This is a genomic window from Streptococcus sp. 2018162, assembly GCF_019754175.1.
Classification (GTDB): Bacteria; Bacillota; Bacilli; order Lactobacillales; family Streptococcaceae; genus Streptococcus; species Streptococcus hashimotonensis.
Genome location: NZ_JAIJZP010000004.1, coordinates 56,190 through 113,860 on the forward strand (window position 1 = coordinate 56,190; position 57,671 = coordinate 113,860).

At 40.3% G+C, this 57,671-nt stretch carries 46 protein-coding genes and 2 pseudogenes (2 of these 48 cut by a window edge); 5 read left to right on the forward strand and 43 right to left on the reverse strand.

Annotated features, from left to right (window positions below; genetic code table 11):
- The 4 genes from K5Q22_RS05235 to K5Q22_RS05250 all read right to left on the reverse strand — a co-directional run.
- Positions 1-690: the 5' portion of an LPXTG cell wall anchor domain-containing protein gene (locus K5Q22_RS05235; RefSeq protein WP_205013746.1), read on the reverse strand. Its footprint begins 2,265 nt before the window's first position; the window shows 690 of its 2,955 coding nt (coding positions 1-690); its start codon is at positions 688-690; its stop codon lies off the left edge, out of view.
- A 195-nt stretch (positions 691-885) separates the two neighbouring features.
- Positions 886-1,431: an isoprenylcysteine carboxyl methyltransferase family protein gene (locus tag K5Q22_RS05240; RefSeq protein ID WP_024385029.1), complete on the reverse strand. Its 546-nt coding sequence runs from the start codon at positions 1,429-1,431 to the stop codon at positions 886-888.
- Between the two features lie 292 nt (positions 1,432-1,723).
- Positions 1,724-3,082, reverse strand: coding sequence for a HAMP domain-containing sensor histidine kinase (locus tag K5Q22_RS05245; protein ID WP_024385030.1), 1,359 nt, complete (start codon positions 3,080-3,082; stop codon positions 1,724-1,726).
- A 2-nt stretch (positions 3,083-3,084) separates the two neighbouring features.
- Positions 3,085-3,729, reverse strand: a complete 645-nt coding sequence (locus tag K5Q22_RS05250; protein ID WP_024385031.1) for a response regulator transcription factor — start codon at positions 3,727-3,729, stop codon at positions 3,085-3,087.
- 163 nt (positions 3,730-3,892) lie between these two features.
- Here K5Q22_RS05250 and K5Q22_RS05255 point away from each other — a divergent pair, with 163 nt between their 5' ends.
- Positions 3,893-4,600: a CPBP family intramembrane glutamic endopeptidase gene (locus K5Q22_RS05255; RefSeq protein ID WP_029694000.1), complete on the forward strand. Its 708-nt coding sequence runs from the start codon at positions 3,893-3,895 to the stop codon at positions 4,598-4,600.
- A 781-nt stretch (positions 4,601-5,381) separates the two neighbouring features.
- Here K5Q22_RS05255 and K5Q22_RS05260 read toward each other — a convergent pair.
- Complete coding sequence (locus tag K5Q22_RS05260) at positions 5,382-6,791, reverse strand: collagen binding domain-containing protein (RefSeq protein ID WP_205013744.1); 1,410 nt, start codon at positions 6,789-6,791, stop codon at positions 5,382-5,384.
- A gap of 134 nt (positions 6,792-6,925) precedes the next feature.
- Positions 6,926-8,905 (reverse strand): M13 family metallopeptidase, encoded by a 1,980-nt coding sequence (locus K5Q22_RS05265; protein WP_205013741.1) that lies wholly within the window; start codon positions 8,903-8,905, stop codon positions 6,926-6,928.
- A gap of 1,627 nt (positions 8,906-10,532) precedes the next feature.
- Between K5Q22_RS05265 and K5Q22_RS05270 the strand changes: the two genes are divergently transcribed.
- Positions 10,533-11,240: a hypothetical protein gene (locus K5Q22_RS05270; protein ID WP_205013740.1), complete on the forward strand. Its 708-nt coding sequence runs from the start codon at positions 10,533-10,535 to the stop codon at positions 11,238-11,240.
- A gap of 254 nt (positions 11,241-11,494) precedes the next feature.
- On the opposite strand, the gene K5Q22_RS05275 is transcribed toward K5Q22_RS05270, so the two are convergent.
- From K5Q22_RS05275 to K5Q22_RS05305, 7 genes are all read right to left on the reverse strand, one after another.
- Positions 11,495-16,774: a KxYKxGKxW signal peptide domain-containing protein gene (locus K5Q22_RS05275; protein WP_221868593.1), complete on the reverse strand. Its 5,280-nt coding sequence runs from the start codon at positions 16,772-16,774 to the stop codon at positions 11,495-11,497.
- A gap of 272 nt (positions 16,775-17,046) precedes the next feature.
- Positions 17,047-17,445 (reverse strand): hypothetical protein, encoded by a 399-nt coding sequence (locus K5Q22_RS05280; protein ID WP_205013738.1) that lies wholly within the window; start codon positions 17,443-17,445, stop codon positions 17,047-17,049.
- A 161-nt stretch (positions 17,446-17,606) separates the two neighbouring features.
- The gene (locus K5Q22_RS05285; RefSeq protein WP_205013737.1) at positions 17,607-19,802 is read right to left on the reverse strand and encodes a YSIRK-type signal peptide-containing protein; all 2,196 of its coding nucleotides are present in this window, start codon (positions 19,800-19,802) and stop codon (positions 17,607-17,609) included.
- Positions 19,803-20,044: 242 nt separating this feature from the next.
- Entirely contained in the window at positions 20,045-20,893 is an 849-nt protein-coding gene (locus tag K5Q22_RS05290) for a bifunctional methylenetetrahydrofolate dehydrogenase/methenyltetrahydrofolate cyclohydrolase (protein WP_024385039.1), read from the reverse strand.
- A gap of 233 nt (positions 20,894-21,126) precedes the next feature.
- Entirely contained in the window at positions 21,127-21,861 is a 735-nt protein-coding gene (locus K5Q22_RS05295; RefSeq protein ID WP_002943067.1) for an amino acid ABC transporter ATP-binding protein, read from the reverse strand.
- Positions 21,854-22,543, reverse strand: a complete 690-nt coding sequence (locus tag K5Q22_RS05300) for an amino acid ABC transporter permease (protein WP_044682108.1) — start codon at positions 22,541-22,543, stop codon at positions 21,854-21,856. The genes K5Q22_RS05295 and K5Q22_RS05300 overlap by 8 nt, the downstream gene beginning before the upstream one ends.
- Positions 22,544-22,668: 125 nt before the next feature.
- On the reverse strand, positions 22,669-22,899 hold the full coding sequence (locus K5Q22_RS05305; RefSeq protein ID WP_002938704.1) for a DUF1797 family protein: 231 nt from the start codon (positions 22,897-22,899) through the stop codon (positions 22,669-22,671).
- Positions 22,900-23,121: 222 nt separating this feature from the next.
- Between K5Q22_RS05305 and K5Q22_RS05310 the strand changes: the two genes are divergently transcribed.
- The 3 genes from K5Q22_RS05310 to K5Q22_RS05320 all read left to right on the forward strand — a co-directional run bounded on the left by K5Q22_RS05310 (position 23,122) and on the right by K5Q22_RS05320 (position 26,363).
- Positions 23,122-25,353, forward strand: coding sequence for an ATP-dependent Clp protease ATP-binding subunit (locus tag K5Q22_RS05310; protein ID WP_029752571.1), 2,232 nt, complete (start codon positions 23,122-23,124; stop codon positions 25,351-25,353).
- A 185-nt stretch (positions 25,354-25,538) separates the two neighbouring features.
- Entirely contained in the window at positions 25,539-26,000 is a 462-nt protein-coding gene (locus K5Q22_RS05315; RefSeq protein ID WP_002938708.1) for an NUDIX hydrolase, read from the forward strand.
- Positions 26,001-26,054: 54 nt separating this feature from the next.
- A complete protein-coding gene (locus K5Q22_RS05320) occupies positions 26,055-26,363 on the forward strand; it encodes a DUF1827 family protein (protein WP_002938710.1) in 309 nt (102 codons plus the stop codon).
- Between the two features lie 312 nt (positions 26,364-26,675).
- On the opposite strand, the gene ileS is transcribed toward K5Q22_RS05320, so the two are convergent.
- The 30 genes and pseudogenes from ileS to K5Q22_RS05470 all read right to left on the reverse strand — a co-directional run.
- On the reverse strand, positions 26,676-29,465 hold the full coding sequence (gene ileS / locus K5Q22_RS05325; RefSeq protein WP_205013736.1) for an isoleucine--tRNA ligase: 2,790 nt from the start codon (positions 29,463-29,465) through the stop codon (positions 26,676-26,678).
- A 10-nt stretch (positions 29,466-29,475) separates the two neighbouring features.
- The gene (locus tag K5Q22_RS05330; protein WP_029171398.1) at positions 29,476-29,919 is read right to left on the reverse strand and encodes a GNAT family N-acetyltransferase; all 444 of its coding nucleotides are present in this window, start codon (positions 29,917-29,919) and stop codon (positions 29,476-29,478) included.
- A gap of 232 nt (positions 29,920-30,151) precedes the next feature.
- Positions 30,152-30,841 (reverse strand): DivIVA domain-containing protein, encoded by a 690-nt coding sequence (locus K5Q22_RS05335; protein WP_024385043.1) that lies wholly within the window; start codon positions 30,839-30,841, stop codon positions 30,152-30,154.
- Positions 30,842-30,849: 8 nt separating this feature from the next.
- The gene (locus K5Q22_RS05340; protein ID WP_105242353.1) at positions 30,850-31,641 is read right to left on the reverse strand and encodes an RNA-binding protein; all 792 of its coding nucleotides are present in this window, start codon (positions 31,639-31,641) and stop codon (positions 30,850-30,852) included.
- 2 nt (positions 31,642-31,643) lie between these two features.
- The gene (locus K5Q22_RS05345; RefSeq protein ID WP_002943042.1) at positions 31,644-31,907 is read right to left on the reverse strand and encodes a YggT family protein; all 264 of its coding nucleotides are present in this window, start codon (positions 31,905-31,907) and stop codon (positions 31,644-31,646) included.
- Positions 31,908-31,911: 4 nt separating this feature from the next.
- A complete protein-coding gene (locus tag K5Q22_RS05350) occupies positions 31,912-32,478 on the reverse strand; it encodes a cell division protein SepF (protein WP_024406976.1) in 567 nt (188 codons plus the stop codon).
- A 16-nt stretch (positions 32,479-32,494) separates the two neighbouring features.
- Positions 32,495-33,166, reverse strand: coding sequence for a YggS family pyridoxal phosphate-dependent enzyme (locus tag K5Q22_RS05355; protein WP_202846109.1), 672 nt, complete (start codon positions 33,164-33,166; stop codon positions 32,495-32,497).
- Between the two features lie 6 nt (positions 33,167-33,172).
- A complete protein-coding gene (ftsZ, locus tag K5Q22_RS05360; RefSeq protein ID WP_029171401.1) occupies positions 33,173-34,402 on the reverse strand; it encodes a cell division protein FtsZ in 1,230 nt (409 codons plus the stop codon).
- 25 nt (positions 34,403-34,427) lie between these two features.
- The gene (gene ftsA / locus K5Q22_RS05365) at positions 34,428-35,807 is read right to left on the reverse strand and encodes a cell division protein FtsA (RefSeq protein WP_205013735.1); all 1,380 of its coding nucleotides are present in this window, start codon (positions 35,805-35,807) and stop codon (positions 34,428-34,430) included.
- A gap of 152 nt (positions 35,808-35,959) precedes the next feature.
- Positions 35,960-37,042, reverse strand: coding sequence for a cell division protein FtsQ/DivIB (locus tag K5Q22_RS05370; protein ID WP_024406979.1), 1,083 nt, complete (start codon positions 37,040-37,042; stop codon positions 35,960-35,962).
- Positions 37,043-37,047: 5 nt separating this feature from the next.
- Positions 37,048-38,112 carry a UDP-N-acetylglucosamine--N-acetylmuramyl-(pentapeptide) pyrophosphoryl-undecaprenol N-acetylglucosamine transferase gene (locus K5Q22_RS05375; protein WP_024406980.1) on the reverse strand — a complete coding sequence of 355 codons (1,065 nt, stop codon included), beginning with the start codon at positions 38,110-38,112 and terminating at the stop codon, positions 37,048-37,050.
- Positions 38,113-38,114: 2 nt separating this feature from the next.
- A complete protein-coding gene (gene murD / locus K5Q22_RS05380; RefSeq protein WP_024406981.1) occupies positions 38,115-39,464 on the reverse strand; it encodes a UDP-N-acetylmuramoyl-L-alanine--D-glutamate ligase in 1,350 nt (449 codons plus the stop codon).
- A gap of 97 nt (positions 39,465-39,561) precedes the next feature.
- Complete coding sequence (locus K5Q22_RS05385; RefSeq protein ID WP_024385052.1) at positions 39,562-39,852, reverse strand: DUF3165 family protein; 291 nt, start codon at positions 39,850-39,852, stop codon at positions 39,562-39,564.
- A gap of 17 nt (positions 39,853-39,869) precedes the next feature.
- Entirely contained in the window at positions 39,870-41,717 is a 1,848-nt protein-coding gene (typA, locus tag K5Q22_RS05390) for a translational GTPase TypA (protein ID WP_044679889.1), read from the reverse strand.
- 132 nt (positions 41,718-41,849) lie between these two features.
- Positions 41,850-42,842: an aspartate--ammonia ligase gene (gene asnA, locus K5Q22_RS05395; protein ID WP_014637558.1), complete on the reverse strand. Its 993-nt coding sequence runs from the start codon at positions 42,840-42,842 to the stop codon at positions 41,850-41,852.
- Positions 42,843-42,924: 82 nt separating this feature from the next.
- Positions 42,925-43,983, reverse strand: coding sequence for an MmcQ/YjbR family DNA-binding protein (locus tag K5Q22_RS05400; RefSeq protein ID WP_205013734.1), 1,059 nt, complete (start codon positions 43,981-43,983; stop codon positions 42,925-42,927).
- 71 nt (positions 43,984-44,054) lie between these two features.
- On the reverse strand, positions 44,055-44,819 hold the full coding sequence (locus K5Q22_RS05405) for a hypothetical protein (RefSeq protein ID WP_205013733.1): 765 nt from the start codon (positions 44,817-44,819) through the stop codon (positions 44,055-44,057).
- Complete coding sequence (locus tag K5Q22_RS05410) at positions 44,803-46,023, reverse strand: DNA cytosine methyltransferase (protein WP_105134487.1); 1,221 nt, start codon at positions 46,021-46,023, stop codon at positions 44,803-44,805. Before K5Q22_RS05410 ends, K5Q22_RS05405 begins: the two co-directional genes overlap by 17 nt.
- Positions 46,024-46,191: 168 nt before the next feature.
- Positions 46,192-46,696 (reverse strand): annotated as a pseudogene (locus K5Q22_RS05415) (ISAs1 family transposase); the annotation flags it as partial.
- A gap of 210 nt (positions 46,697-46,906) precedes the next feature.
- Positions 46,907-47,379 (reverse strand): annotated as a pseudogene (gene tnpA, locus K5Q22_RS05420) (IS200/IS605 family transposase).
- A 639-nt stretch (positions 47,380-48,018) separates the two neighbouring features.
- Entirely contained in the window at positions 48,019-48,954 is a 936-nt protein-coding gene (locus tag K5Q22_RS05425) for a reverse transcriptase family protein (RefSeq protein ID WP_205013732.1), read from the reverse strand.
- Between the two features lie 225 nt (positions 48,955-49,179).
- Positions 49,180-50,553 carry a hypothetical protein gene (locus K5Q22_RS05430; RefSeq protein ID WP_205013731.1) on the reverse strand — a complete coding sequence of 458 codons (1,374 nt, stop codon included), beginning with the start codon at positions 50,551-50,553 and terminating at the stop codon, positions 49,180-49,182.
- Positions 50,554-50,694: 141 nt separating this feature from the next.
- Positions 50,695-53,346 carry a valine--tRNA ligase gene (locus K5Q22_RS05435; protein WP_205013730.1) on the reverse strand — a complete coding sequence of 884 codons (2,652 nt, stop codon included), beginning with the start codon at positions 53,344-53,346 and terminating at the stop codon, positions 50,695-50,697.
- Positions 53,347-53,460: 114 nt separating this feature from the next.
- Positions 53,461-54,036: a shikimate kinase gene (locus tag K5Q22_RS05440; protein ID WP_205013729.1), complete on the reverse strand. Its 576-nt coding sequence runs from the start codon at positions 54,034-54,036 to the stop codon at positions 53,461-53,463.
- Positions 54,033-54,422, reverse strand: a complete 390-nt coding sequence (locus tag K5Q22_RS05445) for a VOC family protein (protein WP_105119219.1) — start codon at positions 54,420-54,422, stop codon at positions 54,033-54,035. The genes K5Q22_RS05440 and K5Q22_RS05445 overlap by 4 nt, the downstream gene beginning before the upstream one ends.
- 240 nt (positions 54,423-54,662) lie before the next feature.
- Positions 54,663-55,049, reverse strand: coding sequence for a helix-hairpin-helix domain-containing protein (locus K5Q22_RS05450; RefSeq protein ID WP_044760984.1), 387 nt, complete (start codon positions 55,047-55,049; stop codon positions 54,663-54,665).
- 22 nt (positions 55,050-55,071) lie between these two features.
- Positions 55,072-55,326 carry a DUF1912 family protein gene (locus tag K5Q22_RS05455; RefSeq protein WP_002943432.1) on the reverse strand — a complete coding sequence of 85 codons (255 nt, stop codon included), beginning with the start codon at positions 55,324-55,326 and terminating at the stop codon, positions 55,072-55,074.
- Between the two features lie 109 nt (positions 55,327-55,435).
- Positions 55,436-56,437 (reverse strand): aldose epimerase family protein, encoded by a 1,002-nt coding sequence (locus K5Q22_RS05460; protein ID WP_024384353.1) that lies wholly within the window; start codon positions 56,435-56,437, stop codon positions 55,436-55,438.
- A 215-nt stretch (positions 56,438-56,652) separates the two neighbouring features.
- Complete coding sequence (locus K5Q22_RS05465) at positions 56,653-57,054, reverse strand: PTS sugar transporter subunit IIA (RefSeq protein WP_141599186.1); 402 nt, start codon at positions 57,052-57,054, stop codon at positions 56,653-56,655.
- On the reverse strand, positions 57,054-57,671 hold the 3' portion of the coding sequence (locus K5Q22_RS05470; protein WP_044674757.1) for a PTS system mannose/fructose/sorbose family transporter subunit IID. The gene runs 201 nt beyond the window's last position; 618 of the gene's 819 nt are visible here — the last part of the coding sequence; the start codon falls outside the window, past its right edge; the stop codon is at positions 57,054-57,056. The genes K5Q22_RS05465 and K5Q22_RS05470 overlap by 1 nt, the downstream gene beginning before the upstream one ends.

Consider the following 57,671-nt stretch of genomic DNA (forward strand, 5'->3'; position numbering starts at 1 on the left):
ATCACTATCACCGCTCCCTTTTTCTTCTTTACTAAAAAAGCGATAGCTATCAGAAGAAGAGTTGTTGGATGAATTAACCATTTTAGGGAATTTATTTAATATGTCAGTATTTTTATCATCTACAATCTTTGTCACTTGTAAACTCTTAGGAAGAATAAAATAATATCCCCCGCGTCCTCGGTCAAAAGACCAATTCTTAGTATCGAATGTCACCTTCCATGTAGCTTCATTATTATCCACCTTTACAGGCTCAATTGATACTGATTTTTTATAATAATCACCTTGATCATTACCGCTAAAATTTGTCCCCTGAATTAATCCTTCCTCATCATTTAGGGGAGCCTCCTCCCCCTCTACTACGTTTTTCGATTCTGATAATGAAACCAGCTCTTCATTTGAAACTAGTTCCAAATCTACATTTTCTTTTTTATCTTCCTCTTCTTTCAAAGAAGACTCAGCATTAGTTGAAGGATTATTATCTGCAACCATAACCGCTTCCTCCAATACTGGAGATGGACTATTTTCAGATGTCACGGAAATCTCTTCATTATTTGACTTTGGCGCTTCGGTCACAGCTACTTCTGTTAGCTCTGTCCCTTCTGCTTTGACCAATGATGTTGGATAAAGTAATAAACCACCCAATACCGTTGTACTTAATAATAAGCCTGATATTACTTTTTGCTTGCTCATAATTTGCTCCTTTTAAAAAAACGCATAATCTTTATAAAATACCTGTTTTCAAACTGGAAATTACCCTACTATTCTAAATGCACAGCCTTCCTTGGGTCAGTAGTAATTCCTAAAAAACGATATTTAAACTAAATTAATGTAACCACTAGAATGATTTCTCGTAAAGTTCTATCTTTGTCTCTCTCCCTGCACACTTCACTCCAACATTTCACCAGCAGACTCTACCTTGCCATTAGGAATAATGACTTCCTTCAATAAGATATTTTCTTCATGGATCCGTCTGTACAGTACAACCATATAGATTGGGAATAGGATGATAAAGCTGTACTTGGCGTGGCATAACAGAGATAAGCCTAGCAATTCGGGGATAATGTTTAAGAAATAATTTGGATGTTTTACTGTTCTAAAAAGCCAATGATCAATAAATCGATGGTTCTTTACCAACATCAATTTAACAGTCCAAATATCTCCTAAAATCCTTGTAACCCAGCATAGCATCATCATCGAAAAGAATAATACTGCTAGACCAAGTACACTCAAACCGTCAAAACTAGCTTGTTTTAATACTGCCTCACTCAAACATGATAAGTAAAAGACAATGTGGACGACTGTTAGTAATTTTGTATTTTGCACACCGTATTCAGAACCACCATTTGCTAAAATCTGCTGTTCATTTTTTAGCGAAATTTTCAAAAAATACAATCTCAGTACAAAAACACTAATAACCCAAAAGACAATCATAATGTCCTTCCCTTCTCTTTGCAAATTCACAGAGTCCTTACCCTGTGGCAAAAAAATTATATCAGTCCAAACTATTTTCACCCTGCCTTCGTTCTATCTTTTTTGTATTTTTTATATTTTGGCATGTCGTCTTTATCCATCGAACTTTCCGCTTCTCATCCCGTCTCATCCTCATCAAGATTCAAATAGAATATTCCAATATTCAATAAAAAAATTGCTCATGACTACTATCTAGTCACAAGCAATTGCTATCTATTTCTTACTGTCAAAATTTTTTATATCATGGAATAACCTAGGAATCAAATTGAATAACAAAGCGCATTGTCTTTTCATCAGCAGCATAAAATGTATATCCAAATTGGTGTTTTTCAAGAATTTGTTGCACAATGAACAAACCAATCCCTGTTCCACCATCCTTTCTCTGCCGACTAAAATCTGGACGATAGAAAGGCTTGAAGATTTGCGACAATTCCTCCTCATCCAGTACAGCCTCGACTTCATTTTCAATAATTAATTGATGCTCCGTTAATTGTAGACGAATAGCACCTCCAATTTTTGTATAACGAAATGCATTATCCAAAACATTTTTTATAGCCTTCAGTAGATAAACTGAATTTCCTTCAATAATAACTGGAGCTAAATCAACTGTAAACTGATAGGGACGAACTTCCGCTAAGCTAAAATAGCTCGTCAATGAATCCTTAATTAACTCATCTAATTGGATACTTCCCTTGCTATCTTTCAATGCCATATCGAGATTGGTTGCTTCTAAAATGGAATAAACCAAATTAGATTGTTCCTTCAGCAATTCTCTACATTTCTTCAAATAAGTATCATGATCCTGAAAGGGACCGACATTATGAATCATCCCCTCAATCAAGCCTAGCGCACTAGCAATCGGAGTTTTTAATTCGTGAGATGTAATACGGAGAAAGTCAGATTTTTCCTTTTCACGGGCTAAAGTCCTCTCGTTCTCCGTTTTCAATTCCTTGATACTGGTCAAAAGTTTACTATAAAGACTATTGACATCTTGTGCTAGGGTTGCTACTTCATCCACACCAGATACAGAACAATTAATCCCTGGCTCCAAAGATTGCATTTTGCGGGTTGTTGCAGAAATGGCTGCGATTCTACGAGTGGCCAGTCGACTGTAGACAAAGGCCGAGGAAACTGCAAGCAAAATGATTAATACCAGAATGAAGGGATAGAAGGTAACCAGGATCTGACTGACATCCGAGAGAGAATGAAAACCGTAATTAAACAGCAAATAGTAGATCGTCCCTTCAGCGGATTCAATGGCTACTGACCATGAACCAAACTCATCAAAATTTCCTTTCTTTAAATACTCCTCCTCGTTCTTTTTGGCCTCTTCGTCATTGGGATCTGGATAGATAATTTTATTTGACTCGGAGAATAGAGTAATGATGATATTCGGAGTTTTTTGATCATAATCATCAATTTCCTCTAATATTTCAACTTCTGGCTTCCCGTCCAGCTGCATCGCAACTCTCATATAATCATCTTTGAGTTCTTGTTTCCGAACTTGATTATAATAGATCGGCATGGCATAATATAATAGTCCCAATAAGGTCAAAGAAATAAAGGTAATCATCACCGTAACAACGATGAAGTTTTTTCTAGCGATTCCCATTGTTAGAATTCCTCAACCTGATAACCTCGACCAATTACCGTTCGTAAAGGAAGAGATGGTAACTTCTTACGTAGATTCTTGATATGATTGTCCAAAACTCGGCTATCCAGTTCTGTATAGCCCCAAATTCCCAGCATTAGATGATCACGATTGACAATTTTTCCACGGCGTTTTGCCAAGTACAGTAAAATCTCGTATTCTTTTTTCGTTAATTGCACTTCTTCTTCTGCCATATAAACCGCTCCACTGGACGGATGGATTTGGATGTCGGCTGCTTCTATAATATCACCTTCACCACGCAAAATATTTTCAATGCGTTTCACAAGAATAATCGGCGAAAAAGGTTTTACAACGTAGTCACTAATCAGTTGATTGAAGCTAACCAATTGTGTGTATTCGTCATCCATTGCCGTTAACATAAGAATTGGAATTTTTGATGTCTTACGAATCTCCTGTAGGACTTCCAATCCTGTCATGGACGGAATCATAATATCCAATACAATCAAATCAAATGATTCTTCTCGAAATGTTTCAAGTGCAATTTTTCCGTCGGAAATATGGGTCACTTCGTAGCCGTGATCCTTTAGAAATTCACAAACTACTTGACTGATAACAATATCATCTTCTACAACCATAATTTTCGCCATTATACTCTCCTTTAAAACCTATAAATAAATTGGTATTCTTGTGTCTCTTGTTGTATATATCTACTATCTTGAAAAAACAGATAAAAAATACATCTCGAAGAGAACATGTATAGAATTGTTTGGTAGACTAAACTAAATTAAATTAATAAAGAAAGGACTACTAATGTTCAACTTGAATTCTGAAAAACTGACTGTTCTAAAGTGGTTTGATATTGTCATCCTGAGTCTGATTTTATTTGGTGAGGGAATTTTCAACTCCACACTCCAATACCTAGCACTACAAGATCAAACGAGAACCCTACAGGAAAATCTGACTTTTTCAGCATTAGATAACTGCAAGGCAGTGGCCATTCAAATTGTCTGGTTAGCTCTTGCCCTCTTCTATTTACTACTGCGTAATTTTGACTTTTCACAGTGGAAAAAACGAATTCTCTTTACACCGTGGGTTCCACTACAGACTATCGTCATCTTCATTGTCGCAGCCCTCTGTATGGATGTTTTTCAGCTTGTGTCCCATCAAGTTATCGCACCTGCGACACCATCGATGTTCCACTTGGTACATAAAGCCAGCTATTCATTAATATTCTATGCCTTGCTGAATGGATTCTACGAAGAGATTTTCTTCCTTGGTATCTGTCTGATGGGCAATCCAAAACATGCTAAGTGGGCATTTCTCTACTCACTGATTATCCGTTGTAGCTTCCATACCTATCAGGGGCTAGTTGCTGGCATCGGACTAGGTTTAATCGTTGGAATTATTTTCCATCTACTCTACCAAAAAATAAAACCTCAAAACATGCTTCCGTTCTTCTTGGCTCATGCCATAGCAGATATTATCGGGCTAACAGTCCTGGGGCATATATACATATAATACGTACACATTTATGACTCACATAACCATCTAAAGGTGATGTGGGTTTTATTTATGCTTTCAGACTCGTTTGAAAGGCGGGGAATCAGAAGACCTCCATTTCCTACCACTAAGATAGAACTCTATGGCATATCATGCCCAGTCAACAGCATATAAATAGTGGCTCAACACAGTCCTTATAGCAGACTTTTCTTTGAATCAATTATGTTTAGCTTATAAAAAGTTGCCCTCATAAAACAACTTCACATTACCTTCTCTGTAGATAACAACAATAGTATATCACAATAAAAAGATATATAGAAAAGTCACTCAAAAGAAACACAGAATACTTAGACAAAACATAGAACTATTTTAAATGAGCTAAAATCCTCCCGATTCAGCTGATGCTTTTATCCAGTTTCTAAGCTTTCACAGTCAGTTTGTATCTATTCTGCATGGCAGTACAGACGCTCTTTAAATAAACAACAACCACCTCATCGTGCGCATTGAGGTGGTTGTTATCCAAATATAGTAATTGGATTCCTAAGGATGAGGATGAAAATTAGACATTGTATCATAATTCCTGTTAGGTAGTCCACGTGTCTTCTTTATCATGTGACTACACCAACTACTATGTACCAACTTAGGTGCAAAACATACTATGGATGGCGATATGTTTGCATAATCTATTTTATCATGGAATCCTTGAATTCATTTGTGTTTCATCTATTGTTTGTTTATGCTTACTCTATTATCGATAGAATTGTTCAAGCTTTCCCTAAAAATTGCTACAAACTGGACCTTATGCATTTTTTCCACTCTTTTTCCGTAGGAATGGGAAGACCAAAAGTAGCAGAAATCCTAGTAGGGTCGCGATTCCATTTTTCTCCCCAGTATTAGGCAGCATTTTTCTGTGATCCCGATTTTCTTTCTTCTCTGTTTTTTCAATAGTAGCAGAAGATTTTTTCGTATCCATCTTATTACTACTTGTTTCTTTACCTTTGTTGGAATCCATTTTTTCTGGCATGTTTTCCTTTTTACTGCTAGAATTTGGTTGAGTTTTTTCCCTGTCTGACAGAAATTTTTCCTTGATGAGGGCCTCTGTCTTTATCTGAGGTTTTTCCGCAGGTGATGACTTGATAATTTCCTTGTTAGACAAGTAAATACTGCGTTCCATACCTGTCATGACTTCAGACATCGCCTTACCATTAACCAGTACTGTATAGAAGGTACCATCAAGCAACCCCTCTTTAAAAATAGCCTTTCCATCTGCATTCGTCCGCTGCGTTCCAATTGAGCGACCTGTTTTGTCCACCAAGGTCACTTCTTGCCCGCTTACAGGATTAGCTCCTGCATTGCGAATAACCACTGTCAACGGTGTCATGCTGAATTCTGGATCAACAGTCCCCTCCCCCTCAGCAATAAAGCTAGAGCCCAACTGACTCTCACTACCATTAGCACGGAGGGTATAGCCCTGCGCAACCCCATCTACAACTACACTCAAATTAATATTTAAGGGAAGATGATTAAAAATAGCCTGTCCTTTGGCGTTTGTTCTATTGGTAGCGACTACCTTGTGTTCTCTTGTTGAGGTATCCACTATCTGGACTTCCTTATCTGCTAATACTTTTCCGTTTTTATTGAGAATAGTTGCTGTAAAAGTAAATCCTTTTTCTTCAGTTTCTTCTTTCTTACTGCTATAAGATGAAGCCTCTTCCTTTACAATTTTATCTGAAGAAAGATAGGCAAAACGAGACTGTCCTGGGAATACCTCTCCAATTTTCTCTCCATTGACATAGTATTCATAGAAAGTACCTTCAACGATTTTATCAGTAAAGCTGACCTTTCCGTTTTGATCAGATAAGCGACTTCCAAGGGATTCATTAGAAGAGGTTTTTAATTCTACTAATTGAGAAGATAAGGGCGTTGCATCTTCATCCTGAACGGTAATCTCAATCGCCTTCCCACTCAAGTGCTCCTTATTAGTCGCAACATTGGTCTCCGATTCAGGCTTATTAGCTAAATCAGGCATGTTTCCTTCACCTGATGCCGTATTGTTGCCGTCAACTATGTTTGCTCTGAAATCCAATTCAGTCTTGTTGGTTGCTGCATCTGTTTCCTCCGCTAAAATAGTAGGCATTGAGCCCAGTCCAGCAGTTAAAAGTGCTACAACAGATACAAATCGAATGGTGTGATGTTTTGAAAATAACATAATAGTCTCCTTCTAAAATATAAACTCTTTAATATACCCCCTCAAAAAAGAGCCTTTATTAGTTGTTCTAAATCAAGGCTCTCCTCATCAAAGGGATCTTTTCAGTGTAAAATGATTTTGTATTTTTTATACTCCTACCAGACCTTCAAACGCTCCTCAGGCTTAACATACATAGGATCGCCCTCTTTAACATTGAAGTCTGTATAGAATTGTTCCAGCTGATTCACAATATTATTCACACGGTATTTAGCAGGTGGATGTTCATCAGTAATATTGGCAATTGCAAATTCTTTCGTTGTCACTGCACGCCAAACTTTTCCGTAGGCTTCGAATACTTTCTTGGTATCATAGCCTTTTTTCTTAGCAATATCAATGGCAACTGTCATTCCTCCCAAATCAGCAATAATTTCTCCCGTTGAAATCTCCCCGTTGACATAGTATCCTGGGGCAACTTCCAATTTTGAATAAATATCTGCTGCTTGTTGAACCTTAGCCTTGAATTTTTCCAAGTCTTCTGGTTGCCACCAGTTCACTAAGTTCCCTTTTTCATCAAATTGTGAGCCTGCTCTATCAAAAGCATGGGAAATCTCGTGTCCAATGACAGCACCAATTCCACCCAGATTTGCCTCTGGACTGGCAGATGGGTCATAGAAAGGTGCTTGTAAAATACCTGCTGGAAAAACAATTTCATTGTTTGATGGGCTGTAAAAAGCATTGACAGTGTGCGCAGGCATCCCAAAGTGAGTCTTATCAAAAGGCTTATTAAGCTCAGCAAACTCTTCTTTCAATTTGCTCATCCGAATCGTATCAATATTGGATAGCAAACTACCTCCATCCTCCTTGGCTTGGATGCTAAAATTAGTATAGTCTTTCCACTGATCTGGGTAACCAATTTTAACGCCCATACTGTCTATTTTTTTAAGGGCATGCGCTTTTGTCTCCTCAGACATCCACTGTACTGCTTGGATACGTTCGCGATAGGTTGACTTGATTTCTTCCACCATTTTGAGAACATCTGCTTTAGATTCTTCTGAAAAATGATTCTTCACATACAGTTTGCCAATCAAGTCCGCAAAGTTTTCATCAACAGCAGATTCGACAACTTCATCATGACTTGGAATATTTACAGTCCCTTCCATTGCCCCCTCATAAGTTGCCTTAGCTTCAATAACATCTTCTGATAAATAATTGCTGTAGTGGGCAATCAAACGATATTGGAGCAGAGCTTTAAGAGCTGCAAGGTTCTTTTCTTGATACAATTCATTTAATTTCTTAAGAGCATCTGGTTCTGATACCACCATTGTTGCAGCATGCTCAAGCTCCAGTTCTGAAGCAAGTGCTGAAATTGGTAGATTGGGTGCTAATGCTTTTACCTCATCCCAGGTCTTTTGATTATACATCGCATCAAAATTATCTGCCTCTTTCTTTGGACGCTGTACTATAGCCATCTCTTTTTCCAAGTTAAATACAAGCTCTGCCTTTGCAGCGGCTTCCTTGGAATCATCCCCTATCAAATGAAAGATTTTTTGTAAATACTCTTTAAAGGCTTTCTGACTTTTCTGTGAAAAATCATCAGTCCCTTCATAGTTCTCTTTCGCAAAACTTAATTTATGAGGGTCAATATAGAGAGAATTTTTATTACTATCCTTTATATCCTGGGTGACACTCAAATTGATGAGTGTTCGGATATTTTTACCATACATAGAAACAAAAATCTTGCTCACTGCATCCATTGTAGAGGCTTTCTGTATCTCGTCTAGAAACGGTTTGAGCGGTTCAATTCCTAGTTTATTTCGTGTCTCAAAATCAGCCGCTAAACGATAAAAGTCAATCAGCTTTCTCTCCTCACTTCCGATTTTCAACTGCTGATAATTTTCATCCAACTGGTCAATCATTTCTCGGATTTTTTCTTGTGTTCTGTCTGTCATTTGAGCAAAGTTATCGATTTGCGCCTGACCTTCTCCCAATTTTGTTTCCTTCAACCATTCAGCATTGATATAGGAATGAAAATCGGTTTGCGGTGTTGCTTGCGGAGTCGATTTCCCCACTCCACAGGCTACTAGAAATACCACAGAAAACATGGAAACTGCAGTTAACTTAAGCGTCTTATTCATCTTGATTACACATACCTTTCGTTAAATTTGAAATGAAGTCAATAATTTACTATTTCTTTAAAATAAACACTGTCTACTTATCTCCTCCTTATCAATAAATGCACAAATAAGTCAGACTATCCCTATTCGTCCATTTCGCCTCATCTCTAGATGTAGCTGAGCAGTCCCTATCCTGTAAGACACAAGATAAATCTCGCGCATTTTCCAAAAGAGACCAATAGCCGTTTGTCCATGTCATCTTAGCAACTGCCGATAGGAGGTCTCAATCAAATCATGTGCTTGTTGCACAAAAATTCTCCTCAGCCTGATGTCAGCAGTCACTTCAGCATAGATTTCAGCGCCTGACTAAACCATGAGTCTCAATTTCCCTTAGAATCAGCCTCAGTATATCACACCAAACCCCTTCAAAACGGGAAAACTCAAAAGAAATACAAAAAGCTTATACAAATCTTATATTGCCTAAAAAAGAAATGGAGTCATTCTTACTGACTCCCCTTCCCTTTCTCCTACAACAGAAATACAGCCATATAAAAACCTGCCTCTAGGAAGGAAGAGACAGGTTTTTATATTATGAATTGAAAAAGATTTTAGAAGGCAATAGTAAATAAAGAAGTTTTTAGAGTTTATGCGAATCATTTACTGGACTACGATATTTTAATGAATTAAAAAAGTTTGTGAAAGTTTTGTTTGATTATGAAATTTCAGTGTATAAGAAAGTTTTATTAAATTATGAAGGACAAAAATTATAAGATTGATAAGAATTACTCTCTAAGCTATGAGAAAGTTATTTCAACATTTCTTTCAACCAATGTCAGATTCATTAAAAGTCCTAGTCAATGTACTTTTTCTTGTATGCCGCATCTGAACGAGACTAGATTTGTACGGATGATTCCATTTGAGACTATCTCTAAAACTTCTTTTCGGTACGACGATCTATCTGATACATAGTACCTTTCCATTGTTATGGACGCTAATTTAACCAAAGGTAAGCAAGAAATATTAAATTAGTTCCGACAATTATTTGAATAACTATGACGTATATGCAATATCACTTCAGATTACATTTCGCTTTGCTATGACTTATTCCATCATAACTCCTTTTCAATTTCATCATTCGCTATCTTAATCGATACCGTGAAGTTAGTATAGCATAAAAAAATGTCAAAAAAACAAAACATATACAAATATTACATAAAAACTAGGGTAGGGTTATATAACCTAAAAAACAGATATGTGTCATCTCTTACACAAACACCTTTGGCTATTCGGAAGAAATAATATGAACTTCGCTGTGTTTACTATTTATAGTAAAGTCATTTCTCAAAGTTTTCTTCCCATCCAAACCAGCTTGACATTTTTACAATATACTAGCCTACACTTATCATTCTATCCAGCTTTTTTGCATGATTATGTGGCTACTCTAATAACAGCCATTAACGTTAAACTTTGTAGACCTTCATTCTCCAGCTACATCGTACAACGATTGAATTTTTCGAATAAATCATCTTACAGATAAAGCGTATACAAATAATAGTCTGTCCCCACCTACGAATTTCTCGTTTATGATAAGATGAGTGTGTAGAGGAATGGCCATTCTTTTATATATTTTTTTAGAAAGAGGTGCTTTATGAAGAATCAACTTAAAAGTAAAGCAGTAGCTATTTTACATGCACAAGCAATTCCTGCCCTAGCACTAATCACAATGATTGGAATGGCTGGGACAACTGCCACTATCCACGCCGACACCCAGGCAGCTAATATGCCTATTGAATCGGCTCAATTTAATGGATATTACGATTTTCTCTTTCCACAAACAACAGAAACTCTAACATTGGCTCAGGAGTTACGTGCCGATTTAGAAGACCGTATTAGCGAGGTGGAAAAACGAGCTCCTTACTCTCCCGAAGTCACAAGCCAAGCTGATGAATTACGCGTAAAAGTTCAGCAGTTTGACTTTGTTTGGGGTTCCAAAGATGATTTGATTCAGATATACGAAATGATTCTTCAAGATATTGCGATTTGGAAGGCACAAGTAGAGGACCACGGCTTAAATCCTATTGATGACTATCCATATCTAGACGATGACATCATTCCTCTTCGTCGCACTCCTGAGTTTTATGAATTACGAGACGAATTAAAAGCAGACTTGGAAAGCCGTATCACTGAAATCGAAAACTTGGAATCAAGAAAAGGCTATTGGACTCCAAAAGCTAATAATTTCCGCAACCAAGTTATGAAACTTGAATATCACCATATTGAGAAACCATTGATTCGCGAATATGAGAGAATCCTTCGCAATCTTGCGACCTGGCGAACACAGGTGAACGAATCCTAATCCTTTTACTACCATTTCACTTTTCATAGTTTATAAAATTACGTATAAATTCCTTTTATCATCAAACAATGTATAAACTAGAGAGAGCAACTGCTCTCTCTTTATTTGAGACCAGTCTACAGTAATGCCAATCATTTCATACTCCACGCAATAAAACACTCCTGTGTCTAGTTTTATACTAGAATTCAACAGGAGTGTTTTTCTATATTTCATTTTAGGAAGTATTCAAACCAAGATGGGTTTTCGGATGTAGATTACAGTTCAATCCTCCAACCGATTTCCCACTCGATAAAACTACCGTTGTTATAATCTACGCGTCCGTGCTCATATCCAAGTTCAACAAATGATGGCCAATCATCATTACTACTTTCGCCTGGAAGAGGACGATAACCATTATTACCGCTTAAGTTCGGCACGTGGCTTTCACCACTTTCGCCTGGAAGTTGAATACCACCATTATTACCACTTAAATTTGGCATGTGGGTTTCACCACTTTCACCTGGAAGGGGACGGTCGCCATTATTGCCGCTTAAGTTCGGCAAGTGGCTTTCACCACTTTCGCCTGGAAGGGGACGATGACCATTGTTACCGCTTAAGTTCGGCACGTGGCTTTCGCCACTAGCACCTGGAAGAAGACGATCGCCATTATTACCACTTAAATTTGGCAAGTGGGTTTCACCACTTTCACCTGGAAGTTGAAGACCGCCATTATTACCGCTTAAGTTCGGCATGTGGCTTTCACCACTTTCGCCGGGAAGTTGACGGTCACCATTATTACCACTTAAATTCGGCATGTGGCTTTCACCACTTTCGCCGGGAAGAGGAAGATGACCATTGTTACCGCTTAAGTTCGGCACGTGGCTTTCGCCACTAGCACCTGGAAGGGGACGATGACCATTATTACCACTTAAGTTAGGCGCATGGCTTTCACCACTTTCGCCGGGAAGGGGACGATGACCATTGTTACCGCTTAAGTTCGGCACGTGGCTTTCACCACTTTCGCCGGGAAGTTGACGGTCACCATTATCACCGCTTAAACCTGGGAGTTGGCTTTCACCACTTTCGCCGGGAAGTTGATGACCGCCATTATTACCACTTAAATTCGGCAAGTGGCTTTCACCACTTTCGCCGGGAAGAGGACGATGACCATTGTTACCGCTTAAGTCTGGGAGCTGGGTTTCGCCACTTTCACCTGGAAGAAGACGATGACCATTATTACCACTTAAGTTAGGCACTTGACTTTCACCACTTTTACCTGGAAGTTGACGGTCGCCATTATTGCCGCTTAAGTTCGGCAAGTGGCTTTCACCACTTTCGCCTGGAAGGGGACGATGACCATTGTTACCGCTTAAGTTAGGCACGTGGCTTTCGCCACTAGCACCTGGAAGAAGACGATCGCCATTATTACCACTTAAATTCGGTACTTGACTTTCGCCACTTTCGCCTGGAAGAGGACGATGACCATTATTACCGCTTAAATTTGGCAAGTGACGGTCACCACTAGCACCTGGAAGTTGATGGTCGCCATTATTACCGCTTAAATCTGGAAGCTGGCTTTCACCACTTTCGCCGGGAAGAGGACGGTCGCCATTATTGCCACTTAAATTTGGCAAGTGGGTTTCACCACTGGCACCTGGAAGTTGATGGCCATCATTATTACCACTTAAATTCGGCACGTGGCTTTCACCACTGGCACCTGGAAGTTGATGGTCACCATTATCACCACTTAAATCTGGATGCTGGCTTTCACCACTTTCGCCTGGAAGAGGATGTCCGCCATTATTACCGCTTAAATTCGGCACTTGGCTTTCACCACTTTCACCTGGAAGTTGACGGTCACCATTATTACCACTTAAGTTAGGCACTTGACTTTCACCACTTTTACCTGGAAGTTGACGGTCACCATTATCACCACTTAAGTTAGGCACTTGGCTTTCACCACTTTCGCCGGGAAGAGGACTTTGGTTGCGACCACCTAGACCAGAATCGCCGGGGACGACAGTCTCACCTTCCTTGCCGGGAAGTGGATGACTATTACGACCTTCTTGATGGGACTGTTTTCGTGCAAGTCGCCCCTCAAAGTAACCTCTCTCATAGTCCGGATCTGGAATAGGAGCTTTTCCAAACCCTCTATAACCATCTAAATAACCTATTTCATAGCCTGTTTTCCATCCCTCTTCTGAACTAGATTCACTTAATTTCGGTCCACGATTGTCTCCCTCCGAACCTGGGAGAGGACGATCACCATTATTGCCGCTTAAGTTAGGTACTTGGCTTTCGCCACTAGCACCTGGAAGTTGATGATCCCCATTATTACCACTTAAATCTGGAAGCTGGCTTTCACCACTTTCACCTGGAAGAAGACGATGGTCATTATTACCGCTTAAGTTAGGCACTTGGCTTTCACCACTTTTACCTGGAAGTTGACGATCGTCATTATTGCCACTTAAATTTGGCAAGTGGGTTTCACCACTTTCACCTGGAAGAGGACGATCGCCATTATTACCACTTAAATTTGGCACTTGACTTTCACCACTTTCGCCGGGAAGTGGACGATGACCATTATTACCACTTAAATTTGGCACGTGGGTTTCACCACTAGCACCTGGAAGTTGACGGTCACCATTATCACCGCTTAAGTTAGGCACTTGGCTTTCACCACTTTCGCCTGGAAGAGGACGTTGACCATTATTGCCACTTAAATTTGGCAAGTGGCTTTCACCACTTTCACCTGGAAGTGGATGACCGCCATTATTGCCGCTTAAGTTAGGCACTTGACTTTCGCCACTAGCACCGGGAAGTTGATGGCCTCCATTATTACCACTTAAATTGGGCAAATGGGTTTCACCACTTTCGCCGGGAAGTTGATGGCCTCCATTATTACCACTTAAATTTGGCAAGTGACTTTCACCACTAGCACCGGGAAGAGGACGATGACCATTATTACCGCTTAAATTTGGCAAGTGACTTTCACCACTTTCGCCTGGAACTTGATGGCCACCATTATCACCACTTAAATTGGGCAAGTGGCTTTCACCACTTTCACCTGGAAGAGGACGATCGCCATTATTGCCGCTTAAATTTGGCAAATGACTTTCGCCACTTTCGCCTGGAAGGTGATGGTCACCATTATTGCCACTTAAATTTGGCAAATGACTTTCGCCACTTTCGCCTGGAAGGTGATGGTCACCATTATTGCCACTTAAATTTGGCAAGTGGCTTTCACCACTTTCACCTGGAAGAGGACGATTGCCATTATCACCACTTAAGTTAGGCACTTGGCTTTCACCACTTTTACCTGGAAGTTGACGGTCGCTATTATCACCTCTTAAGTCTGGGAGCTGGCTTTTACCACTTTCGCCTGGAAGAGGACGATAACCATTATTACCGTTTAAATTTGGGAGCTGGCTTTCGCCACTTTCGCCTGGAAGGTGATGGTCACCATTATTGCCACTTAAATTTGGCAAATGTCTTTCGCCACTTTCGCCTGGAAGGTGAAGACCGCCATTATTACCACTTAAATTCGGCACTTGACTTTCACCACTTTCGCCTGGAAGTTGAAGACCGCCATTATCACCTCTTAAGTCTGGGAGCTCGGTTTCACCACTTTCGCCTGGAAGAGGAAGGCCACCATTATTACCACTTAAATTTGGCAAGTGGCTTTCACCACTTTCACCGGGAAGAGGACGATAACCATTATTGCCACTTAAGTTAGGCACTTGACTTTCACCACTTTCGCCTGGAAGGTGACGGTCACCATTATCACCGCTTAAGTTAGGCACTTGACTTTCGCCACTAGCACCTGGAAGAGGACGATAACCATTATTGCCACTTAAGTTAGGCACTTGACTTTCACCACTTTCGCCTGGAAGGTGACGGTCACCATTATCACCGCTTAAGTTAGGCACTTGACTTTCGCCACTAGCACCGGGAAGAGGACGATGACCATTATTACCGCTTAAGTCTGGAAGCTGGGTTTCACCACTTTCACCTGGAAGAAGACGATGACCATTGTTACCACTTAAGTTAGGTACTTGGCTTTCGCCACTAGCACCTGGAAGTTGATGGCTACCATTATTACCGCTTAAATTTGGCAAGTGACTTTCACCACTTTCACTTGGAAGTTGATGACCGCCATTATTACCGCTTAAATTTGGCACTTGGTTTTCACCACTAGCACCTGGAAGTTGAAGACCGCCATTATTACCGCTTAAATTTGGCAAGTGACTTTCACCACTTTCGCCGGGAAGAGGACGATGACCATTATTACCGCTTAAGTCTGGGAGCTGGCTTTCACCACTTTCGCCGGGAAGAGGACGATGACCATTGTTACCACTTAAGTTAGGCACTTGACTTTCACCACTTTCGCCGGGAAGTTGACGGTCACCATTATTACCACTTAAATTTAGCAAATGACTTTCGCCACTTTCGCCGGGAAGAGGACGATTGCCATTATCACCACTTAAGTTAGGCACTTGGCTTTCACCACTTTTACCTGGAAGTTGACGATTGCCATTATTGCCACTTAAATTTGGCAAGTGGCTTTCACCACTTTCACCTGGAAGGGGACGGTCACCATTATTACCGCTTAAGTTAGGCACTTGGCTTTCGCCGCTTTTACCGGGAAGTTGATGGCCTCCATTATTACCACTTAAATTTGGCAAGTGACTTTCACCACTTTCGCCTGGAAGTGGACGGTCACCATTATTACCACTTAAGTTAGGCACTTGACTTTCACCACTTTCACCTGGAAGTTGATGGTCACCATTATTACCACTTAAGTTAGGCACTTGACTTTCACCACTTTCACCTGGAAGTTGATGGTCACCATTATTACCACTTAAGTTAGGCACTTGACTTTCGCCACTTTCACCTGGAAGAGGACGATTGCCATTATTGCCGCTTAAATTTGGCAAGTGGGTTTCACCACTGGCACCTGGAAGTTGATGGCCATCATTATTACCACTTAAATTCGACACATGGCTTTCACCACTGGCACCTGGAAGTTGATGGTCACCATTATTACCACTTAAATTCGGCACTTGACTTTCACCACTAGCACCTGGAAGCGGCTTAGGTGTACGACCCCCTAAGCCAGAATCGCTGGAAAGTGGACCACTATTATCGCCACTACTACCTAATAAGCGATGCATTCCAGCATTGCCATTCTGTCCTAATTGCTGACTAGTTCCCCCTTCACCCGCTAATTGAGAATTTCTATTTTCAATTTCTTGATGATAAACGCTCGATTCTGAATTTTGAGGGCTTCGATTTCCTCCTTCTGAACCCGGTAATGTCCTAGTATTCCGACCACTTAATGCTGAATTTTCTCCCTCGGTTTGCTGCTCAATCCTGCTATTATCAACAATAGACAATCGTTGCTCATTTGCATTTCCACCCGGTCTTAGGATTTTATTTCCGCCTACGATTAGACCCACCGAAGCTAACGTGACAATGGCACCTGCATATAGCCATCGTTTCCCTGATTTCCACATCCTAAAACGGCCTTGAAATTTGAAAAAATTATTTGACATCTGTGAATATACCTCTCTACTTATTTTTTCACATTCTTAAAAAACGTACGTCATTCATTTGTACTGGATAATTTTATCAAAAAAATATCTCGCAAAAAGCCTCTTACAGCAAAAAATAGATAAAAAATATCCAAAAAATACGAACGTTTTACCTTGCGCCCTTAAACTTTGCACAATAAAAAAAGCCATCATTTTTGATGACTTTTCTCTTAATTGTTCTGACTTAATTTACTATGAGCAACTCTAAAAAGAGTCTAATCTACAAACATTTATTAGTCTGAAAACTTAAAGAAGTAAAGGTGTTTAACCTTATCTAAGGCTTTATTCTGCTTCTCTTCTTTTTCATTCATAGAACGTAGTTCTACTGTAGGAAATTCACCTGCTGGAGAGTAATGAGCGATAATCTCACCGTTTTCTAGCTGTTTTGCGAGCTCATTGTTCACTTCGCCTTCTGAGCCACGTCCACCTGGTCTATAGTGGTTGATAAACGTATAATTACCCCAGCTATTTTTTGTTTCTACTGCCTCTCCATCAAATCGACATGGATCTGATGTTTTAAATCCAGTTGCTTCAGATGATACAGCTGTAAATGTTTCTGCTTGAGCAGTAGCTCCTCCAAATAATGCAAGTCCTGCTAACAAGGTTACTGCACCTAATTTAAATGTTGACATAAAAATACTCCTTTAAATTTTTCTTTTCCGTACCAATGTACGGTTTTATTATAACAAAAATACAATTTATGAAAAGACGTTTTTTTCAAAAAATAGATAAAAAATAGCCTAAAAATACCAATAAGACGAACTCGATTTTAATACCTATTCGATAATCGAATTTAATCATTACGCTTCTTTAAGATGCTCATAATCAAAACTGTAAAGAATAAGCTGACAGCTCCCAGAATGGCTAAAAGCATCCCGTTTTTCTCACCTGTTTTTGGGAGGGAAACGCTCTGGCTTTGCTTAACAACAGCATGTAAATCCTCTTTTTTTTGCTTGTCTTCTTCCATGACTTCAGATTTTTTTGATGGAGCCACCTTTTCTTCCTTGGTCCCCATTTTTTCTTGATGCCCCTTTGACTCCAAGCTCACCTTCTCCTGAACAACATCCATTTGCTGTCCCATCTGCTGATTCTCTCGTGACAAACTCATTGATGGGGACTGAGAAGAATTTGCTTTCTTCATATCATTTGTCTTGACTTCATCTGTGATGGCATCATTTTTTCTGATAAGGGGCGCTGGTTTACTAATCCGCTTCCCTTTTCCTTTTTGTACTGTCACAACCTCCCAAGCCATCTGACTCCCATCTTGGTCAAAAGCCCTGAATGACAGAGTTTCTCCCTCTTTTAATACTCGATTTCCTAAATCAAATACAAACTGACCTGTAGCATCAGCGGTTGTCCGAGCAAGCATTTCTTCAGCCTTATGTGTCGATACCAGTTCTACTGTCACTCCTGGGGCAATTTTTCCACTAATATAGCCGTAATCAGTTGTCACTTCGTCCACTTGGAATGGCAAGTCACTCTCATCCTCATCTTCTAAATATTGACCAACGACTACCTCTTTTGAGGCCAACAAAATATTTGTCTTTGGATCTAAAATCTCAAAACGAATTTTCTCTCCTTTTTCAAAGGGGAGTTGTAAATCTTGAATTTGAAAACCGAAAAAACCTAATTCATCAACTTGGACAGGCGGGTATACCTTACCTTCAATTGATGAAACCATCCGAACATTGGCATGTGGAAACAGAGTTCTACCAACGATATAATCTTTCTTATTGTGCAAAGTAGGGACAACAATCGGATTTTCAAAGGTTGCCTCATCCATATCTACCTCTTGTAAATAAGTCACCAAGGGGGCAATAACAGCCTTATCTAATTGTTTGCTTGGACCATCTACCGTGTCAATATAAATTGATTCAACTTCTCCTTGCTGATTGTACACCAAGCGGTAATATTGCTCTCCTGGTTGCAATTTCGGTAAGGTAACTTTAAAGTTCCCTGTCTTATCAGCAATTGCTTCTTCCAAAAATTCAAAAGTAGCAACATTATATAATTGTACTTGACCAAACGGAACCGTCTGCCCCTCCAAAACGGAATTATCACTTGAAAGTGGCTTCACCATTATCTGTGAAGGGCTATCTGTTTTTTCCCACGGAATAACGATATGATTTGTAATAACTGGATGATTATCCTCAGAAATAAATGATAAAACCAGTTTGTCATTCGCCTTAAATTTCGAGCCTGCTAAACTGTCAGAAAAAGTCACCTCAAATCGCCCATCTTCATTGATTGGCGTCTTATCCGATACAAAACTTCCATTTATAGACAGATAAACAAATCCCTTAACAGAGGTATGCCCAATGACCTTGTTGGCATGTTCCAAAATTGGTTCCACCAGAACTTGGTGCTGCCCATCTTCTGTCTTCTCTAGTCGTTCAGTCGGAATTTTATAGGCATCTGGATGACGCTCAGTTTTGACAGTCTCAATCAGTTCTTCACCTTCTCCTTCGTCCTCAGACTCTTCTTCAGATTCTTTCGGAAATGAACTAATCTCAACCACTTGGTTATAGCCCAATGGCTTTTCTAAAGAATGTTTAAACTTACCTTCTTCATCCGCTTCTAGACTATTATCAATGGAAGTAATCGCTTCACCATCCACAGAAATAAATACATATCCTCCAGGAATAGTCTGACCTGAAATTTGCTTGTCACCAGCATGAACAGGATCGATTTTCAAGATGCTTTCTTTAGCCTTTTTCTCGCTGTCAGGAAGACTAGCATCCGTCGGTTTCACTTCTACCTCAGTAGCTTCTTCCTTTTCTGTTTTTCTATCCGAATCTTCTACCAGCTCTTCTTCAATAGCAAGTGGCGTTTCTGTTACCTTGGCTTCGATTTCTGTACTCATAATAGCTGTTTCATCAGCTTTTGCAACTGCTCCCACGCCTGTTCCAAACCACATAAGCGCAATCATAACAGAAGCTAATCCAACCTTACTCTTTCTCAACGAAAAAATTTCAGTCTGTCTATTCATTTTTTCTCCTTGTTTTCTATCATTTAATACTCAACACACACAGTGCCTACTCTAATTATAGAAAACCAATCTCACATAGTATTATGTTTCGTTTGTTTTTTATCTAATCTGCCCATGCTCATTCCCAAGAATAAATCTCAAAACGAAGCTTGGCTCAAGACCAGTACCACTTCTCTGATTTCGTCTTCCCACTCCCAAAATAAAAAATACCAGCTACACCACATAGCTGATATTTCAGATAATTATTTTGCACTTCTGACACAAGCTTCATAGGTCTGTTCCATCAACATGGTAATAGTCATCGGACCAACACCACCTGGAACTGGGGTAATATAACTTGCTACTTCTGATACTTCATCGTATTTGACATCACCGATTAGCTTGCCATTTTCATCACGATTCATACCAACATCAATTACCACGGCACCTGGCTTAACAAATTCCTTGGTCACAAAATGACCACGACCAATGGCAACAACAAGAATATCGGCCTGACGAGCAAGATCTGGCAAGTTTTTGGTACGAGAATGTGCAATCGTTACAGTAGCATTGGCATCCAATAGCAGCTGTGCCATCGGTTTACCAACAATATTAGAACGACCAATAACTAAAGCAGACTTCCCTTCCAGCTCAATCTGATATTCCTTGAACATTTCCATAATTCCTGCTGGAGTAGATGGAATCATGACAGGATGACCTGACCAGAATTTCCCCATGTTAGTCGGATGAAAACCATCCACATCCTTATCTGGGTCAATAGCCAACAAGACCTTCTCCTCGCTGATGTGGGCTGGTAAGGGCAATTGCACCAAAATACCATGCCATTCATCATCCTGATTATAGCGCTCAATCAAATCCAACAAGTCTGACTCAGAAATCGTATCTGGCACACGAACAACCTCACTCTTGAATCCAGCAGCTAGAGCTGACCGCTCCTTATTCCGTACATAAACCTGACTAGCAGGATTTTCGCCAACTAAAATAACTACAAGACCTGGTACCAAACCCTTTTCTTCTTTTAATCGAGCAGTTTTCTCCGCCAAGGCAGCCTGCATTTTTACACCTAGTGCTTTCCCATCAATGACTGTCATACCTACACTCCTTTTGTTTTTTCTATTATACCCTAAAATTCTCCGACTGACTATACTTGTACAAAGTAGAATATAGCATGTAGCAAAAAACTCCGAACAATATCGGAGTCGTACTTATTTGTTCATTTATAGTCTTTTAGTTTACTTTTAGTACTAGGCAACGAGCTGCAGACAGTACTGGAGTACGGCAAAGCGAGTTAACGAAGTAATAAAAGAAAAACTAAATGACTATATTACAAGACCTTGGACAAGAAATCCTTGGTCCGTTCTTCCTTGGTATGTTCAAAGACTTCTTCAGGCGTTCCATCCTCCACGATGACACCACCATCCATAAAGATAACCCTGTCAGCTACCTCACGCGCAAATCCCATCTCATGAGTCACGATAACCATGGTCATCCCTGACTTAGCCAAATCCTGCATAACAGCAAGAACTTCACCAACCATTTCAGGGTCTAGTGCAGAGGTCGGTTCATCAAAAAGTAGGACATCTGGGTCCATGGCCAGACCACGCGCAATAGCAATCCGCTGTTGCTGACCACCTGAAAGGCTTTGTGGATAGGCATTCGCCTTATCTGGCAATCCTACCTTTTCAAGTAATTCCTTAGCCTTCTTCTCAGCCTCATCCTTTGCAATTCCCTTTGTCTTAATAGGTGATAAAGTAATATTATCTAATACCGTCATATTCGGAAAAAGATTGAACTGTTGAAAAACCATTCCCATCTTTTCACGCATCTTGAAAATATCATTTGACTTGTCAGTAATATCAACACCTTCAAATGTAACAGTTCCCTTGGTCGGTACTTCTAAGAGGTTCATTGTACGTAAGAAAGTCGATTTCCCTGACCCTGATGGACCGATAATAACGACTACCTGACCTTGTTGAATATCTAAATCAATTCCTTTTAGAACCTCATTCTTTCCGAAGTACTTATGTAAATCCTTGATAGAAATAATTGCATTAGACATGGAACTGTCCTCCCTTGTTCAACTTTTTCTCAAACGACTGAATAATCACTGTTAGCACCGTTGTCATAATTAGATAATAGCTCGCTGCAAATACAAGTGGTGTTAAAGGAATATAAGAAGTGGATTGAACTGTCTGAGCACCGTTCCATAATTCCATCACACCGATGGTTGACAAAAGTGAACTATCCTTAACAATAGTCACAAATTCATTTCCCAAGGCTGGAAGGATATTCTTGATAGCCTGTGGCATGATAACGTAACGCATGGCCTGCTTTGGTCTAATACCAAGCGAATAAGCAGCTTCCAACTGTCCTTTTGGTACAGCATTAATACCTGCACGAACAGTTTCAGATACATAGGCACCCGAGTTCATCGAAATAACAATGATACCTGGAATCAAGCGTGTCAAATCTACCGTCAAAATTCCTAGCTGAAAAGTTGGTGCTACAAAATGTGTCATCGCAAAAGCAATCATAATCTGAACAATCATCGGTGTCCCACGAAAAATCCAGACATAGATATTGGCAGTCCAAGCTAAAACTTTATACTTACTACGCTGAGCAAAAGCAAGCAACACACCTAAAATACTACCAAAAAATACTGAGAAAAATGCAATAACGAGGGTAACAATTGCCCCATAATTAAAATAAGCCCAATACTCAGGCAAAAAAGAAAAATTCATTCAACTTACTCCAATTCTGTCATTTAGAGTCTATTATACCACTTTTGAATATTTATGCAATACTTTTGTTTATAATATTCATTTTACATAAGAAAAAAGCACCCTTAGGTGCCTCTCACTTCTTCTTAGTACAATAGCTCATAGATTTCCATTGCAATCAAGTCGATGCTATCAAACGCGTACGTTTCACGAGCAGCAACATCACGCAAGGTAAATACTGAACCATTTTCCTCGTCATAGCTATAAGCCACTTCTGCAACAACAATACCATCACGTTCGAAATTACGTTTCAACGTACCGCCGTCATTAGCCATAGCTTCCAGACGATTGATAATTCTCACCAAATGTGATTCCATATTCGTTCTCCTAATCCTTTTTATAGGAATATTTTACCACATATTGCCAAAAAAGTCTTATTTTTTCCCTATTTTCTTCCTATCGCCCTATTTTTCATAGAAAGTTTTTCCAAGCGTAGCAGTTTCTTGATTTTTCTATGAATCTTGTTATAATAAAGCTAGAACTGACCTTTTTTGACTATTTAACAATAGGTCACATTTTTCACAGAAAGAGGTAGAATTATGCTCTGCAAAAATTGTAATATCAACGACGCAACGATCCATCTCTACACCAACTTAAACGGTAAACAACAGCAGGTAGACCTCTGTCACAACTGCTATCAAATCATGAAAACAGACCCTAATAATGCTATCCTACGTGGGTTGGGAGATTTAACAAATCCTAACAATATGGATCCCTTTAGTGAATTCTTCAATCACCTAGGTGGCTATCCTGGCAATACCCCTGCTGGAAAAAATCGCGAACAGACTCCTCCCACTCAAGCCGGTGGTGGGCATAATGGACGTGGTGGACAGACCCCTCCTCCGCAACAACCCCAACAACCAAATGGGCTCCTTGAAGAATTTGGTATCAACGTTACCGAAATTGCCCGTCGTGGGGATATTGATCCAGTAATCGGTCGCGATCAAGAAATTACACGTGTCATAGAAATTCTCAACCGTCGTACAAAAAATAACCCTGTTCTTATCGGTGAGCCTGGAGTAGGTAAAACAGCGGTTGTTGAAGGCTTGGCTCAAAAAATTGTCGATGGCGATGTGCCACAGAAATTACGAGACAAGGAAGTCATTCGTCTGGATGTTGTCAGCCTCGTACAAGGAACAGGTATCCGCGGACAATTTGAAGAACGCATGCAAAAACTCATGGAAGAAATCCGTAATCGTCGCGAAATCATTCTTTTTATTGACGAGATTCACGAAATTGTCGGTGCTGGTTCTGCAGGCGATGGCAACATGGATGCTGGCAATATCCTCAAACCAGCCCTCGCACGTGGTGAAATGCAACTAGTCGGTGCAACAACGCTCAACGAGTACCGTATTATCGAAAAAGATGCCGCCCTAGAGCGCCGTATGCAACCCGTAAAAGTTGAAGAACCAAGTGTCGAAGAAACCATTACCATTCTCAAAGGTATCCAAAATAAATACCAGGATTACCATCATGTTAAATACTCCGATGCAGCTATCGAAGCTGCCGCAGTACTGTCCAACCGCTACATTCAAGACCGTTTCCTACCTGACAAGGCTATTGACCTTCTGGATGAAGCTGGTTCAAAAATGAATTTGACCCTCAACTTTATTGATCCAAAAGAAATTGACCAACGCCTAATTGATGCCGAAAATCGTAAAGCACAAGCTACACGAGATGAGGACTATGAAAAAGCGGCCTATTTCCGTGACCAAATTGCTAAGTACAAGGAGATGCAAAAGGCAACTATCAGCGAGGAAGATATTCCACTCATTACTGAGAAAGAAATTGAGGCCATCGTTGAGCAAAAAACAAATATCCCAGTTGGTGATTTAAAAGAAAAAGAACAGTCCCAGCTTGTGAACCTCGCTAGTGACTTAAAAGCCCATGTTATCGGACAAGATGAAGCAGTTGACAAGATAGCTAAAGCCATCCGCCGTAATCGTGTCGGTCTCGGTGCTCCAAATCGTCCAATTGGATCCTTCCTCTTTGTCGGACCAACAGGTGTCGGTAAAACCGAATTGTCTAAACAATTAGCTATCGAACTCTTCGGTTCGGCGGACAGCATGATCCGCTTCGACATGTCCGAATACATGGAAAAACACGCTGTCGCTAAACTCGTCGGAGCTCCTCCAGGCTATGTAGGCTATGAGGAGGCTGGACAATTGACTGAAAAAGTCCGTCGTAATCCTTATTCACTCATCCTCCTTGACGAAGTTGAAAAAGCCCACCCAGATGTCATGCACATGTTCCTTCAGGTCTTAGACGATGGGCGTCTGACAGATGGACAAGGGCGGACAGTCAGCTTCAAAGATACCATCATCATCATGACATCAAATGCTGGTACTGGAAAAGTTGAAGCAAGTGTCGGTTTTGGTGCGGCTATGGAAGGGCGGACTCAATCAGTCCTTGGCCAACTTAGCAATTTCTTCACACCTGAATTTATGAACCGATTTGACGGCATTATTGAGTTCCAACCACTGAGCAAGGAAAACCTACTTGAAATCGTCAGCCTCATGCTAGACGATGTAAACAAACGCCTTTCTCACAATGGCATCAGCCTCCATGTAACAGATAAAGTTAAGGAGAAATTAGTGGACCTTGGCTACGATCCAAAGATGGGAGCTCGTCCACTACGCAGAACCATCCAAGATCAGATTGAAGATGCTATCACCGACTTCTACTTAGAACATCCAGCAGAAAAAGACCTACGTGCTGTCATGTCAAGTAAAGGTACAATTCAAATCAAGGCACAAACAAAGACAAAATAAGAAAATAGAGCTGCTCCCTACGAGTAGCCTATTTTACTGTTTTGATACTCTATTTTTCTAAATTTTTCCCCATCTCCATCCTATAAAAAAACTTTACTTTGTAAAGCCTATCACAAGGAAAAATAATAAAAAAGTGGTATAATGTATACAACTCATTCCAATTATGAAAGAGGATAGAATTGCCTATGGAGAAAATCGCTGTATTTGGAGAAAAGAAGGCTGGCGTCAGCTACCAGAGTCGCTTTGGTGTTTACGCAGTTATCCCAGATGAAAAGAAAGAACAGATTATACTCGTTCAAGCACCAAACGGAGCTTGGTTTCTTCCTGGTGGAGAAATTGAAAAGGGAGAAAATCACCTCATTGCCTTAGAGCGCGAATTGATGGAAGAGCTTGGATTCACCGCTGAAATCGGAAAATACTTTGGTCAGGCTGACGAATACTTCTACTCTAGCCACCGCGATACCCATTTCTATAATCCAGCCTACATCTACGAAGTAACTAGCTACCATCAAATAGGACAACCACTAGAAGATTTCAACCATATTGCCTGGTTCCCAGTCAATGAAGCCATCGATAAACTCAAACGTGGTAGTCACAAATGGGGCATTGAACAATGGAAATTGCAAGAAAATTCATTCAATAACTAGTAAAAACACTCTAATCGTGCTATAATGTAGCCAAAGAGATAGAGGAGGTTCCACATGAAAATCATTAACACGACAAATAGTCATCCCAATCTTGTCCAAAGCCAGTTGGCTAATACTGATGCTTTCCTAGTAGAGACTTATTCTGCAGGGAATACAGACGTTATTTTCACACAGGCACCCCGTCATTATGAACTCTTGATCAGTAATAAATACCGTGCAGTACAACAAAATGAAATCGAGCAAATTCGTGATTTCTTCCTTCATCGAAAAATTGATGAACGAACTATTAACAAGGCTGCCATTCAAACGATTCACACAGACCGTTTGATTGAAATGTCTATTCCCATTATCGCAGAAGTGTAAGAAGCCAATTGGCTTCTTCAGATTGAAGAAAAAGTCCATTTTGGACAATTTTCTTCAATCTTTTTTCTTTATGTTGAAAATAAAAAAAACTCTCAGAAACGCCGAAATATCAATGTTTCTAAGAGTTTAATGACTTGCTATCTTTCGCAAACTTCTTCAATTTTTATATTTTTAGGAGTTTGTCTACGTTCTGAAGCTCCAATGGAGCTTTTCACTCATCAAGGCTCGTGACAACGGATAATTTTGATTTTCGAAGAGTATTACAAAAAAAGCCTATCGCTAGATAGACTTTAACAAATGTATTGTGATTACTTACGCTTCAAAACCTTGAGCTACTGCTTCAGCAAAGTTTTCTTCCACTACGCTTGCACAGTGGTCACAGATTGTCGCACCATAGCTACGTTCTACAACGCTAGTATCAATACGGCGGCAACGGTCACATACTTCACCGCTTGCACGCTCTACAGTAAAGGCAACTTCTTCTACCAGAACAGCACTTTCAGGAGCTACTTCCGTTGTTACTGTAAGATTAGAAATAATAAGCAACTGAGCAAGGTCTGCATTCAAGCTCTCCAAGAAGGACTTGGTTTCAGCTGAGACATAGGCAGTCAAATGAGCTTCAAGTGACTTACCGATGACTTTGGCATTACGTGCTTCTTCCAAGGCTTTTTGTGCCTGAGTACGGAAGACCATAAAGTTTTCCCAATCAGCCAAAAGCTGCGCTTCATTGGCAAAGGTTTCCACCTCTGGCATTTCCGCCAATTGTACAAACTCTTCTGCTTCGTGTTCCAAGTATGACCAGATTTCTTCTGCCGTATGTGGCAAGATTGGGGTCAAGAGCTTGGTAATTTTCACCAAGATGTCATAGAAGACTGTCTGCATCTGACGACGAGAAAGTGATTTAGCACCATCAATGTAGACAACATCTTTGGCAAAATCGAGGTAGAAGGCTGATAAATCAAGAGTTACAAAGTTTACTACAGATTTGTAGATACCCATGAAATCATAATTGTCGTAGGCTTCACGGATTTGGGCTACCAATTTGTTAAATTTCACCAAGAGATATTGGTCAACAGAACGAAGCTCTTCGTAAGCCACTGCATCACTTGCAGGATTGAAATCAGAAGTGTTGGCAATCAAGAAGCGAAGGGTATTACGGATTTTACGGTAGGTTTCAGAAACCTGTCCAAGAATATCCATAGACACACGCACATCGTTTGATGTATCAACGGATGTCACCCACAGACGCAAGATTTCTGCACCAAATTGTTTCTCAACATCACTTGGTAGAATGGTATTGCCTAGAGATTTAGACATCTTCATACCTTTGCCATCTAAGACAAAACCTTGTGACAAGACAGCCTTGTATGGTGCATGACCATTTACGGCTACAGAGGTAATCAAGGATGAGTTAAACCAACCACGGTATTGGTCAGAACCTTCTAGGTAGAGGTCTGCTGGGTAGGCAAGATTTTCACGGGCGTTCATGACACCATTCCAAGATGAACCAGAGTCAAACCATACGTCCATGATGTCTGTTTCTTTGGTAAATTCGCCATTTGGTGAACCTGGATGAGTGAAACCAGCTGGCAAAAGATCTTTTGCTTCTGATTTCCACCAGATGATAGAACCATGCTCTTCAAAAAGGGCAGCAACGTGGTCTGTCACTTCCTTGGTCATAATCGCTGTACCATCTTCTGCATAGAAGATTGGAAGCGGCACACCCCAAGCACGCTGACGAGAGATGACCCAGTCACCGCGGTCACGGATCATGTTGTAAAGACGTGTTTTACCCCAAGCAGGAATAAAGGTCGTTGCTTCGATTTGGTCCAAGATTTCCTGACGGAATTTAGAAACAGAGGCAAACCATTGCGGTACTGCACGCCAGATGATTGGCTTCTTGGTTCTCCAGTCAAATGGGTAGGAGTGATTGATCACTTCACTAGCAAGGAGCAAGTCGCCTAATTTTTCCTTAACCGTTGGTACAACCTTGTCATAGAATTGCCCTTCAAAATCAGGACCCGCAGCTTCATTCATCAAGCCACGTTCATTGACAGTTACCGCAACCTCCAAGTCATATTTGACACCGACATTATAGTCATCCTCACCAAAACCTGGAGCTGTATGGACGATACCAGTACCCGAGTCCGTTGTGACATGGTCACCCAAGATAACCAATTCATCAACTTCTCTATCCCATGGGTGTTCGGTCACGATGTATTCAAACTCAGCACCCTTGTGTTTTGAAATCACTTCGAAGGATTCCCAACCGAATTTGGCTGCCAAGCTATCAACCAAGGCTTCTGCCAAGACATACTTACGGTCAGAACCAGCTGGTTGAACCAAGACATAGTCAATGTCTGCTCCCATTGTCAAACCGCGAGAAGCCGTTACTGTAAATGGAGTCGTTGTCCAGACAACGATGTAGCTGTCTGTATCCAAGAGCCCCTTGCCATCTTTGACCTTGTTAGCATAATAAAGAGATGTTGAGTCAATGTCGTGGTATTCAATTTCAGCTTCTGCAAGGGCAGATTCAGATGACCATGACCAGTAAACAGGCTTGGCACCACGGTAAATATAGCCCTTGTCTGCCATAGCACCGAAGACACGGATTTGAGCTGCTTCGTAGTCTTTTGTCAAGGTGATGTATGGATTTTCCCAGTCTGCAGAAACACCCAAGCGTTTGAAATCATCACGTTGCTTGTCAACTTGACTAAGAGCGTAGTCACGGCACATTTCAAGGTATTCTACCAAGTCCATTTCCTTGCGCTTAACACCTTGTTTTGCCAAGACTTGCTCAATAGGAAGACCATGCGTATCCCAACCCGGTACAAATGGCGCACGGAAGCCAGACATTGACTTAGAGCGAACGATAATATCTTTAGAAATCTTGTTCAAGGCGTGTCCAACGTGGATATTTCCGTTAGCGTAGGGAGGGCCATCGTGGAGGTGGAAAGCAGGTTTGCCTTCATTGAGTTCTTGGCGACGAGCATACAAGTTTGCTTCATCCCAAGCCTTTTGCCATTCTGGTTCACGTGTTGGTAAGCCTGCACGCATAGGAAATGCTGTCTTACCTAAATTGAGTGTTTCTTTTAGTTTCATCATAACTCCTTTATCTTATAATTAATTCCATTTTCATTTCTTGGCCTTCTAAACCAACGGATTGAAAACCAAGTTTTTCTAAAATGTACCTCATTTTATGATTGCCAATAACATAATTTATAGAAATTTTATGACAAAGCGGATCCGCCTTCGCCTTTCCAATCATTTGCTGGATGGCTTCCTTTCCGTATCCACGATTTTGAAAATCCTTATCAATCAACAAGCGCCATAAATAATAACTATTATCTTTGGGTTCAATAGATAACATTGCAAAACCAACAACTTTTCCGCCAGATAGCACAGCATATGGTAGAATCATTCCCGAATCTTTATATAGCCAAGCTTGGGCTAAAGAATATTCAACCGATGCCACTCGGCGCTGGTCCTCAGGTGCAAGTTGAACTTGTAACACTGCTTCAAAGTTGTCCTTGTTTACTAATTCTAATCGTATCATAAAAATAAAAAAAACTCCCGCCAAATAAGGACGAAAGTTCGTGGTACCACCTTAGTTTAGATAGAGTTTCCCCTATCCCTCTATGTTCGTAACGTGAACGGGCCGTCTTTCCTTACTATTTTCAGGAAAAATCAAACAAAGTGATGATCCATAGAAAGAGATTGTAGGGCTTCCACCATCTCCTACTCGCTATAAATATTTCTACCGACCGTGTCTCTGCTTATGATCTTTATTATTCTTCTGTTGAAATTTCTACAGACTCTCCACTCTCAAAAGCTGCTGCCTGACGAGTTAATTCTGCAATTTCTTCTGGTGTCAATTGACGTGTATAATCCAAACTTTCTTCTTCAACAGGTAGTTCTTCATCCAAAGCCTTATGAAGAACATCACGGAAAGCCTCATCACTTGTTTGAATGTAACTTGCTGTTGGGCGAAGGATCTCCTCCCATTCAGATGAATTAACCAATGATAATTGGCTTTCTACTGTTGATTTCAGACGCTGATGGAAAATACGTGTCTTGTTTTTTAATTCTTCAGTCTCAATGACAACTTTTTTCGCGTTGTCAGTCGCATTACGAAGAATTTCATTTGCCTTATCTTTAGCTTCATGTAACAATGTTGCCGCATCATAGTCAGCTTGTTTAATAATATTTGCCGCTTGATCTTCGGCCGCAACCTTTACTTTCTCAGCTGTATCTTGAGCTAAAAGAACTGATTTACTCAATGATTCTTTCATCTCATCAAAATAAGCCAAACGTTCCCGCAAATTTTTCAATTCTAACTCTTGGTCATGATTTTTACGAATTAAATCCTCATAATCACGCGTTACAATGTCCAAAAAGTCATCAACTTCATCTGCGTCGTATCCTCTAAATTTTGTAGCAAAGGTTTTATCTTTTAATTCTAATGCTGTAAGTGCCATCTTTCCTCCTAAGTTTTAACAATGTCTAACTTTAATTTTATCTTCCCTTGCTTAGAAAAACCTAAAAATTCATTTAGGCGAACTCTACCATATCTCCTAACACTAATTAATTGCCCTATTTCAACTAATTTACTGGTTTGTTCTGTCAGAACATAATCCAACTTCACATGTCCAGCCTCAATCAACTTATTTGCAGTTGCCCTTGAAAGATTAAATGCGACCGAAATCACTTTATCCAATCTCATACTGGAAACCAATACATCCTTTGAACGCCATTCCTGTCCAATTGGTAGTCGAACAGTCATCCATTCTTCTTCCTTTCCCTTAACAGGGACACGAGCAATTTTAGTGATAGATTGTAAGGCAATCTGCCCAAATTTCTGATCGATAAAGACAATCAATCGTTCATCATCAATCAAAATATCACCCAAATACTCCCTTTTAATCCCTAGTTGATTGAGAAAAGTTCCAAGAACTTGTGAATGGGATAAGGTGTGAAATTTTCTAGCATAGGACAAATGAAGAGCGGTTAACTCAAAGTCCTTGATGTCCAACTCATAATAAGCCGGGGCAATAATAACCCGCGAATGTTCAGTCGAAACAAAGTCCCGACTAGAAAACGTTTGTAACTGGTAGTAGTTAGCAATTTTGCATACAATTTCATCTTGTCTAGGATGTAAAAAGTGAGTTAATCTATATGAATACGTATCTTCAACTTGCTGACACATATCCATTATTTTCTCTACAAACTCTCTTTCTTCCCTAGAAAAATGTTGCAATAAGTTTTTGTCATTTTTCATAACTATGCTAACAGTAGCAATAATTGAACCAAGAAGCGAGTTCCCATATTAAGCGCAATCATGGCTGCCATTACGGTCCAATCCAACCCCATAAATTGTAGATTAAATCGCCTAAAGGGTTTTAAAATGGGTGCTACCAGCCATTGAATCAAACGTCCAATCGAGCTTGTGTATAGGCTAGGAAACCAACTTAGCAAAGCGTATGCCAATAAGAGATAGGAATAAATTTCTACAATTTTTAATAGTAAAAAAATCAAAATTTGCATAGCGTTACCGTTTTATATCAAAGTCAAAATTTGAATCAGCCGCACCAGTAGTTGTACCAGCATTGCGCAATTCTTCAATATTGACAGTGACATTTACTGGAGTTAACAGCCACATGGTATTTGAGACCTTTTTCAAATTTCCAGATAATACTGAACGAGCACCATCCAAGTAGTCTAGGCAACGTCTTGCTTGTTGCTCCGACATATATTGAAAATCAATGAGAATACTCGCATTGTCTAATAAAAGATTTACCATCTCTGGTGCATCTTCATAACGTTTTGGAAACTTAATATCAATTGTAGTTTTGACAATCTCTTTTTCGTTATTATTAGTCATCAATTCTTGCTGCCTTTCATGTAGGCGTTGAAGTTGACTTTCTGAACGTGCTTCCCGACGCGTCTCTACTTTTGGCTGCTGTTCGCGCACAGGTGCAGCTGTAGTAGTATTGGCAACACGCATTTTAGGACGATCATTAGGCATTGAATAGGCATCTGCCTGTTCTTCAACTTCATTGACTTCGTCAACTTCAAAGTAATTAAATAAGTTCTTAAATGTATCTTTTAATGCCATATTTTCCTCCTCTCCATTATTCAAAGAATGCTGAGCCAATTCTCACATATGTAGCTCCGTGAGCAATGGCGCGTTCAAAGTCCCCACTCATTCCCATACTTAACTCTGTAAAGGGCATACGTGGTAAGTTCCTTGTAGCTAGTTCTTCTTGGATTTCCTGCATTTTAGAAAAAATCTCGTCTAATTCATCATCTGTAGCATCAATCGGTGCCATCGTCATCAATCCAACAAGTTCAATGTTCTCCAATAAACTAATTTCAGCAAGTGCCGCATCAATCTCAGATACTGCAAAGCCATGCTTACTCTCCTCACCGGAAACGTTGACTTGGAGGAAACACTTGACTATTTTAGTCGCACGTTTATCTATTTCCTGAGCTAGTTTGACAGAGTCTAGGGCGTGGAAATAATCAACAAATGGAATAATGTCCTTGACCTTTCTTCTCTGTAAAGTCCCTATCAAATGCCATGTCAATTGTTTGTCTGCTAGGGCATTATACTTTTCTAAAAACTGATCGACTCGATTTTCTCCAATATGAGTAATTCCAGTATTCACTAGCTGATTAGCAATAGAGCTGTCAACATATTTGGTGACAGCTATTACCTTTACTGATTCACTCGGACGACCTGTCTTCTCAGCAGCTTTTGCAACTGCTGAAAAGATAGCATCCTTATTCTTTTGAAAATTCATTTTAGTTTAGCGATTACGGAAGAATGGTGGTGTATCCAATTCATCCTCATCTTGATCCATTGTAAATTTTTCGACGGAAACAGTAGATGTTGGTTCTGCGTCAGTTGGACGAATCAAGTTTTCACGACGCAAATCCCACTCTCCGAAGGCAGAAGCTTTCGGCGCTTCAGTTTGTTGTACAGCTCCACGAGTTGGTGCTGACGCTACTGAATGATCAAAGCGTTGAGAAGGGCGTGGTGAAACAGCTTCCGTGCGATGGCGGACTGGTTTATCAGCAGTATCTTGACGAACACCTGTAGCCACAACAGTCACACGAATCTCATCTTTCATTGTTTCATCAATAGATGTACCCAACCAAATGTTAACACCTTGACCCGCAGCCTGATTAACGATTTCTGAAGCATCTTCTGCTTCTGTCAGAGTCATGTCATAACCACCTGTAACATTGACAATGACATCCTCTGCACCATCAATTGTTGTTTCAAGAAGAGGAGAATAAATCGCTTTACGAGCCGCCTCAATCACTCGGTCCTCACCAGTACCGATACCGATACCCATCAAGGCGTTTCCTTTGTTTTCCATAACCGTCTTCACATCTGCAAAGTCCAAGTTAATCAAACCAGGATTTGTAATCAAGTCTGTAATTCCTTGAACACCTTGACGAAGAACATTATCAGCTTCGCTTAGTGCTTCTAAAAGCGGTGTTTTCTTATCAACAATTTCAAGAAGGTTGTTGTTTGAAATAATTAAAAGTGTATCTACTTGTTCGCGAAGACCTTCAATTCCCTCAATCGCAAAGTTTCCACGTTTATTTCCTTCAAAACCAAACGGACGAGTCACAACTGCGACAGTCAACGCACCCAAGTTTTTTGCAATACGTGCAATAACAGGAGCCGCACCAGTCCCTGAACCACCGCCCATACCAGCAGTGATGAAGACCATATCTGCACCAGTTAATACATTAGTCAATGCTTCTTCGCTTTCCTCAGCAGCTTTACGACCAACCTCAGGTTGACCTCCAGCACCCAAACCACGAGTCAATTTAGGACCTAGTTGGATAACTGTTTCAGCTTTAGAGCTACTTAGCGCTTGTACATCTGTGTTTGCTGCAATGAACTCAACCCCAGCAACACCTTCTTCAATCATACGGTTAATCGCGTTTCCGCCACCACCGCCGACACCGATTACTTTAATGACAGCACCATGACTAGCTGCTGCTTCAAATGAAAATGCCATAGTTTAAATCACCTTTTCTTTTCTCTTATTCAAACATGCTGCCAAACAAACCACGAATGCGATCTGTGATGTTTCCCTTAGCAGCTGGACGAACTTCTTCTTCCTCATCATGGTAAGTAGGAGCAACTTGTTCCTCTACCTGATCGACTGTGTTCAATTCGTTCACGATTTCTCTTTGAATTGGCTGACTAGTTCGAGGACGAGCAACAGGAATTTCAACTGGCTTATGTCTCAAGGTAGTCTCGCCATTTACTGCATGTTGGGCAATATTTTCAACATCTTCTAACTCACCAACATACTCAACAAAGCTAATCACACTTGCAAATGCTGGATTGCGGATACCAATTTGATTTGGAACAAAAAGTTTAGTGTTAACACCAAACACTTCTTGGGCCAATTCTGTAATTCCTGGTAAGATAGCACCACCACCTACAAGAACAATACCTCCTGGTAAATCTAGAGCACGTGTACGCTCCAAATCTTGTTTCACACGGTCAAAAATCTGACGCAAACGTGCCGCAATCACTTCTGAAAGGTAGCGCTCGGTCACTTCAACTGGAGCGTTTTCTCCAATCACTTCGACAGTGAACTTTTCCTTATCACTTGCATCTTGCGGATAGGCAATGCCGTAGTTGTATTTCAAGTTTTCAGCAATACTCTTTGATGTTGTCAATACTTTTGAAATATCGTTTGTGATATAATCTCCACCTTCTTGGTAGATGTTTGTGTATTGCAACTCTTGGCCACGCATAACAGCCACAGTCGTTTGACCACCACCAAGATCAATGACAGTCGCACCAAACTCACGTTCACCTTCATTCAATACAGAGCGAGTTAGTGCCAACGGAGAAATTACAATATTTTCAACTTGGACACCTGCACGCTCCACCGTTTTACGAAGATTGTGAAGAATGGTACGTGGTCCTGTGTACAGCATACCACGCATTTCCAAGCGAATTCCCATCATTCCACGAGGGTCCTTAATGCCTTGGAATCCATCGACAGTGAACTCTTCTGGAATAAATGAAATCACTTCGCGTTCCGGAGTCATACTCTTTGTCAATGCTGATTTTACAACATTCTCAACATCCAAGTCTGTAATTTCTTGTGAGTCTGTTGTAACAGGAATCATCCCTTGAGTTGGTTCAATCTGAAGAAGGTTGGCAGGTAATCCAACATTTACCTTTTCAATGCGGATACCTGACTTTTCTTCTGCCTGCTCGATCGCTTTTTTAATCGCTCCAGCAGCCACCTCAATATTTACAATAATTCCATCTTTGACGCCAGCACTTTTTACATTGCTGACCCCAATCACATTCATTTCGTTATCAATATATTCTGCAACCAAGACTTTAACGGAGCTTGTACCAATATCTAATCCCGTAAAAAAGCCGTTTCTAGCCATTCTATCAGTCCTCTCTTACTTCCAACTTTAACAAATCATCTTCCATTTTGAAAAATAGTATAATTAGTCATCATTCATTATACCATATTATATCGAATTATGGTGTTTTTAAAGGATTTTTTTATTACTTTTTCTTTACAAAATTGTCTATTTTAGCTTGCATATCTATAAATGCCAACTTCCATATCAATTGTCGTTGGAACTGTCACTTCTGCCGCTATTTTTGTATAGTAAGGCAACTTCTGACTAATCTCACTCAATGGAACTAAAACCGTGTTCCCATCTGCCATATTGAGTGTCAGCAAATCCGCGGTCACTTTACTTGGCGTTAAATTTATTGTCTGAATAGCAGAACGAATTCCTGTATCTATTTTCCCCAATTCAATGGCCAGTTCCTTGATTAATTCCTTGTCGGATAAATTAATCGTTGGGTAGCCTTCTGGCAAGGAATCCTGTGAAATCGACTCTCCACCAACCTCTCCACTAGACAATACTGGATACCACTGACTTTGTTGCTGAATGTAGCCTATTATAGCGTATTCTTTAATTTGAATCGTAAAGGTAGCTGGAAACTGGAACTTGATTGTTGCAGTCTCTACAGACGAACTATTCTTCTTAATATTCTTTGCGTAAGCATCTGCATGCAAAGCTATGGTTACAATATAATCATCTGGAGAGATAAGGCTATAATTTTCTACTTGCTCAGCAGTTAGTCGCTCATTTCCAACGACCTCTATTTGTTTTTTCTTGCTGGTTGGAGAAATAAAATACAGAGCCAAGGCTGCCAATAACAAGCTCGTCACAAGAACTGGAACGGCTTTCCACACTACCTTGGAAGGAATATCAACTTTTAAAGTTTGAACCTCTTTCTCTGTTTCCTTTTTGGATTCCCGACTCTCTTGTCTTCTGTTTATTCCCTGAAAAAGGACTCTTTTACTCTTTCTAGCTTTTGGGCTCTTCTGTTCTGTCTGCCCTTCGTCAACTGCCTGAACATCTGCCTCATCTTTATGAGCAAGGTAGGCTTGGTGGCGTGCTTTCCATTGTTCGAAAAAGGCACTTTTTTCATCATCCGGAGCAGTCATCTCAGGTATGTCTACATCCGTAGAAAGTCCTTTTTCTTCGGCTAATACAGATCCTTTCTCCGCTGGTGAAATTTGTTCTGAATCCAATTCTACTTGGGATGCCTGTTCCACTTCTAGCACTGATTCTTCTACATTTGAATCTTTTTCCGTCATAGAACCTACCTTCCCATATCTTCTCTAAGCAAATTGTAAAAACTATCTACTGACTGAATTTCATTAGAATTTGCCATGTTTTGGATATAAAATTCCTTATTTTTCAATAGCTCATCAACTTCTACTAACAGACTGGCAAATGTCAATTGACTTTCATCAATCTGCTTAGAATATCCCTTTTTCTCTGCATAGAGAGCATTTTCAATCTGATCCCCTCGACTGGCCTGCCTTCCTAGTGGCACAATCAAATGGAGTTGTTGCATGGCAATCAACTCAAACAGAGTATTGGAACCACCACGGGTAATAACGACATCTGCTAAATCCATCAAGGGTTGATAAAGTTCTGTCACATAGTCAACTCTATATAGGTTTTTATCTAATTGGTTGAGACTACTGTCCCCTGTCAAGTTGATAATATTGAATCGTTCGGTCAGAGCAGCACTATTCTGACTGATTAAATCATTAAAGACCTTGGCACCACCCGAACCGCCTACAAACAGTAAGGTCGGCAGACTTTTATCGAAGTGACTGAGAATTTCTGGCAACTGAATTGGTGTAACTTTGTCATTCGTTTGCCCCACTTTTGTAACCGCACCAACATGTTTTACTTTAGTCAAGCTGGCAGGTTGCTCAAAAGTACTATACATGGTTGTCGCAAATTTATAGGCAATTTTATTGGCCAATCCCATTGTTAAGTCTGATTCATGGATAAAGACCGGAACCCGCAGCAAATTAGCCGCAATAACTGGCGGAACCGATACAAATCCACCTTTTGAAAAAAGAGCTTGCGGACGAATTTTAGCAATAATGACCAAGGATTGAAGAACACCGAAACCAACTTTAAATATATCCAACATATTTTGGAAAGAGAAATAACGGCGTAATTTCCCAGTCGAAATAGAATGAAAATGGACATCTAAACCTGATTTCACAACCTGCTCATGTTCAATACCGTTCCCATCACCAATATAGTGAACTTCCCAACCTTCTTCCAAAAATCGCGGAATCAAAAGGAGATTGAGCGTCACATGCCCAACAGTCCCTCCGCCTGTAAAAACAATTTTTTTCATGATTATTTCAACTCCTCAAAGGTCTGTAAGAAGACGTCACCACGCACTTCAAAATTGGCATACATATCCCAGCTTGCATTGGCTGGACTTAACAGGACAATATCTCCTCTTTCTGCCATGGCAAAGGCTTTTCTAGTCGCATCCGCAATATCAAGAGCTTCTATCGTTTCCACTTCTGCCTTATCTGCTGCACGTTGAACACGGGGAGCTGATTGACCAAGGATCACCATTTTCTTTAGTCCGACTAAATCAGGGACTAATTCATCAAATTCATTGCCACGGTCCAAGCCGCCTGCAATCAAAATGACCTTGCTATTGTCAAACCCTGAAAGAGCTTTTTGAGTCGCCAAGATATTGGTAGACTTACTATCATTGTAGAAGGAAACACCATTGATCTCACCTACAAATTGCAGGCGGTGTTTGACTCCTCCAAAGGCAGACAAACTTTCCTGAATCGCTTGGTGGTCTACTCCCAACAATTTTGCAACTACAATTGTTGCCAAGGCATTTTCAACATTGTGTGAACCTGGAACACCAATTTGGTCCGCATCCATGATGTATTCACCCTTGAAATAGAGTTTTCCATCTGCCAAATAAGCTCCATCAACCACTTCCAGCGTAGAAAAAGGAACTACAGTTGCTTTGGTCTGTCCAGCCAATTCCTTGGCTTCTTTCTGGTTGAAGTTGAGCACTACAAAATCCTCAGCCGTCATCTGACGCTGAATCATCCATTTTGCTGCTACATAGTCTTCAAAAGTCCCATGATAATCAATATGACTGGCAATAAGATTAGTCACAACAGCAATATGCGGGCGGAAAGATTCTGTCCCCATTAACTGGAAAGACGATAATTCCATGACCAAGGTATCCTCTGCAGTTGCAGTTTGAGCGACCGAAGATGCTGGGTAACCAATATTTCCACATAATTTTGCAGGTTTATTTCCAGCATTCAAGACTTCTGCAATCATGGTCGTTGTCGTTGTCTTACCGTTCGAACCTGTAATCCCCACGATTGGAGCATCTGATACCAAGTAGGCCAATTCAACCTCTGTCCATACTGGAATTCCTTTTCCAATTGCTTTTTCAACCATGGGATTATCATAGCGAATTCCTGGATTTTTTACCATCAAAGCGAAATCTTCATCCAACAATTCCAAGGGATGGCTCCCGCAAATAACACGGATACCATCTTCCAACAAAGATTGAGCAGTCGGATTTTCTTCAAAAGGCTTTCCATCGTTAACAGTGACGATAGCACCCAATTTATCCAGGAGACGGGCTGCGGATTCCCCTGATTTAGCTAAACCTAGCACTAACACTTTCTTATTTTTTACAATATCAATCATCTTCATCTCAATTACCTTTACTTTCTAACACCTTATTTTACCCTTTACGAAGACCTTTTTCAAGCCAGAGGACAGAAAAACCGACGCAAAGCGTCGGTTAATTTCATCTATATCTATAAGGATCAGGTCGCTCTGTTCTCCTCTGCCTGTCTTTAGGTTCTTTATCGAGATAATAAATATCCCGCATCGCCCAAAAACCAATCAGAATCATTAGTAGACCAACCCAAATTTCCTTTGAAAATTGCATGATTCTTAAAAATCCAAGTACCAAGGCAATCGCTAATGCTACCAGTAAAAATACTGCCGCAATCAAATTCATAGTCCCCTTAATATTGCGAGGTGCAATAAAAATATAAAAAAGTACTAACATGATGGCGAGGATTAAATAAAACATGCTTCTTCTCCTAGAAATTATTCCTCAGTCGCTAATTTTTTCTTTTTCGCAGCCTTATCACGCTCTGCCTTGTTCAAGATTTGCTTACGAAGACGGATAGATTCTGGCGTTACTTCCATGTATTCATCATCGTTCAAGAATTCTAGTGATTCTTCAAGAGTCAAGATACGTGGTGTCTTAATTACAGACGTTTGGTCTTTGGTAGCTGAACGAACGTTGGTCATTTGTTTTGCAGTTGTGATGTTAACTGTCAAGTCATTTTCACGCGAGTTTTCACCGATAATCATTCCTTCGTACACTTCAGTACCTGGGTTGACAAAGATGGTACCACGCTCTTCAATACGCATGATAGAGTAGGTCGTTGCCTTACCTTGATCGATAGAAACCAAAGCACCACGGTGGCGGCCACCGATTTCACCTTGAACAACAGGCAAGTATTGGTCGAAAGTATGGTTCATGATACCGTAACCACGAGTCATTGAAAGGAATTCTGTTGAATAACCAATCAAACCACGCGCAGGCACTAGGAAAACAAGACGAGTTTGACCATTACCTGTCGCAACCATATCCAACATATCACCCTTACGCTCAGATAGGGATTGGATAACAGAACCTTGGTATTCTTCTGGAGTATCGATTTGCACGCGCTCGAATGGCTCCATTTTCACGCCGTCAATTTCCTTGATAATAACTTCTGGACGTGATACTTGAAGCTCATAGCCTTCACGACGCATGGTTTCAATCAAGATAGACAAGTGCAATTCACCACGACCTGAAACAGTCCATTTATCTGGAGAGTCAGTAGGGTCAACACGGAGAGAAACGTCCGTTTGCAACTCAGCCAAAAGGCGCTCTTCAATCTTACGAGATGTCACCCATTTACCTTCACGACCTGCAAATGGTGAGTTGTTTACCAAGAAAGTCATTTGAAGGGTTGGTTCATCGATACGAAGAACTGGAAGTGCCTCAACTGCATCTGTCGGAGTCACAGTTTCACCAACGAAGATGTCTTCCATACCAGAAACGGCAATCAAATCACCAGCTTTTGCTTCTTGGATTTCTTTACGCTCAAGACCGAAGAAACCAAAGAGTTTTGTAACGCGGAAGTTTTTCGTTGTGCCATCTAGTTTAGAAAGGGTAACTTGGTCACCAACTTTAACAGTACCACGGAAGACACGACCGATACCGATACGACCTACGAAGTCGTTATAGTCCAAAAGGGATACTTGGAACTGCAAAGGCTCATCTGAGTTATCCACTGGTGCAGGGATATGCTCGATGATGGTATCGAAAATTGGTGCCATTGTTTCTTCTTGGTCTGCTGGATTGTCAGACAAAGATGAAGTACCGTTGATAGCTGATGCGTAAACCACGGGGAATTCCAACTGGTCATCATCTGCACCCAATTCGATGAAGAGTTCAAGCACTTCATCTACAACTTCTTCTGGACGAGCAGATGGTTTGTCAATCTTGTTAACAACCACGATTGGTGTCAAGTTTTGTTCAAGGGCTTTTTTCAATACGAAACGAGTCTGTGGCATAGTCCCTTCGTAAGCATCCACGACAAGCACAACACCGTCAACCATTTTCATGATACGCTCAACCTCACCACCGAAGTCCGCGTGTCCTGGTGTGTCCATGATGTTGATACGAGTACCGTTATAAGCTACGGCAGTATTTTTTGCAAGGATGGTGATACCACGCTCTTTTTCAAGGTCGTTAGAGTCCATTGCACGCTCATCAAGGTTTGTGCGCTCATCAAGCGTTTGGGATTGTTTCAATAATTCATCAACGAGGGTTGTTTTTCCGTGGTCAACGTGGGCAATAATGGCTACGTTACGGATGTCTTCTCTAAGTTTTGTCATAATATCCTCTGTATATTTTAATTTAACTAAAAAAGTATATCATAGATTGGCGTAAAAATCACAGATAATCTTGTTGTAAATGTTTTCAGATAGCAGATTGAAAGCAGAAGAAAAGAGATTGAAGCCAATCTCTTATAAAATGTTCTCAAAATTATCGCGCACTTCTTGTGGCCAAACGCTGGACTGCACTTCACCGATATGTTTCTTACGAAGCAAGAACATGGCCAAACGGGATTGACCGATACCGCCACCAATCGAAAGCGGGAAGAGACCATTCAAAAGGGCACGATGCCAATCAAATTCCAAACGGTCCTCGTCGCCTGTAATAGCAACCTGGCGCTTCAGCGCTTCTTCATCCACACGAATCCCCATTGAGGACAACTCAAAGGCTGAACCAAGTGCTTCGTTCCAAACCAAGATGTCTCCATTGAGTCCTTTATAGCCTGCTTCTGATGGGCTTGTCCAGTCATCATAGTCTGGGGCGCGTCCATCATGTGGTTTACCGTCTGCCAGTTCACCACCAATACCGATTAGGAAGACCGCACCGTATTCTTTGGCAACCACATTTTCACGCTCTTTTGGTGTCAAGTCTGGGAAGTTCTTGACCAAATCCTCCGTGTGGATAAATGTGATTTTCTTAGGCAAAACAGACTCAATATCATAACGAGCTTCAACTGCCAATTCGGTCAGACGGATAGCCTTGTAAATCTGCTCCACTGTTTCTTTCAAGTAAGCTAAATTCCGACGACCATCAGGGATGACCTTCTCCCAGTCCCATTGATCCACGTATACTGAGTGAATGGGATCCAAGGAATCCTCATCAGGACGAAGAGCCTTCATGTGAACAAAGAGCCCTTCTCCCTCATTAAAACCGAATCGAGCCAAGGTATGGCGCTTCCACTTAGCAAGCGAGTGAACCACTTCATAGGTCGCGTCTGGAATTAACTTCACATTAACAGTGACCGCATTCTCCACACCGGATAAATTATCCTGCATACCATCCCCGACACGACTCAAAATCGGTCCTTGCACTTCTACGATTTCTAGCTTGTCTTTCAAATACTGTGTAAATGTATTTTTGACGAAAGAAATCTCCTCTTGCTGATGAATGAAGCTTTTCTTCATACCTTACCTCCTTAAATTTATACACCTTATTATACTCTTTTTTACCTACTTGTAAAGTCTTTTTATTAAATATTCTGATAATTTAATGGAGGTTTTTCACTTCGGATGTCAGTACTTCTATCACGCCCTCTGTCAAGCGTCTAGGACCACGCACCGCCCTGACTCCCAAATCCATCATGCGCGCTCTCGGCAAAACATCATCGGAAAACTGAGCGAGCAATTCCGCCTGCATCAATTTCTTTTCTGTTGGAATGTCTGATTCCCCGCGATTTTCCAAGTTCGCCCCCAAGACACGGCAGACATAGCGAATGGCCTGTACTGGTGCCGTCACATAGATGGCTACGATGTCCCCAGCTTGAATGGTTGATTTTTGCGACCAATAGACTACCTTATTTTCCGCAAACTCGGTATCAATATCATAGACCTTTGGATTGGCTGGAATAACCCAGTAATCAGGCCCTTGCTCCGCCTTGTAGGATTTTGGTCCTACCAGATAGCGGCTCTTTTCAAGGAGGACCAAAATTGCTTCATCTTCCACAGTATTATCGAGCAAGACTGACACCCAGGTTTTCTTGGACATGTGATAAGCTGGGTAGATGCCCGACTGACTCAGCAGCTCTGCTATTTCCCGACCGTCAACCTTGAGATTGACAATCTCCACCAGCTCTTGGTCAGCGCTCCCATCCAGCTGCCCCCGCTTGACCTGAGTCACCAAAGCGTACCACTTGCTATTGGCAGGATGACGAAAAGCACCTGTCTCGGGCGACTTGGCAAAGGGATAATCAGGTAGATCACCCCACTCCTCCTTGATGAGCTGAGCTATGCGGTTGCTTTGGTCTTTGGAAAATGGCAGAGCGATACAACAAGCCTCCTCTACTCGATCCAAAATGGACTGATAAGTCTCACGCACCTGCCCCACAAAAGCCCCAGCTGGCGCAGTCACCAGATGGGCGGTATAGACCTCCTCCATCTCACAATCCCAGACATAAGACGACAGCTGACCAGCCTCATCAACCTCCACCACCACCTCAAACTGCCCCTCCATGAACACCTCACGGTAGATGTAACGATTGTCGGAAAAGATGAAACCGAAAGGGATGAGAGAGGGGAGGTTGGCTTGGTAAGAATTAGTTTTGTTCATACTACTCCTCTTCTACTTATTTCACCATATTATTTAAAATAGAGCCGAAATATTTTCGACTCTAAGCCACATTATCCTTTGAAACGAGATTTTAATTCGCAATTATATAATTGGTCGTCAAAAAAGAACTTTAATCTTTCTTTGACATTAACAGGTATCTTCTTGTTCACATAAGAAACCATAATGCGAGACTCATTGTTTAACAATTCAAATTTATCGCATTCACTGAATTTAAAACGAGCTTTTCCTGGATTCTTTCCAGCCTGCAGGGGCCTAGACCCGTAATGACTATGTAATTGACCATTAGGCATACACATTATTGATACCATTTCAACTTCCAAAGTCTCAGAATTAGATAATATCACAACAAAATAACTCAAAGTCAACTTTTCATTTGGAGTTCCCTGACTATAATATTTCGGAATATTTGGTGAGTATAATTCTTCTACTCCCTTCCTTTTTTTAATAACACCAGCATAAGAATTTTGGTTCTCCCCCACAAAAATAGAACCAGTAATATCTCCCAAGTTGTCTGTTACAACCGTCTTCATATCCAGGTGAATAAATGCATCTTCGACTTCAAAAAACATATCACTTGATACAGGATTAGAATTTGGCGTTCCAAATGCACGACCATTTAATAATGCATATACAATTCGCTCCGCCCCAACAGCAAATTCCGAAATTTCCTTGCCATATTTTCCATCCCAATCACTTCGGATTTTCTCTTTGGAATTAAATCCTTCAATCATTTCATCTTCGACATACTTCAAAAAATGATAAAATTTCTTTAGATATTTTAATTCTTTTTGTTCAATTTCAACATTTGTCAGCATCTGAACTGTTCTCCATATTTAATTTTATACTTTCCGCAACTCGTTGAGCTAATAAAGGAGGTACTGCGTTTCCAACTTGTAAATACATTTTATTTAAGCTACCCGTAAATTCAAATTCTAATGGAAAACTTTGTAGAATCGCTGTCTCTCGCACACTCAATCTACGCTCTTTGTTCACATGAATTTCAGGCCCTGTTCCGGTAATTGTATCACTTGGCCTATCCCAGTTCGTAATCCTAAGTGATTGTTCAAATTTTATTGGTTTCTCCACAAATGTCGTCACTTGCTTATCATATTTATCATCGAATCCAAGTATTTTTTTCAATTCCCACCAATCACTCGGCTTTGGGATACTTCCAGAATTATTATCTTTCCTAAACCAATGTCCCGCAGTGTATTTGTAACCAAAATGATCATCAATCTTCTTAGTCGACCATCCTGCTTTATCTCTCCAATATTTCAAATAATCACAAATTTCGTGTTGGTTTACATCATACTTTCTTCCCCAAAACTTATCTTTCACATTTTCACTAGCTATATGATTTTTTACTAGCTTTCCATCTACTTTTTGATCCGTGGGTTTCAACGGAACATCTGAAAGCCACCCAATTGCTGTCTCAGTTGTAATTGCTTGAGGCATCAATAGATTTTCACCAGTTAAAGAATGAGTCGTTTCCGGGAATTTATTTTCAGCCCCTATTCGGTTTCCCATAATTAAGACACGTTCCCTTGCTTGTGGAACACCATATTCCGCTGCGTTAACCAATTTATAGTCAACCTTGTAGCCGATACTTTCAAAATCTTTGATAATCATTTGAATAACTTTGCCCTTCCCTAAGGACAAAATACCTTTTACATTCTCTGCCAAAAAAAATTTAGGCTTCTTATCTTTAATTATTCTCAACATCTCTAAATAGAGAAAGTTTCGCTTGTCTTCAGTATTCCTATTTTTATTTGCAATGGAGAATCCCTGACACGGAAACCCTCCTATTACAACGTCAATATCATCTGGAAGTTCCTCACTTTTAACCGTCGTGATATCTGCTAAGACTGATTGATGTGAAAAATTTTTATTATATGTATTTACTGCTTCTGGCATTATATCATTTGCATAGGCTATCTCAAAGCCGGCTTTTTCGAATCCCAAGTCCATTCCACCTGCACCCGAGAATAGGCTAATCACTCTAGGTTTTCTTACTTTCACAAAGACACTCCATTAATTTTCTTATATCTTATCAATTATACCTTAATTTCAAATCGTTCACAAGAATGCGATATCCTATTCCACGCCGTACGCATGAAAACTTTCTTCTCTCCTTTTGAACGTGAATTTTGCTATTCTAAATCTAGGGCCTACTTTTGCACTATCACATTATCCTCGATTTCCAAATAATTGTGGCAAATAATCCTCCACATGAACTGAAATGTAACGCTGTTTACGACGATGACTCAGCTTTTCCTTAGGAAAGTAATAGATGAAGACAGATCTTGCAAACGGCGTTCAAATTGAAGGTCACTCGTTTATCTAAGGCTTGGTTCTTGTCTTCTCGGTAAACTACATCTAATAGCCAATATAGGCTCTCAACCGACCAACGACCACGAACAACCTGAGAAAAAATCTGCACATCACCCTTGAAATTGAGAATAAAGTAACGAATTTCTTCCGTGATGATACCGTCTTTATCAATGGTATTCTTAGTCATCCCAATCCCACGAAGTTTCTGCCATTTCGGGGGGGGGCGTTGGCTCAGCCATTTCACATCGTGAGAAACCCAGTAATCCCTCACCTCAATCTGACTGCTTGCCTTTTCGATGGTCTGATAATAACAGACTTTCTCTGTCAACTGAGATAACAATTTGACATCACTGAAATAGAGATTTTATCTACCAAAAGATCTCCAATCCCCATGGTTGACAGTTCGATCTGACTCATCTCTCTACCTTGACTAGTCATAACCACCCGTGAAAACGGGTGGCTTGTACACCGGCTATAAGCCGTTTCTCTCCAGCGACGTCTAAAGACGTTCGCTGAACTTCGTTCAGGTTAGTGCTATAATTACTTGACTAATGCCCGTAACAACGGGCTTTTATCTTGTTCTAAAACTGCCATCTGAAAATGGATCTTCATACTCTTTGACGCTCAATTTATCAAGTGCAATGTCATTTTTCTCCTGCTCGCGAATGTATTTCGCAACTGTCTTTTCGTTCAGCCCAACGGTACTAACATAGTAGCCTCTAGCCCAAAACTTTCGATTTCCATACTTATATTTCAAATTAGCATGTTTATCAAATATCATTAGAGCACTTTTACTTTTCAAATATCCCATAAAATCGGAAATCGAAAGTTTTTGGGGTATCAAGACAAGCATATGAACATGGTCTGGCATCATGTGTCCCTCAATGATTCCCACGCCCTTGTATTGACATAGATGACGAAAAATATCAATTAAGTCCTGTCTAATTTTGTAGTAAATGGATTTTCTACGGTACTTAGGTGTGAAAACTATGTGATAGAGCACATCCATTTGGTATGTGATAAACTGTAACTGGTTTTAGCCATTTCTTTTTCCTCATTTATCTAACCTGAACAATTAGATTATAACTGGAAAAAGAAATGGAAGCTCAAAGCCAGCCACCAGCATAGCTGGTGGTTTTCTTGTTTTTCTCTACGAGAAAAACTGACCCGAAGCCATAATAAAACAGCCACTTACAAGAAAATCCGCAATTTTACCTCTAAAGGTATTGACGAAAACTTCATAAACTGATCTATTATGGATTCCACCTGAACGTTTATTTCGATGAAAACCATCTACAAATGCCATACTATAGCTAAATTCAAATGCTTCTCTTATATGTTCTTGTTTTATAGGTTCACCTTGAAACACCTTAGTTTTTGTATGTTTTTTATTTCACCTTTTTTCATTCTAGTTCTATACATCATCTTTTTCCTCTTTTAATAATACAATTAATCAAAATCTCTGGTGCATAAAGCACATCCTAAAACACACCAGATCAATAAAATAAAATTGCATCGACTCCAACAACTGAACCTTAAAACCTAAATTCAAAAAAATAGTCCTATCTAGTTGATAGAACTATTATCTAACTATAGTTAGAAGGGAGGTAAAGGGGAAGAAAGACAATCAACTAAAAAGCAAAACTATAGCCTCAAATTTTTTATAACTAAATAATCACTTTCTTAACTATTTAAATCCAGTTCACTTATTTGAGAAATAACACTTTCATAGAATTTTTGATCCGTATTTTTTATGAACATTGCTAAACCTTTAAGATGTTCAATATAATTTAATTTTCCATAGTTACCTGTATAAATGAGATGTGATATTACTCCAAATTTTCTACAGTAATATAACTCCTTAAGCAATTCTTTTTTAAACCGATTAGGAACAGAAATGGAGGATTCTTTAACTATAATTCCAGTTATTTTTTTAGGACTTTCACCTATAATCAATCTAGTTTTTCCTAAATTAGCACTAAAACCAGAAACTTCTAATATGTCCATAACTTCTTGTTCTATTTCTTTTAACTTAGACTTCACTTTATATTTTGATGAAATAGTAATATCATCTGCATACCTAGTATATTTAAATTCGTATTTTGAATAACATGATTTTTTCAATGTATTTATCAGTTTATCATCAAAGTCTTTCAAAATTATATTTGAGATAAACGGACTAGTCACGAAGCCTTGTCTTACATAACCATTATTAGTACATAACTCAGCAAAAACTTGAGAAACTGCTGAATTGTAACCTAAAGATAGGAATATTTCCTTTACTTTTGTTATTGGAATTGAATCAAAAAAATTACTTATATCCATCTTTAAAATAGCTTTATTACCAACATGAACTCTAGCATTAGTGAAAATTGATTTTTCTCGAACATAAGCATGAGCAACATCCGATATTGACTTTTGGACTAAAATATTATCTACAATCCAACGTTGAATTATTTTTAGATGTTCAGAAGGGCTAGAAATAAATCTTGTTTCACCATTATATTTGCATTTTGAATAAACCAAATTATTATCTTTTACAAAATCTATAACATCCTCAGTCATAGCTATTTTAAAAAGCAATTTAATTTGCTGTTCGCTTACCAATATTGAATTCATGTTACCTCCTAAAAAACCACCTTTTATGCTGGTGGTTTTGAAGTACTTAACTTACGAAACTTGTGAAGTAAGTTAACAATAAGCTGAATTTTACGAAATGCAATGAAGAAAAATTTAGCTAATTGGGAAATTACTTTATAAAGATTCACTTAAGCATAGCAACTTTGCTATACCATACTACCACTGGTAGTAATTCTACTTCTTTTTCATTATACCATATTCTAGTTATATGAGTACAGATTCATCAATAAAATCATCAATTTTTGGTATTGATTTTACACCTGCTATTGTAGAACGTCCAAGTTTAGTTAACTTAATTTCTGAATAGTCACCTTCGTATTGAATATACCCTGCTCTCTTTAACGCATCAACAATTTCATAACAGCTATCTTTTGGAATGGAGATAATTTTCGGTATATCACTTACGATATCATCCCATTGACGTTTTTTCCCCCCCTCAAAACTACTCAACAATATTAAAATCATCAAATTCACCTTAGGACTCACATGCTTTATTCTATTATCCTTAAAGTCTAGTCCTTTCGACCTTCTAAAGTCATATTTTTCTAACGTTCTTTTTAGATACTCGGTATCCTCATTGTTAGATACTAAATTATTATTCGTCCTTGGAAATAAGGGTGCCCAATTTTTATCATTTCCCCTCCAAAATAATGAAATGGTGTTATTCGGAGTTTCTAAATATGTAGAGACTAATGCATGTAAACTATATTTGCTTTCTTTTAATTCTAAACATTTTAAAACTTGTGCATACTCCCCTTCATAACTCTTAAACCATAGGGTATCTTCTGGTACTTCATAAATAATAGTATTTTCCAATTCATTACATTTCAAAAAATCAATTAACTTATTTTGAGCAACTTGACTAATTTCTAGAAAACAAAAAATAATACGTACTTTTAACTCTTTTAATTTTTTTAACTGAGTTAATGTCGTACCCGTATTTAAAAATTTATCAATCAATGAATTTCCTGTACCAACAAAATCTTCAAAGATAATAATTTCATCCAAAGTATCTATTTTATTGATCTGATGAGATTTAGCCCTTTTCTTAATATCCTGAAATATATCTTCGAGCTCTACACTTGACCGCCCACCATTTTCAACTAGTAATGAATAATAAGCTTCAATCTCCTCTTTAAATATAATTATCCAGTGAAATAATTGATTTGTAAGACCTGTATAAGTTTCAGCTTTGCTATTCTCTCTTATTTCATATAGCAATGGAGTTATTATGCCAGAAGACTCCTCTCGCTCTTCTTCTTTTTTTAGATATGTAAAAATAAAATTCTCTTTCGATGCAACCTTAACTTTTAAAAAGTTTTGAATTCTAAGTTTAGAGTAATAATTATATTCATCTAACATTGCACTGTAAGATTCATAGAGTCCACTATTTTGAGTAAAAAATTCACCTTGCTTTTTTATTGCAATTTCAATCCAATCAGATATTTCTGAGCTATCAGTTTTAGTAGTAATTTTTAAGTACTTTTTTCTGATTTCATCTTCATAGCATAGACTTCTTTCTTTTTTATTTGGCTCCCTAAATAAAAAAGAAAGAAATTTCAGTAACTTTTTAATCAATATTTGCTCTCCTTGTTAGCTAACTTATTACCTCATTATACCACAAAACCCCAACCATTATAGGTTAGGGTGCTATTTTATTTATACTTTTTTTCAAATTTGGTTCGTTCTCTAAAAGTCTGAAATACTTGGTAGTTAGAACTATTCCACCAACTTCTTCATCTCTTCAATCCGTCCTACTGTCGCATCATATTTGGCTTGGTAGTCGGCTTGTTTTTCTTTTTCTTTTTCAACGACTTCTGGTTTGGCGTTGGCGATGAAGCGTTCGTTGCTGAGTTTTTTGCCGACCATGTCTAGTTCTTTTTGCCATTTGGCAAGTTCTTTATCCAGACGAGCCAACTCTTCTTCTACGTTGAGGAGGTCGGCTAATGGCAAGAAGATTTCAGCACCGGTGATAACAGCTGACATGGCTAATTCTGGTGCAGCGATGCTTGAGCTGATTTCCAACTGTTCTGGATTGGTAAAGCGTCGGATGTAGTTTTCGTTGGCTTTGAAGAAGTTTTCAAGCTCGCTATCTGCCGTCTTAATCAAAATGGTAATCGGCTTAGATGGCGCAACATTCACTTCTGCTCTGCTATTGCGTACCGAACGAATCAAATCCTTAAGGCTTTCCACTCCCTTGTGTGCTTCCGCATTTTCAAAGGCTGGATTGACAACAGGGTAAGCCGCCACCACGATAGAGCCCTCTGCGTACTGAGCGAAGATCTCTTCCGTCACAAACGGCATGATTGGGTGGAGGAGGCGAAGGATTTGATCCAGCGTGTAGAGAAGAACAGAGCGAGTCATGACTTTCTCAGCCTCGTTGTCGCTGTAAAGCACTTCCTTGGTCAACTCAACATACCAGTTGGCGAACTCTTCCCAGATGAAGTTGTAGAGGATGTGACCAGCCACACCAAACTCGAACTTGTCGAAGTTTTCAGTGACCTTGGCAATGGTTTCGTTGAGGTTGTGGAGAATCCAGCGGTCCGTCACGTTACCAGCCTCGCCAGCTGCGACTTTGGCGACATTTTCACGCGCCACATCCAAGGTCAACCCTTCATTGTTCATGAGGATATAGCGGGAAATGTTCCAAATCTTGTTAATGAAGTTCCAAGAAGCGTCCATCTTCTCATAAGAGAAACGAACATCTTGACCAGGGGCAGAGCCGTTTGACAGGAACCAACGCAAGGCGTCCGCACCGTATTTCTCAATAACATCCATCGGGTCAATCCCGTTTCCAAGCGACTTGGACATCTTGCGACCTTCTTCATCACGGATCAAACCGTGGATCAGCACGTTCTTAAATGGCTGACGGCCTGTGAACTCAAGCGATTGGAAAATCATACGAGACACCCAGAAGAAGATGATGTCATAGCCCGTTACCAAGGTTGAAGTTGGGAAGTAACGCTGGAAGTCCGCCGCGTTTTCATCAGGCCAGCCCATGGTTGAGAATGGCCAAAGGGCAGAGCTGAACCAGGTATCTAGGACATCCTCATCCTGTACCCAACCGTCACCTGCTGGAGCCTCTTCTCCGACGTACATTTCGCCAGATTCGTTATACCATGCTGGAATCTGATGACCCCACCAAAGCTGACGCGAGATAACCCAGTCGTGTACATTTTCCATCCACTGTAGGAAGGTATCGTTGAAGCGTGGTGGGTAAAATTCTACCTTATCAGCTGTTTCTTGGTTGGCAATGGCATTCTTAGCCAATTGGTCCATTTTGACAAACCACTGGGTTGACAATCGCGGCTCGACTACCACACCTGTACGCTCAGAGTGTCCAACGGAATGCACACGGTTTTCGATTTCAACAAGGGCACCCAGCTCTTGCAACTTCGCAACCGTTGCCTTACGAGCTTCAAAACGGTCCATACCTGCAAATTCGCCTGCCAACTCGTTCATAGTACCATCGTCGTTCATAACATTGACTTGCGGCAGATTGTGGCGTTGACCTACGAGGAAGTCATTTGGATCGTGGGCAGGTGTGATTTTCACAACCCCTGTACCAAATTCTGGGTCTGCGTGCTCATCCGCAACGATTGGGATTGGCTTGTTCACGATTGGCAGGATAACATTTTTACCAATCAAGTCCTTGTAACGTGGGTCTTCTGGGTTAACCGCCACCGCAACGTCACCGAACATGGTTTCAGGACGGGTTGTCGCAACTTGAAGGGCACGAGAGCCATCTTCCAACATGTAATTCATGTGGTAGAAGGCACCTTCGACATCCTTGTGAATCACTTCAATATCTGAAAGAGCAGTTCTGGCAGCTGGGTCCCAGTTGATGATAAATTCGCCACGGTAGATCCAGCCTTTTTTGTAGAGTTCTACAAAGACCTTGCGAACGGCTTTTGACAAGCCTTCGTCTAACGTGAAGCGGTCACGTTGGTAGTCCAAAGACAGACCCAACTTGCCCCATTGCTCACGAATGGTCGCTGCGTACTCATCCTTCCATTCCCAGACCTTGTCGAGGAATTTTTCACGACCAAGATCATAACGGGTCACGCCTTGCTCCCGCAAGCGTTCCTCAACCTTAGCCTGAGTGGCAATCCCCGCGTGGTCCATACCTGGAAGCCAGAGAGTATCAAAGCCCTGCATCCGCTTCTGGCGGATAATAATATCTTGAAGGGTGGTATCCCAAGCGTGTCCCAAGTGCAACTTCCCTGTTACGTTTGGCGGCGGAATGACGATCGAATAGGGCTTAGCCTCCGCATCGCCTGACGGCTTAAAGACATCTTGGTCCAACCAAGTTTGGTAACGCCCAGCCTCAACCTCGGCTGGATTGTATTTTGGTGATAATTCTTTTGACATTATTTTTTCTCCTTTAGTATTCTTTAAGAAAATTGGCTTATACTATCCTCAAGCTAGAAATAGCCCAATTCTTTTTCACATAATCTCCTAGAAATAGTCAGTCCTTTGGGCTGGCTATTTCGTTTGTTCTTGCTCAAGTTCTTCCATTTTTTGGATAATCAGTTGAGCTACGTCTTTGGCAGAAAGATGGGTATTATTAATTTTGAGATAATGCTGAATGCCCTCTGGAATGCCTAATGAGGTATATTGACATGTATCAGCTGTAGAAAGAATCTCAGCCTCTGAAACTTCAATGTTTCGTTTCAAAGGTTTATGGGTCAGTCGATTTTCTGTCCGATTACGCCGCAGACGCTCTTCTAAAGCAGTTTCCAATTCAACAAATAAAATTTCCTGACCATGATGACGAAAAATCGTCTGAACTGTTGTAAGAAATTGAACATCTATGGGATTTTTAAAATTAATCAAGGCAGTTCCAATCAGTGGGCGGCCTGAACTAGCAAACACATCATAAACAGCAAATGTAATACGTGTATTGAGGTCAAACATATCCTCAGAAAATTCTGGAATAAAACGTAGGCTAAAATCAATCGAATCATGATTATGAAAGAGGGTCATCCCTGTCAATTTTGCAACTTCCTGCCCAACGGTCATCTTGCCAGAAGCTTGTGCTCCAATAATAACTAAATTCATGTTACTTCCCCCACCAACTCTATCTTAATTCCATCTGGGTCTTCCAAATAGAGGGCATAGTGGTCTGGTCCTCCTGCATGTGGATAGCGGTCGTCGTAGAGCAGTTTGACTCGTCTGGTCAAAAATTCCTTCCGCCATTGGTCAATCTCATCAGGTGTTCCCGCATGAAAGGCTAGATGATTGAGACCTGTACGGCACCGGTGATAACCTACCTCTAGGAAGTCCTCTGGCGTTTGGACAAAGACAAGGTACTGCTCTGCTTTTTTATAAGACAGCCCTTTATCCCACTCCTGGTAGAGCGAATAGCCCAGCTTGGTCAGAAGAAAATCGTAGAATGCACGTGACGTTTCCAAGTCTGAAACGTAAATTTCAACATGATGTAGCATATTTCTCCTTTCCAAATGAAAATCCCTGCCTAGACTTGCTAGACAGGGACGAAGTTATTCCGCGGTACCACCCTTGTTCAGATAGATTATCTGCACTTTGCTTATTCGATTCACATCATCAGCAACCAGTTTTGACATTTGTGCGGATTTCTCAGTACCACCGCTTCCTGTGACAAATGGGGCTCAAAACACCTCTGAATGGCTTTATTGTAACAAATTGCACCTTGAAAAGCAAGGAATTTAAGCTTTCAACTCAATCCCTTTTTCTTTCAACTGCTTGATGGTTGCAGGACCGATGCCTTTAAGAGCCAAGAGCTCTTTTTCTGTATGGCTTGCAAAATCAGCCACAGATTGAATACCTGCTTCGTAGAAGGTTTCCAAACGTGCTGCCGCAATGCCTTCCAACTCAGGAAGTGCCAAAAAGTCTTCCAATGAAGTCGCTGAAGAAGTCACCTCTGCTACAACTTCTTTCACTTGTTCCACAGCTTGCCCTACTACAGCCTCAGCCTTGTGAGCAACTGTCTCTACTACCTCTGCAGCTCTTTCAAGACCTACACGACCTGCGCGTTTCAAGTCTGCTAATTGTTTTTTCAATTGTTTTTTTCGATTTACTTTTTTCTTTGCCATTTTTCATCTCTCTCCCGTCTGATTAATAATGCCTTTGACCAAACAACTCATCTGGTAAATCATGAAAACCTTTGCCAGCATGGTAGTTGGCAAATTTCCCTTGAATGAATCGATAGGCATCCAACTTGCTCTCATAACGAATATAAGCATCCGCTGCACGCTCATCTTTGTCTTCTTCCAAGACACGACGACTTTCTTCAACCGCCATTTCGTTTACCATGACCTGAGTGTTGACCCAAGCTTCAAATTCTTTTAAAAATTCTTGTTCTTTTGTCATTATTTTCCTCTTTCGCCTGCTTCGATTGAAACACACCGGTTTATTATACCATATTTTCTAGAAAACACAAGAAAACCCTAACTGTAACACAGTCAGAGTCCCCATTTTTTTACCAAGTAAAACGATAGGTCGTTTTAGACAAAAATTCTTCTCCTTGTTCTAACAAAATCGAACCAAATCCATCGACATTGCATGCATTCGGCAAGGCCTGACACTCTAAACTAAAGACACCGTGGTAACAGGCCAAAGCTTCAACAGGAAAATTGTATGTATAAATAACGACCGCAGGCTGGTTGGTTTTGACACTGAGTCCAATTTTCCCATCTGGACTCAAAACTTCTACCGGAATATCCACCTCTTCCAATAACCATGGGTGGTCATAGCCTTTTACCAACACATTTTGAGGATATTGGCTATCAAATCCCTGAGCAAAAGGCGCAAAATCTCTAAAATCAAACGGCGTCCCTGTCACATCTTCTAAGACACCCGTTGGCAGGTTATCCTCCCCAAGCGGAGCATAGTGATTCGCAGCAATTTTAATACGGTGCTCGGCAACTGACCGTTGAAAATCACCAGTCAAGTTGAAATAGATATGGTTGGTCGGATTAAAAATCGTATCCTTATCCGATACAGCCTGGTAGTCAACCGTCAATTCATTTTTGTCCGTCAAACAATAAATAGCCTTGACCCTCACATCACCAGGAAAGCCATTAAAACCATCTTTTAGGACCATACCAAAGGTCACTTGATTTCTCTCATGGTCTAGCTCAACGTCCCAGTACTGCTCATTTGCCGTGTCAACCCCACCGTGTAGAGTCCTACCAGGTTCATTTTCTGTAAAATGATAGCTTGTTCCCTTTATCTCAGCTTGGGCACCTGAAATACGCCCCGCTACTGGGATAATTGTTGAACCAGGATACAAATCTGTCTTGCGGTAATCTTCATCCGACTTAGCCGCCAAACTGACATTTCGTAAACCGCCATTTTCTTCTACTGGCAGAAGCACTTCTACCACTCTAGCTCCAAAATCCGTCAAGGTTACCTGCATGCCATTCTTGTTTTCCAAGCAATACAGTTTTGCTTTTTCACCAAATGTTTTTACTTCAATCATTTCTTTTCCTCACAAGCCAAATGAGGGAGTCACTATTGTAACTCCCTCAGGATACTTAAAGCCTATCAACTATAGAACATTTTATAATTAACGAAAATCAAATCCGTCTGTAACAATCGGCTGAGTTAGCCTCACTCTCCCGTTTCTAGGCTCAGGCTTTCTGTGGTCACTTTCTTATTTCAAGGTGACCAGCTGAAACAGTTCACCGAACTGTTTCACTCATCGTCATCTTCATCACTTGTTAGTAGGCTATTGACGTGAACTAGGTTGCTTGTACCAAATTCGACATAGTCTACAGCTTCGCCAAGCAGGACGCCGTTCAAGAACCCGATAACCATTGGCATGTTCATACCTGCATAGAGGTCAAACTGCCCACCTTCAATCAATTTTCGTGATACGACATTGGCTGGTGTACCACCTAACAAGTCTGCGAAGACAACGAAATCTTCCAATCCTACAATTGTTTCTTCAAATTTTTTCTGGAAGTCTTCTGGACCTTCTTCTGGTAATAAAGCTACTGTATAGATGTCCTCTTGAGGACCCATAATCATTTCAGTAGATTTTTTCAACTCCTCGCAGAAGATACCATGACTTACTAATACTAAACTTCTAGTCATTATGCCATACCAAATAGGAAGTGACCGATTGCTGACAAGCCAAGTGCAAGCACAATAATAATCAAGATAGCTTTAGTCGAAGTCATGCCACGACGACCAAGAAGCCAGAAGACAAATCCTGTAAAGATTGCAGGTACTAGGCGTGGGAAGATGGTATTCAAAATATCTTGAACATCAATCACTTTTTCTCCAATAGCTGGAGCCCAAGTCACTTCAAAGTTAATCATAGTTGCAATCAAGGCACCCATCATGAAAACACCCATTACAGATGCTGCATCAACAAGAGCCGTCAAGCGATCGCGCATGGTTGTAATCAACTTAGTACCTTCTTTGTAGGCAACTTCCAACTGTTTCCAACGGAAAATATCATAGGCAATGGCTACTGCTACCCAAAGAAAGATACCAACTGGAGATCCCTCTTTACCCATAGTAGCAGCCACAGTCCCCATAATCGCTGGAACAAGAGAACCAAAGATTGAGTCACCGATTGGAGCAAATGGTCCCATCAAACCTGTCTTAACACCGTTAACCGCATCTTTAGAAGCGACACCATCACTTTCTTCAAGTGCCAAGTCAATACCTGTGATGATGGTATGGAAGAATGGTGAAGTATTGAA

Coding starts and splice junctions, on each gene's coding strand:
- K5Q22_RS05405 (WP_205013733.1), bottom strand. CDS start 44,819: ATGCTGACAAATGTTGAAATTGAACAAAAAGAATTAAAATATCTAAAG.
- K5Q22_RS05310 (WP_029752571.1), top strand. CDS start 23,122: ATGCTCTGCAAAAATTGTAATATCAACGACGCAACGATCCATCTCTAC.
- ftsZ (WP_029171401.1), bottom strand. CDS start 34,402: ATGGCATTTTCATTTGAAGCAGCAGCTAGTCATGGTGCTGTCATTAAA.
- K5Q22_RS05320 (WP_002938710.1), top strand. CDS start 26,055: ATGAAAATCATTAACACGACAAATAGTCATCCCAATCTTGTCCAAAGC.
- K5Q22_RS05460 (WP_024384353.1), bottom strand. CDS start 56,437: ATGATTGAAGTAAAAACATTTGGTGAAAAAGCAAAACTGTATTGCTTG.
- K5Q22_RS05435 (WP_205013730.1), bottom strand. CDS start 53,346: ATGTCAAAAGAATTATCACCAAAATACAATCCAGCCGAGGTTGAGGCT.
- K5Q22_RS05340 (WP_105242353.1), bottom strand. CDS start 31,641: ATGAAAAATGACAAAAACTTATTGCAACATTTTTCTAGGGAAGAAAGA.
- K5Q22_RS05445 (WP_105119219.1), bottom strand. CDS start 54,422: ATGCTACATCATGTTGAAATTTACGTTTCAGACTTGGAAACGTCACGT.
- K5Q22_RS05290 (WP_024385039.1), bottom strand. CDS start 20,893: ATGACAGTCATTGATGGGAAAGCACTAGGTGTAAAAATGCAGGCTGCC.
- K5Q22_RS05240 (WP_024385029.1), bottom strand. CDS start 1,431: ATGATTGTCTTTTGGGTTATTAGTGTTTTTGTACTGAGATTGTATTTT.
- K5Q22_RS05295 (WP_002943067.1), bottom strand. CDS start 21,861: ATGTCTAATGCAATTATTTCTATCAAGGATTTACATAAGTACTTCGGA.
- K5Q22_RS05425 (WP_205013732.1), bottom strand. CDS start 48,954: ATGAATTCAATATTGGTAAGCGAACAGCAAATTAAATTGCTTTTTAAA.
- K5Q22_RS05400 (WP_205013734.1), bottom strand. CDS start 43,983: ATGAACAAAACTAATTCTTACCAAGCCAACCTCCCCTCTCTCATCCCT.
- K5Q22_RS05300 (WP_044682108.1), bottom strand. CDS start 22,543: ATGAATTTTTCTTTTTTGCCTGAGTATTGGGCTTATTTTAATTATGGG.
- K5Q22_RS05345 (WP_002943042.1), bottom strand. CDS start 31,907: ATGCAAATTTTGATTTTTTTACTATTAAAAATTGTAGAAATTTATTCC.
- K5Q22_RS05440 (WP_205013729.1), bottom strand. CDS start 54,036: ATGAATTTAGTTATTATTGGAGCACAAGCTTCTGGCAAGATGACCGTT.
- murD (WP_024406981.1), bottom strand. CDS start 39,464: ATGAAGATGATTGATATTGTAAAAAATAAGAAAGTGTTAGTGCTAGGT.
- K5Q22_RS05450 (WP_044760984.1), bottom strand. CDS start 55,049: ATGGCAAAGAAAAAAGTAAATCGAAAAAAACAATTGAAAAAACAATTA.
- K5Q22_RS05245 (WP_024385030.1), bottom strand. CDS start 3,082: ATGGGAATCGCTAGAAAAAACTTCATCGTTGTTACGGTGATGATTACC.
- K5Q22_RS05255 (WP_029694000.1), top strand. CDS start 3,893: ATGTTCAACTTGAATTCTGAAAAACTGACTGTTCTAAAGTGGTTTGAT.
- K5Q22_RS05260 (WP_205013744.1), bottom strand. CDS start 6,791: ATGTTATTTTCAAAACATCACACCATTCGATTTGTATCTGTTGTAGCA.
- K5Q22_RS05465 (WP_141599186.1), bottom strand. CDS start 57,054: ATGACTAGAAGTTTAGTATTAGTAAGTCATGGTATCTTCTGCGAGGAG.
- K5Q22_RS05355 (WP_202846109.1), bottom strand. CDS start 33,166: ATGAATTTTCAAAAGAATAAGGATGCTATCTTTTCAGCAGTTGCAAAA.
- K5Q22_RS05285 (WP_205013737.1), bottom strand. CDS start 19,802: ATGAATAGACAGACTGAAATTTTTTCGTTGAGAAAGAGTAAGGTTGGA.
- K5Q22_RS05385 (WP_024385052.1), bottom strand. CDS start 39,852: ATGTTTTATTTAATCCTCGCCATCATGTTAGTACTTTTTTATATTTTT.
- ileS (WP_205013736.1), bottom strand. CDS start 29,465: ATGAAACTAAAAGAAACACTCAATTTAGGTAAGACAGCATTTCCTATG.
- K5Q22_RS05455 (WP_002943432.1), bottom strand. CDS start 55,326: ATGACAAAAGAACAAGAATTTTTAAAAGAATTTGAAGCTTGGGTCAAC.
- K5Q22_RS05370 (WP_024406979.1), bottom strand. CDS start 37,042: ATGACGGAAAAAGATTCAAATGTAGAAGAATCAGTGCTAGAAGTGGAA.
- typA (WP_044679889.1), bottom strand. CDS start 41,717: ATGACAAAACTTAGAGAAGACATCCGTAACGTAGCCATTATTGCCCAC.
- K5Q22_RS05305 (WP_002938704.1), bottom strand. CDS start 22,899: ATGGAATCACATTTGGTGAGAATTATCAATCGTCTGGAAGCTATGGCT.
- K5Q22_RS05250 (WP_024385031.1), bottom strand. CDS start 3,729: ATGGCGAAAATTATGGTTGTAGAAGATGATATTGTTATCAGTCAAGTA.
- K5Q22_RS05375 (WP_024406980.1), bottom strand. CDS start 38,112: ATGAAAAAAATTGTTTTTACAGGCGGAGGGACTGTTGGGCATGTGACG.
- asnA (WP_014637558.1), bottom strand. CDS start 42,842: ATGAAGAAAAGCTTCATTCATCAGCAAGAGGAGATTTCTTTCGTCAAA.
- K5Q22_RS05315 (WP_002938708.1), top strand. CDS start 25,539: ATGGAGAAAATCGCTGTATTTGGAGAAAAGAAGGCTGGCGTCAGCTAC.
- K5Q22_RS05270 (WP_205013740.1), top strand. CDS start 10,533: ATGAAGAATCAACTTAAAAGTAAAGCAGTAGCTATTTTACATGCACAA.
- ftsA (WP_205013735.1), bottom strand. CDS start 35,807: ATGGCTAGAAACGGCTTTTTTACGGGATTAGATATTGGTACAAGCTCC.
- K5Q22_RS05350 (WP_024406976.1), bottom strand. CDS start 32,478: ATGGCATTAAAAGATACATTTAAGAACTTATTTAATTACTTTGAAGTT.
- K5Q22_RS05330 (WP_029171398.1), bottom strand. CDS start 29,919: ATGATACGATTAGAATTAGTAAACAAGGACAACTTTGAAGCAGTGTTA.
- K5Q22_RS05280 (WP_205013738.1), bottom strand. CDS start 17,445: ATGTCAACATTTAAATTAGGTGCAGTAACCTTGTTAGCAGGACTTGCA.
- K5Q22_RS05265 (WP_205013741.1), bottom strand. CDS start 8,905: ATGAATAAGACGCTTAAGTTAACTGCAGTTTCCATGTTTTCTGTGGTA.
- K5Q22_RS05335 (WP_024385043.1), bottom strand. CDS start 30,841: ATGGCACTTACAGCATTAGAATTAAAAGATAAAACCTTTGCTACAAAA.
- K5Q22_RS05275 (WP_221868593.1), bottom strand. CDS start 16,774: ATGTCAAATAATTTTTTCAAATTTCAAGGCCGTTTTAGGATGTGGAAA.